Below are 40487 nucleotides of genomic sequence, written 5' to 3' on the forward strand. Positions count from 1 at the left end.
CCGCCCCGCCCCAGGCCGCCGCCTGCGCCGCCTGCTGGCCGTGCTGGCCTTGTTGTTCGGCGGCCTGGGCGCCGAGGCCGTGCAACCCGGCCCCTGCCAGCTGATCTGCAACACCCTAGTCCGCCGCCGCGACCCGCCCGGTGAGTAGAATGGCCTCACCCCGGCAACGCCGCGCCTCCCACGCCCTGCTCCACGCCATCCGCACCGATAACGCGCCATGGACCACCCAGACCACATCCTGATCGTCGACGACGACCGCGACATCCGCGAACTGGCCGGCAACTTCCTCAAGAAGAACGGCCTGAATGTCACCCTGGCCGCCGATGGCCGCCAGATGCGCTCCCTGCTCGAAAGCCTGACGGTCGACCTGATCGTGCTGGACATCATGATGCCCGGCGACGACGGCCTGGTACTGTGCCGCGAGCTGCGCGCCGGCAAGCACCGCCGCACCCCCATCCTGCTGCTGACCGCGCGCGACGAGGACATGGATCGCGTGCTCGGCCTGGAAATGGGCGCCGACGATTACCTCGTCAAGCCGTTCGTGGCGCGCGAACTGCTGGCACGCATCAAGGCCATCTTGCGCCGCACCCGCATGCTGCCCCCCAATTTCCAGGTGACCGAACCCGGCCGCGAGGTCCGGTTCGGCGGTTGGACGCTGGACACCACCGCGCGCCACCTGCTGGACACCGACGGCACCATCGTGTCGCTCAGCGGCGCCGAATACCGGCTGTTGCGCGTCTTTCTGGACCATCCCCAGCGCGTGCTGAATCGCGACCAGTTGCTGAACCTGACGCAGGGCCGCGACGCCGATTTCTTCGGCCGCTCGATCGACCTGCTGGTCAGCCGGCTGCGCCAGCGGCTGCGCGAAGACGCGCGCGAACCCGTGTACATCAAGACCGTACGCAGCGAAGGGTATGTGTTCGCCGCGCAGGTCGGCGTGTCCGAGGCGCCGTAGATGGCCTGGGCTCCGGCGCTGCGCCGCTGGCCTCGCACCCTGGCCAGCCGGCTGTTCCTGATTTTCCTGGTGGGCCTGGTGCTGGCCCACGCACTGTCGTTCGCCCTGCTGTTCTACGAGCGCTACCAGTCCGCCAAGAGCGTCATGCTGGACGACCTGGAACGCGACGTGGTGGTGGCGCTGGCTATCCTGAACCGCCTGCCGGCCGCCGAACGCGCCGAGTGGTTGCCGCGCCTGGGCAGCAGCCACCGCCAATACCTGCTGGGCCCCGGCGACGCCGACCGGCCGCTGCAGACACCGGCGGCCGAAGGCGTGCGCAATTCGATCCAGACCGCCTTGAACGGCGCCTACCCGCTGGCGTTCGGCACCGTGGGCAGCGACCCTCAGCATATCCAGATGCGCACCACCCTGGCCGATGGCCAGCCGGTCACCCTCGATATCCACATGACCATCATGCCGCTGGCGGTATGGCTGCCGGCGGTGCTGGCGGCCCAGCTGGTCCTGCTGATCCTGTGCGCGTGGCTGGCCGTGCGCCTGGCTATCCGCCCGCTGACGCACCTGGCCGGCGCGGCCGACGCGATGAGCCCGGACCGCCAAAGTCCGCGCCTGGCCGAGGGCGGCCCCGCGGAAGTCGCGCAAGCGTCCGCCGCGTTCAACGCCATGCAGGACCGCATCGCGGCCCACCTGGCCGAACGCATGCAGATCCTGGGCGCGATCTCGCACGATCTGCAAACGCCGATCACCCGCATGAAGCTGCGGTCCGAATTCATGGACGATTCGATCGACCGCGACAAGCTCACGCAGGATCTGCAGGAGGTCGAGCAACTGGTGCGCGACGGCCTGGCTTATGCGCGCAGCGCGGGCGCTGCCACCGAACCGGTGGTGCGCGTCGATCTGGACGCCTTTCTGGACAGCCTGGTGTGCGACTACGCCGACATCGGCAAGCCGGTGACGCTGCAAGGCCAGTACCCCGCGCCCTGGCAGACGCGGCCGCGCGCGCTGCGCCGGGTGCTGGGCAACCTGATCGACAACGCCCTGAAATTTGGCGGCGCGGCCGAGGTCGTCATGGGGCCGGCCGACGCCGGCGGCGTGTCGATCAAGGTGCTGGACCGCGGCCCGGGCATCCCCGACCAGGCATTGCAGGCGGTGCTGCAGCCGTTTTACCGGCTCGAAGGCTCGCGCAACCGCGACAGCGGCGGCACCGGCCTGGGCCTGGCCATCGCGCAGCAGCTGGCGGGCATCCTGGACGGCGAATTGCGCCTGAAGAACCGCGAAGGCGGCGGTCTGGAAGCAGAGATACGGCTCAAGCCCGCGGGCTGATTCGCGCGGCGTGCCCGGCATGCCCGGCGGCGAGTCCGCGCACAATGAAAAAAACGCCCCGCCAGAAGGCTCCGGCGGGGCGTTTCACACGCAGCCAGCCGTATCAGGCAATCGAGAATTCCACATCGATATTGCCGCGGATCGCGGCCGAGTACGGGCAGGTCTGGTGCGCGGTTTCCACCAGTTGGCGCTGTTGCTCGGCCGGCAGCCCCGGCAGCGAGATGTGCAGGTTGACGCCCAGCGCGTACTTCGCGCCGCCGTCGGTCTTGCCCAACGACACCTCGGCGTCCACCGCCACGTCGCGCGGCACCGTGATGCCCAGCTTGGCGCCGGCCAGCTGCATGGCGCCGATGAAGCAGGCGGAATAGCCGATGCCGAACAACTGTTCGGGATTGGTGCCGGGCCTGCCCGACCCCGGCGGGCTGAGCGGCAGCGTCAGCGCGCCGTCATCGGTGCGGCCGGCGCCATCGCGCCCGCCGGTGGTGTAGGTGCGCGCGGTGTACAGAACGGTTTCCAGCGGTTTGGCCATGAGGGGCTCCTTGTGAGACATGCAGGGGGAAAAGCACGGCGTCGTGCCAACTGAGAGCCTGCATTCCAACAAGCCGCTGTATCCTGCATGTGTCCGCGCCCCGCGGAGTTTGCGTCGTACTGTATCGGCGCTCCCCTATTGCCGTCCCACCGACCCCACGCATGAAACGAGCGATCATCATCGGCGCCACCTCCGGCATCGGCCGCGCCCTGGCCAAACAGCTGGCCAACGAAGGCTACGCCCTGGGCCTGGTCGGCCGCCGCGGCGAACTGCTGGACAGCCTGCGCGCCGAACTGCCGGGCACTGCCATCCACACCCTGGTGCTGGACGTGGCCCGCGATGCCGACGCCATACCCGCGCTGCGCGACCTGATCGCCCGCATGGAAGGCCTGGACCTGTGCGTCATCAGCGCCGGCGTGGGCTTTCTGAACACGGACCTGGACTGGGACAAGGAAGCGGACACCATCGCCGTCAATGTGCAGGGCTTCGCGGCCATGGCCAACGTCGCGTTGCGGCATTTCATCCTGCATCGCAAAGGACACCTGGTGGGCATTTCATCGGTGGCGGCCCTGCGCGGTAGCGGCGCGGCGCCGGCCTACAACGCGTCCAAGGCGTTCGTGTCGAACTATCTGGACGGCCTGCGGCAGAAGGTGCGGCGGCTACAGCTGCCCATCGCGGTGACCGACGTGCGCCCCGGATTCGTGGCCACCGCCATGGCGCAAGGCAGCGGCCTGTTCTGGGTTGCCTCGCCGGAAAAGGCCGCCAGGCAGATCGCCCATGCGATCCGGCTGCGCAAGAACCGCGTCTACGTTACGCGGCGCTGGGCCTTGATCGCCGCGCTGCTCAAGCTGATGCCGTAAGCGGCGCGTCGCCCGGTTCGGGCGGCACCACCGTGAAGGCCCCGGGCCCCGCACGCTGCGTCATCGCATCCAGGATGCGCCCGGCCAACTCAGGCACCAGCGGATGCGGCGCCTGGCCAGCCAGCGTGGCCATGCCCACGTAGTAGTCGATGCGCGGGCGGAACGGCCGGCAGACAATGCCCATGTCCAGGCACAGCCCGGCGAACAGGCCGTTGACGATCGACACGCCCACACCCTGCGCCGCCAGCCGGCAAGCCATTTCCACCGAGTGCACTTCGGCCTTGATCTGCGGCATCATGCGCCCCTGCCGGAACGCCTGGTCGATCTGCTGGCGCAGCGAACGCTGCCGGCCCAGCAGCACCAGGTCGACACCGATCAGATCGGCGGACGCGACTTCGGGCAGCGCCGCCAGCGCATGCCCTGGCGGCATCACACAGACGGCCTCGGTGGCCAAGCGCAAGATCATGGACAGGCCCGAATTCATCGGCGGCGAGCGTACCAGCGCCAGATCGGCCTCGCGCCCCAGCACCGCGACCTCGCTGGTTTCATAGGTGCCCACCAGCACCTCCAGCGCCACGTCGGGATGGTCGGCCAGGAACGCATCTGCCACGGCCGGCATGACCGACTGCGCCACCGTGCTGGGCAATTGCACCCGGATGAGCGTGCGGCGCTGTCCGCCCAGCCGCAACTGGTTGACGTGGCGATGCAGCGACTCCGCGTCCGAAATCATGTTCTGCACGTCGGGCAACAGCGACTCGGCTTCGGCGGTGGGATGCAGCCGGCCCTTGCGACGTACGAACAGCGGCACGCCCAGGTCCGCTTCGAACTGGCTCAGGAGCCGGCTGACGGCCGGCTGGGACGAGCCCAGTCGTTGAGCGGCCTCGATCGTCGAGCCGGTGGTCATGAAGGCCAGGAAGGCCTCTAGCTGCTTGAAATTCATCTGTCGCGCGACGTCCGCGTAGCGGCCCCGCGCGAGGGCGTGGCCTAGGGTTAACACCAAATCTCTCGTAATTCACATAGGCTCATGCTGGCTTGGCATACGGTTGCCAGCCCGGCGCGATGGATCGAACATTCCGCCCATCCGGATTCTCGCCATTCATGAATCCGTAATCAATACGCGATATCGCCGATATTTTCCGGCAAGGAGCCCCCGATGCGCGCAGTTCCCCTTCCCGCCCCCTGTCGCCGCGCCGCGCCATGACCGCCTTCATCATCCGCCGGCTATGCCAAAGCGTCGTGATCCTGGCCATCACGTCGCTGATCGTGTTCGCCGGCGTCTACGCCATCGGCGACCCCATCGAAATCCTGGTGCCGGCCGACGCCACGCCCGCTGAAATCGCGCAGGCGGTGCAATCGCTGGGCCTGGACCTGCCCTTGTACCAGCAGTACCTGAAGTTCGTGGTCAACGCGCTGCACGGCGACCTGGGCAACTCGTTCGTCTTCAACCAGCCCGCCATCCAGTTGATCCTGCAACGGCTGCCGGCCACGCTGGAGCTGGCCTGCGTGGCGCTGCTGCTGGCGCTGGCCATCGGCCTGCCGCTGGGCCTGGTGGCCGGCCTGAAACCCGATTCCGCGCTGGACCGCGGCATCATGACCGGGTCGATCCTGGGCTTCAGCCTGCCCAATTTCTGGCAAGGCATCATGCTGGTGCTGATCTTCTCGGTCACGCTGGGCTGGCTGCCATCCACTGGCCGCGGCCCCACCGGCGAATTCCTGGGCATGCGCACCAGCCTGGCGTCGTGGGACGGCATCCGCCACCTGATCCTGCCGGCGCTGAACCTGGCGCTGTTCAAAATCGCGCTGATCGTGCGCCTGACGCGCAGCGGCGTGCGCGAAACCATGCCGCTGGACTACGTGAAGTTCGCCCGCGCCAAGGGCCTGCGCGAATCGCGCGTGATCGGCATGCACGTGCTCAAGAACATCCTGATCCCCATCGTCACCGTGGTCGGCATGGAGTTCGGCTCGCTGATCGCATTTGCCACCGTCACCGAAACCATCTTCGCCTGGCCCGGCGTGGGCAAGCTCATCATCGACAGCATCATGAAACTGGACCGGCCCGTGGTGGTCGCCTACCTGCTGATCGTGGTCACCATGTTCATCGTGCTCAACCTGCTGGTCGACATCCTCTATTCCATCCTGGATCCCCGTGTCCGCGTGGGAGCCTCCGAATGACCGCCCCTGTTTCCAAGACCTGGCTGCCCAGCCGCGACACCACGTTCGGCCAGGCGCTGCACGGCGTGCTGGACAGCCGCCCCGCCACCGTTGCCGCGGCCGTGTTCCTGGTGCTGGTGCTGGCGGCGCTGCTGGCGCCGTGGATCGCGCCGCAGAATCCGTATGACCTGGCCGCCATCACCATCCTGGACGGCCGCATGCCGCCGGGCAGTCAGGGCATCTATGGCGACATCTACTGGGCCGGCACCGACGCCCAGGGCCGCGACATGCTGTCGGCCATGATGTATGGCCTGCGCACCAGCCTCAGCGTCGGCGTCTTGAGCGGCCTGTTCGCGATGGCGGTGGGCACGGTGCTGGGCCTGACCGCCGCCTATTTCGGCGGCCGCATCGACGCGCTGATCATGCGCCTGGTGGACCTGATGCTGGGTTTTCCGACCATCCTGGTGGCGCTGATGATGCTTGCCATCCTGGGCCAGGGCGTGGACAAGGTGATCCTGGCGCTGGTGGTGGTGCAGTGGGCCTACTTCGCCCGCGCCGTGCGCGCCACGGCCGTGGTCGAGCGGCGCAAGGAATACATGGAGGCCGCCCTGTGCCTGGGCCTGAGCCATCGCCGCGCGCTGTTCAGCCAGTTGCTGCCCAACTGCATTCCGCCGGTCATCGTCATCGCCATGATCCAGACCGCCAACGCCATCGCCGCCGAGGCCACGCTCAGCTTCCTGGGTATCGGCCTGCCGGTCACCGAACCGTCGCTGGGCCTGCTGATCGCCAACGGCTACCAGCAGATGCTGGCCGGCCTGTACTGGATCAGCGTGTTCCCCGGCGTGCTGTTGCTGACCGTGGTCTTCACCATGAACATCGTGGGCGACCGTGTCCGCGAGGCGCTCAATCCGCGCCTGCAGAAATAGGACTCGCGCCATGACAAGCACCCCAACCCTTTCCGTGCGCAACCTGCGCACCTGGTTCCATACCCGCGCCGGCCTGGTGCGGGCGGTGGACGACGTCAGCTTCGACGTGCATCCCGGCGAGATCCTGGGCCTGGTCGGCGAGTCCGGCTCGGGCAAGTCCATCACCGGCTTTTCCATCCTGGGCCTGATCGATCCCCCGGGACGCATCGACGGCGGCCAGATCCTGTTCAAGGGCACCGACCTGGCGACGTTGTCGCGCGAAGAACTGCGCCAGTTGCGCGGCAACCGCATCGCCATGGTGTTCCAGGACCCGATGATGACGCTGAACCCGGTGTTCCGCATCGAAACGCAGATGGTCGAAACCGTGCAGAGCCACGAGCGCTGCAGCCGTAAGGCGGCCTGGGCCCGCGCCCGCGACACGCTGGCGGCGGTGGGCATCCCGTCGCCGGACGAGCGCCTGAAGGCCTATCCGCACCAGTTGTCCGGCGGCATGCGCCAGCGCGTGGCCATCGCCATCGCCATGCTGCACAAGCCCGACCTGATCATCGCCGACGAGCCCACCACCGCGCTGGACGTCACCATCCAGGCGCAGATCCTGGCCGAAATGCAGAAGCTGTGCGCCGAAACCGGCACCGCGATGGTCTGGGTCAGCCACGACCTGGCGGTGGTGGCCGGCCTGGCCGACCGCGTCTGCGTGATGTATGCCGGCCGCGTGGTCGAATCGGGCCCCACCGACGACATCCTGGACCGCCCGCGGCATCCCTACACCATCGGCCTGATCGGCTCGGTCCCCAGCAACGAACACACCGGCGACCGGCTGTACCAGATTCCCGGCATGGCGCCGTCGCCGCTGGCGTTGCCGCCCGGCTGCGCCTTCAACCCGCGCTGCGGCCACGCGTCCGATCGCTGCCGCACCGAGCAGCCGCCCATCGAAACGGCTGACGGCCGCAGCCACCGCTGCTTTCATCCCCAGACAGGAGCTTTCTCGTGAACCCGCAGATCCTGATGCAAGCCAGCCAGGTATCGCGCCTGTTCGTCAAACGGCCCGACTACGCCGAACGGCTGGCCGGCCTGCTGGGCGCCAAGGTCGCCACCCAGACCGTGCATGCGGTGGACCGGATCGACCTGACCATCCATCAAGGCGAAGTGGTGGGCCTGGTGGGCGAATCCGGCTGCGGCAAGTCGACGCTGGGCCGGGTCCTGGCGGGGATCTTGCCCGCCACTTCGGGCACGATCCAGACGCCGGCCGGCGAGCTATCGCGCCTGACGGGCCAGGCCGCGCACGCGCAGCGCATGGCCACGCAAATGATCTTCCAGGATCCGATGTCCTCGCTCAATCCGCGCAAGCGGGTGCGCGACATCATCGGCGAGGCGCCGCTGGCCAACGGCATCATCGCGCGCCGCGACTATGACGACTACGTGGTGCAGGTGATGCGCCGCGTGGGCCTGGACCCCGACTACCGCAACCGCTTCCCGCACCAGTTCTCGGGCGGCCAGCGCCAGCGCGTGGGCATCGGCCGGGCGTTGGCCGTCAAGCCGCAGTTCCTGATCTGCGACGAATCGATCGCGGCGCTGGACGTGTCGATCCAGGCGCAGATCCTGAACCTGTTCATGGACCTGCGCCAGGACCTGGGCCTGACCTACCTGTTCATCAGTCATGACCTGGGCGTGGTGCGGCGCATCAGCGACCGCACCGTGATCATGTACCTGGGCCGGGTAGTCGAATCCGGCCCCACGGCCGACGTCTTCCAGGCCCCGCGCCATCCCTACACCCAGGCGCTGCTGAACGAAGTGCCGCGTCTGTCGAACCGCAAGCGGCGCTTTCATGCCATCCAGGGCGAGATCCCGTCGCCGCTGCATCCGCCGTCCGGCTGCCATTTCCATCCGCGCTGTCCGCAGGCCATGGCCCGTTGCAAGACCGAAGCGCCCCGGTTGCAGGCCACGGCCGACGGCCACCAGGCCGCTTGCCATCTGTTGGACGCCCCGCCAGATACATCCCCCCCGCAACAAGGAATCCGCGTTTCATGACGTCCTCCCGCCCCCTGATGCGTGGCCTGCCAGCGATGGCGCTGACCGTGTCCCTGACGCTGGCGGCGCTGCTGGGCGGTGTGCCCGCCGCCGCGCGCCCGCTGCTGACCATCGGCCATTCCAGCGAACCGTCGTCCATGGACCCGCTGTTCTCGCGCACCGGCAATAACCAGGCCGCCGCCGAGAACGTCTTCGAGCGGCTGGTGTCCACCGACGAGAACATGCAGACCCAGCCCGGCTTGGCGTTGTCCTGGCAGGTGCTGGCCCCCGATACCTGGGAAATCCGGCTGCGCCCCGGCGTGCGCTTCCATGACGGCACGCCGTTCACCGCCGACGACGTGGTGTTCTCGCTGGACCGCGCGCCCAAGGTGCCCAACAGCCCGGCGCCCTTCACTGGCGCGGTGCGCTCGATCGCCGCCGTCCAGGTCATTGACCCCCTGACCCTGCGCATCCGCACCAAGGAACCCACGCCGGACCTGATGGAGCAGATCGGCCTGGTCTACATCCTGTCGCGCCATGCAGCCCAGGGCAAGCGGTCGGAAGACTTCAACAGCGGCGTGGCCGCCATCGGCACCGGCCCCTACAAGTTCAAACGCTGGCAGCCGGGCGACAGCCTGGAACTGGAACGCAACGATGCCTACTGGGGCCGTCGGCCCGACTTCGACCGCGTGCTGATCCGCTACATTGCCAACGACGCGGCGCGCATTTCGGCGCTGCTGTCCGGCTCGGTCGACCTGATCGACAGCGTGCCGCCCACGGACGCCAAGAACCTCAGGAACAAACCCGGCTACACGCTCTACAGCTCACCGTCGGCGCGCCTGATCTACCTGGCGCTGGACTCGGCGCGCGACGCCAGCCCCTTCGTCACCGACGCGCAGGGCAAGCCCATGAGCGTCAATCCGCTCAAGGACGTGCGCGTGCGCCAGGCAATCTCCAGGATGTTCATGCGTGGCCCGATCACCGAGCGGCTCCTGAGCGGCGCGGGCGTGCCCGCCGGGCAGATGGTGCCCGAAGGCATGGGCGGCTACAGCCCCAACCTGCCCGCGCCCGCTTACGACCTGGACGGCGCGCGCGCCCTGCTGGCCCAGGCCGGCTACCCCAAGGGTTTTGGCCTGACGCTGCATTCGTCCAACGACCGCTTCGCCGGCGACAGCGACCTGGCCCAGGCGCTGGCGCAGATGATGGCGCGCGCCGGCCTGCGCATCAACGGCGTGGTGACCCAGCCCTACAACGTCTATGCCGGCGCCAGCGGCAAGCAGCAATACAGCGCCTTCATCTTCTCGTACGGCAACAGCACCGGCGATTCGTCCAACGGCCTGACCAATGTGCTGGCCACCTACGACAAGGCCGCGGGCACCGGCGCCTTCAACCGGGCGCGCTATTCCAACCCCGTGGTGGACCGCCTGCTGGCGCAGGCCGCGGTGGAATTCGACGCTGCCCAGCGCAACGCCCTGCTGCGCCAGGCCGCCGAGGCCGCCTTCAACGACGTCGGCATCGTGCCGCTGTATTTCCCCGTGGCCTTCTGGGCTGCCCGCGATGGCACGGCCATCCGCGCCAACAAGCTCGAACGCACTTCAATGCCGTACATACAGGAAGCAAAATGACCGCCCCCCACGCCCCCCACAGCCCGCCGCCCGCCGCCTTGCTGCAGGACCAGCGGGTGCGCATGCGCGACGGCATCCACCTGGCCACCGACGTGCACCTGCCCGCCGGCTACCGGCCCGGCATCGACGCGCCGCTGCCCGTGATCCTGGAGCGCACGCCCTATGGCAAGGCCGAGGTATCGCGATCCGAGCAGATCGGCGCGCGCCTGGGCGTGCCGCGCCCGGAAGTCGCGCGCCATTTCGTCGCCCATGGCTTTGCCGTGGTGTTCCAGGATTGCCGTGGCCGCTATGGGTCCGAAGGCCAGTTCACCAAGTACCTGTCCGAAGGGCCGGACGGCTTCGACACCGTGGCCTGGATCATGCAACAGCCGTGGTGCAACGGCCGCATCGGCACCATGGGTCTGTCGTACGCCGCGCATACCCAGATGGCGCTGGCCTGCCTGAACCCGCCGGGCCTGGCCTGCATGGTGCTGGACTCGGGCGGCTTTTCCAACGGTTACCAATGCGGCATCCGCCAATCGGGCGCGTTTGAATTGAAGCAGGCCACGTGGGCCTACAAGCAGGCCAAGCTCAGCCCCGCCGCGCAGCAGGACCCGCTGGTGCTCGCGGCGCTGGAAGCCGAGGACATCCGCCAGTGGTTCACCCGCATGCCGTGGCGGCCCGGGCATTCTCCCCTGGCCAGTGTGCCGGAGTACGAAGACTACCTGTTCGAGCAGTGGCGGGCCGATACCTTCGACGCGTCCTGGCGGCAACTGGGCATCTACGCCCAGGGCTACTACGACGCCATTCCCGACATCCCCGTGGCGCTGATGTCCAGCTGGTACGACGCCTACGTGCGCACCACCCTGGAGAACTACGACGGCCTGACGCGGGACCGCCAGTCGCCCGTGCGCCTGATCATGGGGCCGTGGCTGCACGGCGACCGCAACACGACCCACAGCGGCGACGCCGACTTCGGCCCGCGCGCGGCGTTCGACGGCAATCTGGCCGGCGACTGGCTTGGCTTCCGGCTGGCATGGTTCCAGCGCTGGCTGCAGGATGCGCCGGCGCCGCAGGCGCAACAGGGCGCCGCGCCGGATCCCGTGGCGCGGCTGTTCCTGATGGGCGGCGGCAGCGGCGCGCGCGTGGCGCAAGACCGGTTCGACCATGGCGGTTCCTGGATCCAGGCCGATGCCTGGCCGCTGCGCGAGGCCCGCCCCACGGCCTACTACCTGCATGCCGACGGCCGCCTGGATACGCAGGCCCCCGTCTCGACCGACGCCCGCATCAGCTATCAATACGATCCCCGCAATCCGGTGCCCACCATCGGCGGCGCGCTCACGTCCGGCCAGCCGGTGTTCGAAGGCGGCGGCTTCGACCAGCGCGAAGACCCGCGTTTCTTTGGCGTGCGCCAACCCGGCCTGCCGCTGGCCTCGCGCGACGACGTGGTGGTGTTCCAGACCGCGCCGCTGGACGCAGACGTGGCCGTCGTGGGCCCGGTCACGGTCACGCTGCACATCTCGTCCGACTGCCCCGACACGGACTTCACCGCCAAGCTTGTCGATGTGTACCCGCCCAGCGCGGACTATCCGCAGGGCTACGCGTTGAACCTGACCGACGGCATCTTCCGTTGCCGCTTCCATGCGTCCTGGAATGAGGCCAATGCGTTGACCCCCGGCAAGGTTTACGAAATCATGATCGAACCCTTTGCCACCTGCAATCTGTTCAAACGAGGCCACCGCATCCGCCTGGATATCTCCAGCAGCAACTTCCCGAAGTACGACGTCAACCCGAACAGCGGCGAATCCGCCGCCGACGCCCGCGAAAAGCGCATCGCGCTGAACACGGTGCATATGTCGGCGGCCCATCCGTCCCACGTCACGCTGTGCGTGGCTTCGCCGCAAGACCTGACGCCATTGCCCGCGCCCGACGCCACCAGCGCGCACCGCGGCCCGTTGACGCTATGAGCTAGCGCCCGCGTCAGTTACGCCGGCCTCGCTTGGGCGCCGGCACAGCCATCCGATGTTCCACCCTCCGCCACCGGCGCGCCGCGCCGGCGGCCGGGGCTTCTTTTGTCCAACGCAACACCAACCGAGGGGATCTCAACCATGAAAAGAATCATTCGTCACCGCCGCAGCCTGGGCGCCGCCCTGGCCCTGAGCTGCATGAGCCCGGCGCAGGCCGCCGAGACCAGCAGCGTGACGCTGTATGGCCTGGTCGACCTGGGCACGACCTACGAGCGCCGTGATGGCCAATCCAGCCTGCGCCAGAAAAGCGGCAACCAATCCGGTTCGCGCTGGGGCCTGCGTGGCGCCGAAGACCTGGGCAACGGCTACCGGGCCGTATTCCGCCTGGAAAGCGGTTTCAACGCCAACAACGGCACGCAGGCGCAGGGCCGCCTGTTCGGCCGCTGGGCCTATGTGGGCCTGGCCGGCGGCTTCGGCGAAGTGCGCCTGGGGCGCCAGTGGGTCTATGGCTTCGAGTGGGCCGGGGTCGGCTCGCCGTTCGGCACCGGCTGGGGGCAAGCCTCCAACAACGCCAGCCTGGCCTACAACGACGGCGACTTCGGCGCCGGCGGCCGCGTCAACAACGCGGTCTTCTATGCCACGCCGCGCATGAACGGCTGGCAGGCGGGCCTGGGCTACAGTTTTGAAGCCCACGACAACGACGCCTTCGCCACCGACGCGCACGACCGCGTGCTGACCGCCGGCCTGCGCTACAACGGCGGCCCGGTCGCCGCCGCGCTGACCTACGAGCGCCTGAACCCGAACGCGCAGCAGCCCAACAAGAAAACGGCCGGCAACCTGCAGGTGGCCGGCTCGTACGATTTTGACTGGATCAAGCTGCACGGCACCTACGGCAACCTGCGCAACGCCAACACGGGCCCGTCCGCCGGCTACGACAAGGTCAATTCGTTCATTGCCGGCGTCACCGTGCCCACGGGCAAGTCATCATCGGTGCTGGCTTCGGTGCAACGCGCCACCGGGTCGGACATCACGGGCTGGGCGCTGGGCTACGAATACGACCTGTCCAAGCGCACCAACCTGTACGCCTACGTCAACCGCGTGGGCATCCGCGAATCGCATACGCTGCAGACCTCGGTGGGGATACGGCATCAGTTCTGATGCCCAGCCCGGCTCACAGGAACGCGCGCGTTCCCCACCAGCCGGGCAGCAACAGCGCCGCCGCCCACAAAAACGCCGATGCCCAATTGGCGGCCTGGAACGCGGCGGCGCGCATGCCGCAGATGCCCGCGATCATCGGCACCGTGGCGCGCAAGGGGCCGAAGAAACGGCACAGCACGATGCTCAGCACGCCCCATTTCTGGATGAACAAGGTACTGCGATGCAGCAGCTCGGGGCGCTTGCGCAGCGGCTTGCTGCGCATCAGGCTGGGGCCGAACCACACGCCCGCGGCGTACTGCACCCAATCGCCCAGCGCCGCGCCCACCGCGATCGCCAGCCACACCGCCACGAAATTGGCATCGCCCAGCCCCAGGATCGCGCCGATGGACAACAAGATCGCCGTGCCCGGAATCACCAGGGCCACCAGCGGCAGCGATTTCAGGAACGCGAAGGCAAACCCCATGGGCGCCAGCCAGTCCGCGTGGGTCTTGGCAAAGTCCACCACCGAATCCTGCATGGCCTGGAAGGTCTCGAACAGCATGCGCGTCCCGTCACACGATCACATCGCGCAATCCGCGCGGCCGGCGCCGCACCAGCCCGGCCAGATGTTCCAGCGCCTGGCCCAGTTCCTGGCGGTCCGGGATGCTGCCCAGCGAAATGCGGATGGCGTTGGGCGCGCCGGGGCCTTGGTGAAAGACGTCGGATGACGTCACGCTCAGCCCCTCGTCGCGCGCCACGCGCTCCAGGTCGGCCGCGGTCCAGCGGTCCGGCAGCGTCTGCCACAGATGGATGCCCGCAACCGCGGAGGGAAACGGCCCCGGCAGCAATTGACGCGCCAGGCGCTGGCGCGCATGCGCCTCGGCGCGCACGCCATCCAGGATCTGCTGGGCCATGCCGCTGGCGATCCATTGGGTAGTCAGCACGCCCATCAGCGGCGCGGCCATCACCGCGAACGAGCGCATGGCCGCCAGCACATTGCGGCGGCCGTCCAGGTCGGGGCTCAACACGAAGGCGGTGCGCAGGCCCGGCGTCAGGGTCTTGGCCACCGTGGCGATGTGAAACACCGACGCGGGCGCCAGGCTGGCCAGCGACGGCGGCGCGTCGTCCAGGAACAGGGAATACGGATCATCCTCGATGATGCGCACGCCGCAGGCCGCGGCCGAACGCAGGATATCGCGGCGGCGCGCCGCGCTCATGGTGTGCGCGGTGGGGTTCTGCAGCGTCGGATTCAGGTAGACGAGGCGGGCGCCTTCGCGGCAGGCACGTTCCAGCCCCGCCGGTGTCATGCCGTCGGCGTCCGTTTCGGCGACCAGCACGCGGCGGCCCAACTGCTGGGCCGCCGTCAACAGCCCCGGATACACCAGCGGTTCGGCCACGATGCCATCGCCCGGCCGGCTATAGGCCAGCATTACCGCGGCCAGCGCGGCCTGCGCGCCGGGGCAGACCAGTACGCGGTCCGGATCCACCCGGCCCACCGACGGGGCCAGCCATTGCGCGCCGGCCTCGCGTTCGGCCTGCCCTCCTCCTGCCTGGTGGTAGGTCATCATCACGCCGACGTCATGGCGTTCCATCGCCTTGGCCAGGCCGCGCCGCAGCATGTCCTGCAAATCGCAGCCCAGCGGCAGCGGCGGCATGTTCATGCCCAGGTCCAGCATCTGCAACAGCGGCTCGTCGGCCGGCCGCGCGATGAAGGTGCCGAGCGGGCCGCGCGGTTCGATCAGGCCGCGTTGTCCGGCTTCAGCATAGGCGCGCGTCACTGTCGTCAGGTCCACGCCCAGGTGCTGCGCCAGACCGCGCTGCGGCGGCAGGCGATCGCCCGGCTGCATGCGGTTGCCGGTGATGGCGCTATCGATGAAATCGGCGATCTGGCGGTAGCGCGGGCCCGCGCCCCGCACGAACGTCAATGGCCAGGACGCATACATATCTTCGTTATGCATGGGGTTTTATTGCGGAAAATGTCGCAATGTATGGGTGATATCAATCGACCAGTATGGCAACAAACGCATGTCACGTCCATACATCAGGCATCTTGTACGGCTCTGCGGCAGTCCTGATGCGTTGCACTTTCCCGCCGAAACCCGATCCCTGACCGGCTAGCGCACGCCGGGGTCGGCCCGCACCAGGTGGCGCCAGGGAAATATGTCCTGACGAAAATGGCTGACGTAGCCGCCGCGCGGCGATTGCACCACCATGAACTGCAGCTTCGGACGCAGCGCCTGCAAGGCCTGCAATTGCTCCAGGTTCAGGCAGAAATTGCGCAGCGTCAGCGCCCGCAGCCGCCAGCGGACATATATATTTCTTGTAATCCGGCCCGGCGCAATCTTCACATTCTTTAAATTTATCGAGGAAGATTTCGCCGCCCCCTCCCGTAGATTGCGTAGCCATTGCATCGGCTACCACGGAGAGGTCGCGCGTGTCGGACATCGTTGTCTACGTCAGAAGCCAGCCCCAGCTGGGCGACCAGATCGTCGCCTTCGCCACCCTGTATCAGCTCAAGGCCTGGTGGCCCGGCAGGCGGATCAAGGTCGTGGCCCGCGACGACATCGGGCACATCTACCGTGGCCTGCCCTGGGTCGACGAATTCCAGCGCGCCCGCAGCCTGCTGGACTACGTGCGCAGCCTGACCGCCCGGACCCAGGTGTCGGTCAACCTGCATCACAGCAGCGAACGTTTCGGCCTGGTCAATCTGCTGCGGCTGCCCGCCATCCGGCTGGGCTTTCGTAACGCCCGCTTCAGCGACCTGGTGTGGACGCACTGCCACCGCAAGGACGAAGCCGAATACATCGGCCTGGCCAATCTGCGCCTGCTGGCCGCGTACCGGCCACTGAACGCCGAAGACGCCGCCCGGCGCTGCTTCGCCGAATTGGCCCGGCTGCATCCCCATACCGAACTCGGATCGGACGTGGTCTTCATCCCGGGCGGCGGCGCGGGGCCGTTCAAGCGCTGGAGCCTGGCCCATTACCTGCGGCTGGCCGACAGGCTGAAATCGCTGCTGGGGCCGGATACCCGCTATGCCTTCGTGCTGGGCCGACAGGAAGCTCGCGAACGCGCCCAACTGGAGGCCCTGCACCGGCCCGACATCCAGGTGGCTTATTGCCGCACCCTGCCCGAACTGAGCGCCATCATGTTGCGCGCGCGCCTGGTGGTCGCCAACGACTGCGGCCCCTCGCATGTGGCGCAAGCCGCCGGCGTGCCCTACGTGGGCATCTTCAACCAGCCCAATCCGGAATGGTTCTGGCGCCGGCGCGGCGCCGTCGACGTGGTGCCGCGCCATCCTCGCGACGGCATCAACTCCATCACGCCCGACGAAGTCCTGCACGCCTGCGCGCAGGTCCTGTCACGCACGCCGGCCGCTCGGGCCTGACCGGCGGGTCAAGCTGACCAGTGCACCTTTCATCTCTTTTTGAACGTCATGCGCATCCTGCACACGCTTGGTGAAAAAAGCCTGGGCGGACTTGAATTCCGCACGCTGGAACAGGCCGCCTGGCTCAATGGCCATGGCCACGCCACCGTCATCGCGGCCCCGGCCGACAGCGCCATTCGCGACGCGGCCTATCGCCGCGACATTCCCACGGTGGACATCGACTTCGATTCACCCTATTCACCAGCTACGGTGCTGAGGCTGCGCCGCGCCGTCAAGCAGATGGGCATCGACGTCATCGACAGCCACAGCCGCGCCGACGGCAAGACCGCCGCGCTCTGCCGCGACCTGTGCGCCATTGTCCGCACGCGGCATTTCGCCAAGCCGATGCCGACCTGCCCGCGGCGCCGGCTGGAATGGAAGCTGGGCTGCGACCACGTCATCGCGACCAGCGACGCCGGCCGCGACGCGCTGCTGCATGCCCGGCTGGCGCGGCCGGAACGCATCAGCGTGGTGGGGGAATGGGCCGGCGAAGCGTTCTTTCGCGTGGTCGACAAGCACGGCGTGCGCCAACGCATCAGGCGCGCATTGAACCTGGATCCCGCGGCCTATGTCGTGTCCACCATCGGCATGTTGCGCCCGGAAAAGCGCCAGACCGACCTATTGCGCGTGGTGCTGCGCCTGCGCCGCCACACCGTGCCGGCCACCGCGCTGGTCGTGGGCATGGCCACCATCGATACCGAGCCCTACGCGCAGCAGCTGCGCGCCTTGGCGGTCCAGCTGGGTATCGCCGAGCACGTCGTATTTGCGGGCCATCGAAGCGACGTAGCAGACCTGATCCATGCGTCCGACGTGGTGCTGGTGCCCTCGGCCACCGAAGCCTGGTCACGTATCGTGCCGGAATCCTTCGCGGCGCGCTGCCCGGTGGTGGCCAGCAATATCGGCGGCCTGCCCGAGATCGTCCGGCCAGGCGCCACCGGCTGGCTGGCCGAAGCCGGCGACGTCGCCGGCTTTGCCGACCGCATCCTGGAGATCCGCGGCGACCCCATGGGCACTGCGGCCATGGTGGAACGCGCCCGCAGCCATGCCGAGTCGAATTTCCGGCTTGGCTCCCAGATGCAGCACACCCTGGACGCCTACCAGCGCGCCCTGCGCCTGGACTGACAAGGCCTAGAGAAACCCCGCGGCGCGGAACATGCGGCCGTAGATGTCGCGCAGCACGTCCTGCTTGCGCCGGTTGTAGTCCGTCACCTGGTAGACGCCCAGCGCGGCGGCGTGCTTGGCCTGCGCATACCGGCCCAGGTCTTCCGGATGGCCACGCAGCCAATCACGGAACATCGTGTGGCGGATGTTCTCGGGGCAGTCCGGCGCAAAGACATGCAGATTGATGCGCGGCGAGGCGCGCTGCAGGCAGCGGTGCTGGTGCCACGAGGGCTCGCGCACCGTCAATAGGTAGCCGATCGCTTCCAGCGCCGGCACATAGGCGGCTTCGTCGGCCGGATCGGCCACCGCCACGTCGATATCGATCACCGGCTTGGCCGGCAAGCCGGGTACGGCCGTCGACCCGACGTGGTCGATGGCCAGCATCGCGCTGCCCAGTGCCCCGGCGATTTCCGCCGCCAGGCGCTCATAAAGCCCCGGCCAGGCCGGGTCATAGGGCACGACCGCGATGGTTTCGGGCGCCGGCTTGCCGCGGACCCACGGGTTTTCGTCCGGGTCCGCGTCGTAATGCCGCATGATGTCTTCAGGGGCAGGCATCGTGCTTTCCATCCAGATCAAATCGGGGCGCGGGCCCTAGCGTCCGCGGGCGGATCCGCGGCTGCCCGGCTTGCGGTCCATGGCCCGTCCCTTGGGGGAAAAGGTGTTCTTCGGGGCCGGCCAGCCCTTGGCGGCGGCGGGAACGTCCGGCTTTTTCTGCACGGCGGGTTTGTCTTTCTGTTCCGGGGGGGTGTCTTTCTTGTCCATGAGGGCTCCTGGGGACGGCCCGCGGCGGCATGCCGCAAGGCCAATGGGGTCAGCATACGCGTTTTGCGCGGCCTGGCCACAATTCAGAAAGTTCCAATGGCGCGGGGGTCATCCGGCTTGCACACTGGGGATGCAATCCAACACTGAAGCCAACCACCCCGACTATGCCTCCCCCTCTACTCAGCGACGTCGCCGCTGAAAGCATGTTTCGCCCCCCGGAACTGATGGACAAACTCCCACCGCCTGGCATTCTGATGTTGATGCGCGAACACGGCTGGTCGGCCCTGCGCGCCTGGCGCGAAACCCACAACCTGAGCCGCACCGAAGTCGCGAACCGGCTCGACCTCACGCTCAATACCTATCTTCTGCTTGAAGACGGCGTGGTGCCGCTGTGCGAATGGACCGCGCCTTTTCTCGAAGCGCGCCTGCAGATCAAATGGTCCATCGTCTGGCATGCGCCCATCCTCCCGTCCCGCGACGCAGCATCCAGGTACCCGCTAGCCAAACGGCGGGGCCGTGCACGCCGCGAGCCCCTGGACCAAAACCCATAAAAAAAGGCGCGCCTCTCTTTGCGAAGGCGCGCCTAAAAAGATCCCGCCGTGGCCGGCCCACGACCCAGACGGGATCCCCAGCGATCTAACTGCGTTGCTCGATCCGAGCGGCGTCCAATTCCTGCATGGCCCGGTCCAGCTTCTGCTTGGCGCGGCTGATACGGTTGGCGTCGCCGTCGCGCAGCTCACGGTTCAGCACTTCTTGGCGGGTGTCGACCTTGCTTTGCTTTTCAGCGACCTTTGCGGCACGCGCTTTCGCAAGCGTCTTGTCGTCGCATTTATGGCTCATGGCCAGCGCCACCCGCAGGCCAGCGATGCGCGCGTTGTCGGCATGAGCGCGTTGCGCTGCGTCAAGCGCTTGCTCGACCTCCTGGATCTTGGCGGCGCAGCCCGTAGGAATTTCAGCTTGCGCATCGACATCGCCAAATACCGCTGCCAGAGCCAGCGTGGCCCCCACCAGGGCAGCGCCCCTGACGGCATGGATGCGATGTCTGGCGACACCCGCGGCGGTTTTCTGCATACCCATAAGTTCCTATACCAGCCGCAAAACGCGGCGAATGGCTCATGGTGCCCAGCCACCGGTTCGCTGAACATTGGAATATTCTGAAAATGGCAACGCTTGAAGATCTCAAGAAATTTCCAGTCTGCACTCCTGTAACAAATATCAGAAACATCCAATGCCCTCCCCTTGGCCTCCAGCGCAGAATGCACTCGAACTCACAAATTGGAAGGCACATGACACTTCGAGTGCTTGTACTGGAAGACGATCCTATCCAGGCGCGGTACGCGTCCGCAGCCCTGTCCCGTTGCGACCTCGCGGAGTTCGGCGTCGTCAACGATGCGCACGATGCCTTGCGGCGCCTGCGCGCCCAGCGCTGGGACGTACTGCTGTGCGACCTGCGCCTGCCCGGCATGGACGGCATTTCGCTGGTGCGCGAGCTGGCCACGCTGAACACGCCACCCCAGGTTATCTTCACTACGACGCTCGATCCGCGCTTCCTGCGATCCGCAGAACTGGTCGCCCGCAGTTCGTCGGTCGAAGTCATCGGCCTGATCGAAAAGCCGCTGGCCGTGGACGCGCTGCGCGACATCCTGGCGGGCGGCGGCCACCACGCCCAGGCAAACCCCGCCTTGCCGGCCGGCCGGGGATTTCCGGTCACCGAGCGCGCCGCGCTAGAGGCCTTGCAAGACGGCCGCATCCAACCGTGGTTCCAGCCTCAGATCTGCTGCCGGAGCGGCCGCATTCTTGGCGTCGAAGCGCTGGCGCGTTGGTACGAACCCTTGCACGGCATCCTGTCGCCCACAACCTTCCTGCCCACCATCGCCGCCCGCAACCTCGACGGGCAACTGGCCGCCTGCATCCTGCGGCAATCCTTGACTGCCCAGCAACGCTGGCAAGCGGACGGCCTGAACGTCTCGGTCTCCATCAATCTCAGCAGCGCCGCCATGGCCCGCCACAGCGTGGTGCAATCGCTGGTCGATCTGTCCGACGCCTGCGGCGCCCGGCGCGAGAACGTCGTCTTCGAAATGACCGAAACGCTATGCGACAACGCGGCCGAAGGCTCGCTGTTCGAGAACCTGGCCGAACTGCGCATGGCCGGATTCGGGCTCGCCATCGACGATTTCGGCATCGGCTATTCATCGATGGCACGGCTGCGCGACATCCCTTTCACGGAACTCAAGATCGACCGCTCTTTCCTGGAAGGGCTGTCCCATCATCCACATCAACGCGCCATCGTGGAATCCATGATCGGCCTGGCGCACCGGCTGGGCATGCATACCGTTGCCGAAGGCGTGGAGACTGAAGCGCACAGCAAGGTCATTCGCGAACTCGGCTGCGACCGCGAACAGGGCTATCTGTACGGCGCTCCCATGCCGGAATGGCAATTACTGTCGTTCTGCCAGGCCCGCGGCATGCTGCCGCTGGCCGAACACACCTTACCGCCCTCTTCGCTATGCAGCTAAAATGTGCCGATCTGCCGTAACGGTTGATGCCTGCCCGCAATGAAGGATATGGCACCGTGCCTACTGTATTCGCACCCGCGTTCCGGAAGCTGCTTGGCGGCGCCGCAATCGCCCTGGCCCTGACGCTCTCCCCCCTCCAATCACGCGCTGCGCCCGTTTCCCCCCCGCCCATTGCAGACCTGGCCAGTTCATCGGAAGCCAGCAGTGTGGTGCTGCCCCATTCCGGCGACGAAAATGATGCGGCGCCCAACCGCCGCGTCATCGTGGGCGTGCTGGAGGGCATGGCGCCCCTGATGTCGCGCAGCGATCGCAACGACAAGGCCCGCGGCCTGGCGGCCGACTACCTGGACATCATTGCCCGAGCCAGAAACCTGTCGGCAGGGGTCCGCTTCTACGACAACCTGGCCGCGTTGTCGGCCGCGCTGGCCGCAGGCGAGATCGACGCGGCCGTCGGCGCCGATGCCATGCTGCCGCCCGCGCAATACCCGCGGTCGGCGCCTATTTTCAGCGCCGCCGCCGTCGTCATCACCCGTTCCGAAGCACGCAACACCAATGCGCTGGGCAAGGGAACGCTCGGATACCTGCGCACCGAGCTGGACACCAGCGCGGTGCAAGGGCGCCTCCCCGACGTGCCACTGCAAGCCGTGGACAGCTACTACGAAGGCCTGGAGCGCGTCGCCACCCACAAGGACGTGGCGTTCCTGGGAGACACCGTCTCGATCTCGGCCTACAACAACGCCATCCTGTTCTACATGCTCAAAGCGCGCCCCTCCACCACGGGCCTGCGCACGCAATACCATTTTGTCTTCAATCCGCAGCGCGCCGATCTGCTGCGCGTCTTCGACGAGGCCCTGGGCACCGTTCCGCCGCGGGCCCAGGCCACGCTGCAGCGGCGCTGGGTACTGGCCGAGCAGGGCCGGCTGGACGGCAAAGTCAACTTCACCGACGCCGAGCTGCAATGGATCAAGGACCACCCGAAGGTATCGGTCGCGGCTTCCGCGCTGGTGATTCCCTTCACCTTCCGCGACAGTTTCGGCCGGGCCGCGGGCATTTCCAGTTCGGTGCTGGATCTGATCTCCGCCCAGACCGGGCTGGTCTTCACGCACGAATTCTATGATTCGGCGCTGGACCAGCTCAACGCCGTGCGCGCAGGGCAAGCGGACATGGCCAGCACCATGCAGGGCAACTATCCGGATTTCTCCGGTCTGTTGACGAGCCGGCCCATCCTGCGCACGACCTACGCCCTGATTTCACGACCAGACGGCCCCCGGCCCAGAGACTTCTCGGAACTGGCGCCCCTGCGCGTAGCCCTGGTTGCCGCATCCCCGCTCAAGTCGCTACTTGCATCGTCCTCTTCCGGCCGATCCCCGGTTGTCGTCCCCGTATCGACCGGCCTGGCTGCGCTGAACGCGGTCGCCACTGGCGAGGCCGACGCGACCGTTCTGCTCTATCCGTCCGCTGAATACCTGATCACCCGCTTCTATCAAGGCCAGTTGCTGATCACGGGCATCGCCAAGCCGGACATGGTCCCCTTCGTCTACCCGGTCTCCGACCGCGCCCCGCTGCTGGCCTCGATCATCGACAAGGTGCTCGACGCCATCACCGACGATCAGATGGAATTCATCATCGGGCAGTGGCAATACTCCGAGCAGCTGGAATTTCGCTGGGCCGCCCGCGGGCCGCTGATACGCGGCCTGATCATTGCGGGCAGCATTGCCGCCGTGCTGGTCGCTGCGTGGCTGCTCATCCTGCTCGTACGGTTCATGAACCGGCGCCGCAACGACCGCCTCATGCAGGAACGCCTGACGCTCAAGCGTCAGATGCTGGATGCCAATCCCAACCCCATGTACGTCTGGAATCCGGACGGCGTCATGATCGCCTGCAACGAGGCCTTCGAGAAGCTGGTCAAGGATCCCATCGTGGACATGAACCTGACCCTCGAAGGCATCGCCACGCTGGACGACGAAAGCCGCCAGAAAATCCGGCAGGCCTACGATGAGGTCAAAGCCACCCGCCAGCCCTACTTCGCCGAAATGACCCTGACCCTGGGCGGGCGCGAGCTTACCGGTCAACATTGGGTGGTGCCGCTATTGGCTGCCGATGGCGAAATCCAGGCCTTGCTCGGCGGCTGGGTCGACCTGACTGAACTGAAAGCGACCGAACGCTCGCTGCAACTGGCCATCCAGCACGCCGATGCAGCCAATCGCGCGAAGATGCTGTTCCTGGCGACCATCAGCCACGAGATCCGCACGCCGATGAATATCGTGGTCGGCGCGCTGGAACTCCTCAAGGAAGGCAAGGCCGGCGACGTCTCGCTGCCTGCCCAGCGGCAGGCAGCGCTGGCCTACGATTCGGCCACCGCGCTGCTGCTGTTGCTCAATGACATCCTGCATTACTCCAAGATCGAGGCTGGCGAAGTATCGCTGCATTTTTCGTCCAACGACCTGACCGAGACCCTGCCCCGCTGGGTCGCCGCATTCGACCGCTCGGCCGAGGCCAAGCACATCAGCCTGACCACGCGGGTCGCCCCCGACGTGCCCACCGAATTGGTGTTCGACGCAGGCCGCCTGCGGCAGATCGTCAACAACCTGGTCGCCAACGCGATCAAATTCACCCCGGAAGGGGAGGTGACGGTCACCGCCAGCCTGGGCAGGCAAGGCAAGGACTGGTGTGTCGTGCACATCGCCGTGCAGGATACCGGCATCGGCATCGCGGCCGACGTCGTGCCGCAACTGTTCAGCCCATTCCAGCAAGCCACCGCCAGCACCTACGAACGCTATGGCGGCACCGGCATGGGGCTGGCCATCAGCAAGAAGCTGGCCGCGCTCTTCGGCGGAGAGATCTCCCTGCAAAGCACCGAAGGCCAAGGCACCACCGTCACCGTGACCCTGCCCATGCGCCATGGCAACACCTGGTCCGTTCCCGCCGCGCCCGAATCGGGTACCGTGGAACAATTCCCGGCATTGGGCCTGCCGGCCACCAGCACGGTGCTGATCGTGGATGATCACCCGTCCAACCGGATGCTGCTGGAAACACAGCTGCGCCTGCTGGGCCTGCAGGTGATTTCGGCGTCGTCGGGCCCGCAAGCCCTGGACGCGCTGCACCATGCCTGGAAGCACGATCATGGCGCCGGCGGCATCGCCGCCGTCATCACGGACTGCACCATGCCCGGCATGGATGGCTACACCCTGGCCCTCGAAATCGCGGCAGGCGCCGCCGCCCGCGGGCTGCGCAAGCCGCCCATTATCGGCTATTCGGCGGACGGCACCGCCACCGCCCACCGCCGCTGCCTGGAATCCGGCATGCTGGGCCTGCTGGTCAAGCCCGTGGAACTGAATACGCTGCGCGCCGCGCTGCTCGGCCCCCCCGAAACCCTTGTGCAAACCGCTGCCGAGGCCTCCCCCCACGCCCCCGCGGCGCCGTCCCAGGAGCCCGCCGTTTCGCCCTCCAGTGAATATCTCGACAACCTGGTGACGGTGTTCGGCACCCCCGAGAAGGCCAGGCAATTCGTCGCCACCTTCCTGGACCTGTTCAGCCAGGATCTGGAAGACCTTGCCGCCCTGCTCCCCCTGAACCATGACGGCAAACTGCACGACTGGATCCACCGCGCAAAGGGGTCCACGCACGCGGTCCAGCACCTTGGCCTGATCGAGTGCGTAGCCAGGTTTTCGGGCGCCATCCGCATGGCGGACGCCGCTGGCCGGGAGGCAATCGGCGCCGCCTTCATCGCCGAATGCCGGCAGATCATGGCAAAAATGCGGGAACAAGCCGATTCAGGCCCAGCGAGCGGCATAATATCGTCGGACCACATCCCCTGAAAGGCCTGCATATCATGCGAGTCATTGCCATTGACGACCACCCCCTCATCCTTGCCGGCATCGAACAGATCGTCAATGACCAGCCCAACACCCAAATGGTGGGGCGCGCCTCGACCATCGCCGATCTTCACGGTCTGTTGGCCACCACCGCCTGCGATGTCCTGATCGCAGACTATTCCCTGCCGCGCGAAGACGCCGCGGACGGTCTGTCGCTGCTGCGCCAGATCCAGCGCCAGTATCCCGACCTGAAGATCATCGTGCTGACCATGCTGGACAATGCCGCGGTCATCCGCGTGATCATGAACAGCGGCGTTGCCGCGCTGGTCAGCAAGCGCGACCCCCTGAACCATATCTCCATCGCGCTGCAAAGCCTGCGAGGCGGCCTGACCTACCGATCGCCCACCATGCAATCGCTGCTGGACGAAAGCCGCCACGCAGCGGCCGGCGGCGCCCTGAGCGGGCGCGAGCTGGAGGTCCTGCGCCTGTTCGCAGCGGGCATGTCCATGACCGAGGTGGCGCTCAAGGTCAACCGCACCGTCAAGACCGCCAGCGCGCACAAGGTGTCGGCCATGCGCAAGCTGGGCGTCAAGAACGACTCCGAACTGCACGCCGCCCTGCGCGACCTGCGCCTGCTCTGACGTTTTTCGCCAGAAGATTCAGAAAGTTCCAATACCCGGACACCTGTCCGGCGGGCAAGCTATAGAGGCTTGCCCAGGCGGCCTTCATCGAACGCCCCCGCTCTCCTGGACGCCAGCACTTTCGCCGCTGCGTAACCCTCTGCCGTCCCCCCGCCATGCGTCTTCACTCCCTGCCCAAAGCCCGCCCCTGGCGCTGGCTTTTCTTTTACGCGTGCATCACGCTCGCTTGCGAGCTGGCCGTGCATCTGGTCTGGGTATGGTCTTGCCGCGCCCTGATCTGCCGCTGGGGCATCTGCCCGTCGTCCATCTGGCTCGTGCTGCTCGTCACCGCCCTCGTAGCGCCTATCCCCTGCTGGCACCTGCGGCACGGGCTGTTCAAGCGCACCGCCGGACGCGACCACCGATCGGCTCGGCGCTTTGCCACCCTCTATTTCGCCTGTGGCATCGCGGGCGTGATGGCTGCCACCCTACTCTTCAACCTGGCCCTGACAGCCTGGTTTCAGTGACGGATTACATCTTTATCAACTTACCCGCTGCACCAAAAGACTAGCCGCCCCTAGAATCGGATCACCCCGGTTTTCCGGCTGCTAGGAGCCCGCCATGAACGTCCCCAAAGCCAAACGATTCGTCACTGCCGCCATCTGCTGTATGTGCCTGGTTGGCAACGCCCTGGCAGCCCCCCCGGAAGGCAAAGGCAAGCCAGACAATGCGGGCCAAGGTCAAGGGAACAACGGCAAAGGCAACAACTCAGGCAAGGGCCATGGCGGCAACAGCGCATCGTCCAAAGAGAAAGGGAGCGATTCCGGCGACGTAAACGTAACGCTTCGCCACGCGGGCATCACGATTTCCACGGCCAGGTCCTACGCCAGCGAGTACGGCCTGTCTGGCTACGGATCACTGCCCCCTGGCATCCGCAAGAATCTGGCTCGCGGCAAGCCCCTGCCCCCAGGAATCGCAAAAAAGGCGGTTCCCGGCCCGATGCTGGCACGCCTGCCTGCCTATCCGGGCTATGAGTGGAGAATCGCCGGCTCGGATCTCATCCTTGTCGCCGTGGCTACGGCTATCGTCGCGGATGTACTTGTTGGCGTTTTCGATTGACGCGAAAGGCGCAGCGAATAGCTGGCGCGGCAGGAGGGGCTCGAACCCCCGACCCCGGGCTTAGAAGGCCCGTGCTCTATCCAGCTGAGCTACTGCCGCGTGTTGTTTGAACGCCCGGAACCGGTCCGGGCGCAGCATTTTACCCTGTTGCGGCCTTGCGGTGGGCCGCGCACGATTCCTCGTCGATTATTCCTCGCCGATGTCCGCGTGCGTGGACACCCACAGCACCAGCGCGTCTTTTTTGCTCAGGCTGATCACCCGGTGGCCCATGCGGCTGTCGATATAGAAGCTCTCGCCCGCCTTCAGACGCGCCGGTTCGTAGAACTCGGTATAGAGTTCGACCTCGCCTTCCAGCACGTAGACGAATTCCTCGCCGTGATGGCGGCTCCAGTCCTGGAACTCGTCGAATGAGCGGGCTTTTACCCGGGTGTGGAACGGCATCATGCGCTTGTGCGACAGCGCGGTGCAGAGCAGGCGGTGGTCGTAGTACGGGGTTTCGTACTGGCGGCCCTCGCCCTGGCGGGACAGGCTGCGGCGGCCGGTGCCCATGTGGGCGTCCGACGTGGTGAAAAGCTCGGCCACGTCCAGGTCCAGGCCTGCCGCGATCTTGATCAGGTTGTCATAAGTGGGCGACAGCAGGCTGTTCTCGATTTTCGAGAGCGTGGACGCGGACACGCCGGTGGCTTGCGCCGCCTGCTTCAGGGTCCACTCCCGCGCCTGGCGCAGGGCTCGCAGCCGTTGTGCCAACACGCTCTGTTTGTTGCCTTGCATCTGTACACCCTGTCATGCGCGCGACTGCCGCTCCCGCCACCAATCGCGCGCCTGGTAAGACCAATATGTGAGTTGAACCGCCGCCGTGCCGAATCCGCCGCCGTTCCAGGCCAGCCCGAACGGCGCGAACAACTGGTAGCGCCGGCTGTCGCCGGCGATCCCTTCGGCCACGACCCGGCCGCCGATGGCGGTGGTGTTCATGCCATGGCCGCCGAAAGCCGTGCAATACCAGACCTCGGGGGCCAGCCGGCCGATCTGCGGCATCAGATGCCGCGCGTAGGCCATGCGCCCGGACCACGCGGTTTCGACTCGCACCCCTTGCAATTGGGGGTAGACGGACAGCAATTCGCGGCGCAGGGACTCGGCCAGATCCGGCGGATCATCGACACGGGTGGTGATTCTACTGCCCCAGCCGATGCGCCCGCCATCGAGCACCCGGTAATAGTTGCCGGCGCGGCGGTCGTCGCCGATGGCCGCGGTGGTGCGGATGGCGTCCTGCACCCGGTCGCCCAGCGGTTCGGTCAGCATGATGTAGGTGGCGATGGGCAGCATGGCCCGGCGCAGCGCCGGCACGGCGTCGCCGGTGTAGCCCCCCGTTGCCAGCACCACGGTGCGCGCGTTGACCTGCCCGGCGGCGGTCTTGAGCCGCTTGACCGGGCCATCCAGCTTCGCCTCGGTCACGGGCGAGTCTTCGTGGATCGTCACGCCCAGCCGCGCGCATTCGCGGGCCAGGGCGCGGGCGTAGTTCAGCGGATGGAAGTGAAACGACGCCAGGTCTTCGATGCCCTGGAAGTAGACGTCGGACACCAGCCGTTCGCGCACTTCGGCGCGAGAGAGCAAGCGCACATCGCGGCCGAAGTCGCGCCACTGGTCTTCGCAATGGCGCCGCAGCGCGTCGGTGGCCTCGTAGCGCACCACGCGCAGGCGGCCGTCGACCTTGTGGGCGTCGGCGATGCGCAGGTCGCGGATGTTGTCGCGGATGATCTCGACGCCTTCCATCGATAGCCGGTACAGCTGGCGGTAGTGGTCTTCGTCGACGTGCTTGCGGATGGCATCGGCGCCGGCCGAGAACGCGGGCGAGACCGACCCGCCGTTGCGGCCCGAGGCGCCCCAGGCGATGCGGCGGCCCTCCAGCAACGTGACGCTGCGGCCGCGGCGAGCCAGTTCCAGCGCGGTGGACAAGCCGGCCAGGCCGCCGCCCACCACGCAGATGTCGGCGTCGGCCGTGCCGGCCAGCGGCGCGAAATAGGTTTGCGCATCGCTCAGCGTGCGCTTGTAGTAGGTATCGATGTACTCGGTGGCCATGGTCCAGGATCAGTTCAGCCCAGCGCCCTGCAGGCCGCCGGTCAGGCGTTTTTCCAGCCAATTGGCCAGGCGCAGCAGCGGGTAGCAATACAGGAAATAGATGGCGGCGATCATGCCGTAGATGAACAGCGACTTGGCCGGAAAGGTGATGATGAACACCTCGCCCTGGCGCGTCAGTTCGGTGATGCCCACCACCGACAGGATGGCGGTGCTTTTGATCAGCATGACGTAGACGCCGCTCATGGGCTGCACGATCAGGCGCATGGCCTGCGGCAGGATCACCAGCCGCAGGATCTGCAAGGGCCGCAGGCCCAGCGTCATGGCGCCTTCGGTCTGGCCGCGCGGCACCGACTGGATCGCGCCCATGACGATCTCAGCCACATAGCAGGACGTGTAGACCGACAGCGACACGAACGCCGCCGTGCCCGAGTCCCAATGCAGCATCTCGATGCCGGAGCTGGGCAGCACGAAATAGAAGATATAGAGCTGCACCAGGAACGGCGTGCCGCGCAGCACATGAATGTACAGCCCCAGCAACTGGTGCACGCCGCGGATGCGGTAGCTGCGGATCACGCCGATCACAAAGCCCAGCAGCGAACCGGCGATGATGGCCACGAACGAGATCTTCAGCGTCTCCCAGAAGCCCTTGAGCAGGAAAGGCAGCACGACGCCGGCGGTGGACAGATAAGAATCCAGCATGCTTACCTCGCGTTCCAGGCGGGACCCGCCAGCCAAAGGCTCACGCCTCGCGACAACAGCAGCATCACGCCGTAGATCAGCAGATAGCCGGTGGCGATGGTGAGGAAACTCTCGTTGGGCACGATGCGGTCGCTGTTCATCTGCACCCCCGCGGCCACCAGTTCGAACACGGTGATCAGCGACAGCAGCGAGGTGTCCTTGATCAGCACCGCGGTCTGCCCCAGCAGCGGCGGCAGCGTGTTGACGAAGGCCTGCGGCAACACGACATAGCGCAGCCGCTGGTGGTAATTCATGCCGCAGGCCTTGGCGCCTTCGATCTGGCCGCGCGGCACGGATTCGATGCCGACGCGGATGATCTCGCTCATGTAGGCCGCGTGGTGCAGCGTCATGGCCAGGATGCCCAGCACCATTTCGCTCCAGCCCTTGGCGCCGGGGATCAGCATGGGCACCGCGTAATACACCAGGTAGATCTGCACCAGCAGCGGCGTGGAACGGATGAACTGCACATAGCCCGCCACCGGGCGCCAGACCGCGGCGCGCGGCGACATATGGGCCAGCGCCAGCGGTATGCCGGCCAGCACCGACAGCACCAGGCTGGCGCCCGCCGCAATCAGGGTGTTGGCCAAGCCGGTGGCGAACTGGCCCGTGTACTGGCTGACGATGCGCCAGTTGTAGTAGTCGATCAACCAATCCATGGGCTAGAGCCTGTCAACGCTAGGTGGCCGGACGCGGGTCCGAAGACCCGTTGCCGCGGCCGGTTATCGGGAGGCGATCAGTGCTCTTTCTTCCAGTCGGTGGAATACCAGTACTTGACCTGTTCCGGCAGCGTGTTGTCGGCCGTCTTGAGCGTCTGCCAGTTGTCGAGCCAGAACTTCAGGCGGAAGGCGTTGGGGCCGACGGCAAAGGCCAGGGGCTCGCGCACCATGATGCCGTCCAGCACGCGCAGGTTGCCGAAGTCGACCAGGAACTGGTTGGCGGTGGAGAGCGACATGATGCCGGCGTCCAGACGGCCGCTGGACAGGGCCTGGCCGACCGGGGCGCTGCCGCCCGAGAATTCCTTCAGGGTGGCCTTGGGCAGCATCTTCTTGCCGACTTCGGCATAGGTGCTGGCGCCCAACACGCCGACAGTCACGCCGGCCTTGTCGAGCTCGCTGTACGACTTATAGGGCGAGTCCTTGGGCACCACGGCCACGGTGTCGGCGTAGAACATGGGCGCCGAGAACAGCACCTGGGCGGCGCGTTGCGGGGTCGGCGTCATGTCGGCGGCCACCATATCGGCCTTGCCCGACAGCAACGCCGGGATCAGGCCCTTCCATTCATAGTCCTGCAGCACCAGCTTGACGCCCAGGTCGTCGGCCATGCGCTGGGCCACTTCCACCGCCAGGCCGGTGCGCTTGCCGCTCTTGTCCATGAAGCTCATCAGCGGCCCCGAGGTCTGCACCGCCACCCGCAATTCGCCGCGCTTGATGATGTCTCCCAGCTCGTCGGCCTGGGCCGGCAGCGCCACCGAGGCGGCCGCCACGGCAAGGCCCGCGGCTCCCAGCCATTGTTTGATTTTCAGCATTTGCTTCCCCTTCAAGATAAGAATGGACGTATGTCGTTCCGGGCAAACGCCTGATGCCGGCGGCGCCCGGAGAGGCCGGGCCGGCCCTGGGTACTGCCAGGCGCCGCGCGCCAGAAGCACCGTCGGGACCTGGTTGCTGCCTGTGCTGCGTACTACGTGCTGCGGGAACTACAGAATCTTTTCCAGGAAGGCGCGGGTGCGGGATTCCTTGGGGTGACAGAAAACCTCGTCGGGAGTGCCGGATTCGATGATGCGGCCGGCATCCATGAACAGGGCGCGGTCGCCCACGTCCCGCGCAAAGCCCATTTCGTGGGTAACGACCGCCATGGTCATGCCGTCGCGCGCCAGCGCGCGCATCAGCTCAAGAATGCCGCCGACGGTTTCGGGATCGAGCGCCGAGGTGGCCTCGTCGAACAGCATCAGCTTGGGGTCCATGGCCAGGGCGCGGGCAATGGCCACGCGCTGCTGCTGGCCGCCGGACAATTGGCTGGGGTAGCGGGCGCCGTACTCGCCCATGCCGACGCGGTCGAGCAGCTCGCGGGCGTAGCGTTCGGCTTGCGCGCGGTCGCGGCCTCGCACCACGCGCTGCGGCAGCGCTACGTTGTCCAGCGCGGTGCGGTGCTGGAACAGGTTGAAGTGCTGGAACACCATGCCCACGTTGGTGCGCCAGCGGTTGACGTCGGTGGCCGGGTCGGTCAACGACACGCCATCGACGCGGATGGTGCCGCCGTCGATGCGTTCCAGCCCGTTCAAGGTACGCAGGAAGGTGCTCTTGCCCGAGCCCGACGGCCCCACCACCACCAGCACCTCGCCGCGGTTCAGCTGGCAATCGATGCCCGCCAGCGCCAGGTGGTCCGGCTGGCCGTCGCGCTGGTAGGTCTTGGTGACCCCCTGGACTAGCAGCAAAGGTTCTGACACGAGCATGGCCTTCAAAAAAAGGTTTCGCAATTCGCGCTGGAGTTTCGTATAGTAAATTTATTTCCAGAATCGCCACTTAGGCATAACCCTTAAGCGAAGGCATTCCTTCGCCGGCAATCTCCGAGGAACCGGTATGGACACTCCCCACGACATCCTGCGCGCCCTGGGCCTGAACCCCGACGCCCTGACCGGCGGCACGCTGGTCGCCCGCAGCCCGATCGACGGCACCGAACTGGCTCAGGTTCACGAGCACACCGTGGCGCAGGCGCATGCGGCCATCACCCGCGCGCGTCAGGCCAGCCTGGCCTGGCGCGACGTGCCGGCGCCGCGCCGGGGGGAATTGCTGCGCCTGTTGGGCGAAACGCTGCGCCAGCACAAGCATGCGCTGGGCCGCCTGGTCAGCCTGGAAGCCGGCAAGATCCTGGCCGAAGGCGAAGGCGAGGTCCAGGAAATGATCGACATCTGCGACTTCGCCGTCGGCCTGTCGCGCCAGCTCTACGGCCTGACCATCGCGTCCGAGCGTCCCGGCCACCGCATGATGGAAACCTGGCATCCGCTGGGCGTGGTGGGCGTGATCAGCGCGTTCAACTTCCCGGTGGCCGTGTGGTCCTGGAACGCAGCGCTGGCGCTGGTCTGCGGCAACGCCGTGGTCTGGAAGCCGTCGGAGAAAACGCCGCTGACCGCGCTGGCCTGCCAGGCCCTGTTCGCCCAGGCCGCGCAACGCTTCGGCGATGCGCCGGCCGGCCTGTCCGAAGTGCTGATCGGCGGCCGTGACGTCGGCGAAGCGCTGGTGGACTCGCACGCCGTGGCGCTGGTGTCGGCCACCGGCTCGACCCGCATGGGCCGCCAGGTCGGCCCGCGCGTGGCCCAGCGCTTTGGCCGCGTGCTGCTGGAACTGGGTGGCAACAACGCCATCATCGTCGGCCCCACCGCCGACCTGGACATGGCCGCGCGCGGCATCGTGTTCGGCGCCATCGGCACCGCCGGCCAGCGCTGCACCACCACCCGCCGACTGATCGTGCACGAAAGCGTCGCCAACGACCTGCTGCAGCGCCTGCACAAGGCCTACGCCAGCGCACCCATCGGCAATCCGCTGGACAGCAAGAACCTGGTCGGCCCGCTGATCGACCGCGCCTCGTTCGACGCGATGCAGGCGTCGCTCAAGGCCGCCGCCGAACAGGGCGGCAAGGTCACCGGCGGCGAACGCGTGCTGGCCGACCAGTACCCGGACGCCTGGTACGTGCGCCCCGCCATCGCCGAAATGCCCGGCCAGACGGACGTGGTCTGCCACGAAACCTTCGCGCCCATCCTGTACGTGATGCGCTACACCGACTTCAGCCAGGCGCTGGCGCTGCAGAACGGCGTGCCGCAAGGCCTGTCGTCGGCCATCTTCACGAACGACCTGCGCGAAGCCGAGACCTTCCTGTCGGCCTCGGGTTCCGACTGCGGCATCGCCAACGTCAACATCGGCACGTCGGGCGCCGAGATCGGCGGCGCGTTCGGCGGCGAGAAGGAAACCGGCGGCGGCCGCGAGTCGGGTTCGGACGCCTGGCGCAACTACATGCGCCGCGCCACCAACACCATCAACTACTCGCGCAACCTGCCGCTGGCGCAAGGCATCAAGTTCGGCGAATAAACTTACAAAATGTTGCCCGGGTGGATGCTACATTTCTTCGTCACAAATCCACCCGGCTTCTCATGTCTACGCCCCGACGCATCGCCCTTTCCCTGCGCACCCTGACCGCCGCCCTGGCACTGGGCCTGGCCGGCACCGCCGCCGCCGGCGTGTCGTACCGGCTGGACCGGCCGTCCGCCGCGCCTGGCGATACGGTCACCATCGAAGCGGTGTATTTCAACGAAGGCAACGCGCGCGCCACCTGGGAAGCACCGCCCGAACTGGTACTGCAATGGCGCGGCCAGGACGGCCAGATCGTGCGCAGCCTGGCCAAGCTGCAAGGCGGCAAGGCCAGCTACAGCGTGCCGGTCAACAATTTCGCGCGGATGGCCTGGACGGCGGAAGTGCCCGCCACGGCCCGCGGCCTGCAGGCCATTGCCATCGAAGGCCAGCCGGCAATGATGGCGCTCGATGCCACCGGCCGCGACAGCGGCACCCTGGCCAGCACGCCCGCGCAAGGCCCCGTGGTCGACGCGCGCACCGGCCAGCCCGTGCCGCCGGCTGTGGTGGCCGCAGCCGGCGCATCGCCCGAAGGCGGTCCGGCGCCGGACGCGGTGGCCGTATCGACCTACCAGCAATCGGCCTTCGACCATTTCCGCAGCGCGATCTCGGAATACAAGCCGGTGTACTTCGACATCGGCACCCGCGGCCAGACCACCGCGCGCTTCCAGATCAGCGCCAAGTACCGCCTGTTCAGCCCGTCCGGCAACCGCCCGGCCACCTGGGGCGAGAATTTCTACCTGGGCTACACCCAGACTTCGCTGTGGGACCTGCAGGGCGATTCCATGCCCTTCATCGACACCACCTTCAACCCCAGCCTGTTCTGGCTGTCGGACAACATGTGGCAGTCGCAAAACCAGAGCTGGCGCTTGGGGCTGAACACCGGGGTCGAACACAACTCCAACGGCAAGGCCGGCGAGGATTCCCGCTCGGTCAACAACGCCTATATCCAGCCGCAGTTCAACTACCGCTTCGACGGCGGCAGCACGCTGACCTTCGCGCCCAAGGTCAAAGCCTATTTCGGCGTAGCCAGCGAAAACTCGGACTACGCCGACTACGCCGGCCGGGTCGACTGGAACCTGCGCTGGGCGCAGGACAACGGCGCGGTCGTGTCGGCCATGTACCGCCAGGGCGATCAGCGCCGCCGCACCACCCAGCTGGACTTTGCGTGGCCGCTGCAGCGCACCTGGCTGAACATGAACGGCTACCTGCACCTGCAGTACTTCAACGGCTACGGCGAAACGCTGCTGGGCTATAACCAGCGCAACGAATCGCAGTTCCGCATCGGTTTGTCGTTGGTGCCTTGACGCGAGCGACGAGGCCCTCAGACGCATCCATTACGATGCTGGCTATCGATGCGTCCCAGGGCTGCTGGTGGAAACTGCCTTAGCGCCCCCAGCGCAGCACCAGCGGATCCAGCCGCCGCGCCACGTCCAGCAGCCCCTGCCGCACTTCCGGCCGCATCGCCGGAAATGGATGGCGCGGCGCATCGCAAGCGATGATGCCGCCCGCCTTCATCAAGGCCTTGGCGGTCAGGATGCCGCCCTGGCGGTTCTCGTAGTTGATCAGCGGTAGCCAGCGCTCGTACAGGCGGTAGGCCTCGTCGGCGCGGCCTTCGCGGTGGGCCTGGATGATGGGGCGGATACCGTCGGCGAAGCCGCCGCCCGTCATCGAACCCGTCGCGCCGGCGTCCAGGTCGGGTAACAGCGTGATCGCCTCTTCGCCGTCCCACGGCCCTTCCACCGCCGCGCCGCCCAGCGCGATCAGGTCGCGCAGCTTGCTGGCGGCGCCGGGGGTCTCGATCTTGAAGTACGACACCTGCTCGATGTCGCGCGCCATGCGAGCCAGCAGCGCGGCCGGCAACGGCGTGCCGCTGACCGGGGCGTCCTGGATCATGATGGGGATGTCCAGCGCGTCCGAGACCTGCTGGAAGAATCCCGCGACCTGTTCTTCGGACACGCGGATTGTGGCGCCATGATAAGGCGGCATGATCATCACCATGGCCGCGCCCTGGTCCTGCGCGCGGCGGCTGCGGGCCGCGCAGACGCGGGTGCCGTAATGCGTGGTGGTGACGATGACCGGCACGCGGCCGGCCACGTGTTGCAGCAGCGTGCGCGTAAGCGTCTCGCGCTCGTCGTCCGACAGCGAGAACTGCTCGGAGAAGTTGGCCAGGATGCATAGGCCGTCCACGCCGGAATCGATCATGAAATCCACGGCCCGCTTCTGGCCGGGCAGGTCCAGGTCGCCGGACTCGGTGAAGATCGTGGGCACCACCGGGAAGATGCCGCGGTAGCGCGGCTTGCGGCCCGTACCGGCCGATGCCGGTGCCAGGGTGGCTGCCGTCGTTGTCGTCGTCATGGCGCTCACTCGATGATGTTGAAGTCTTTCAGGTAGTCGGTCTTGAGCGTCAGGCCCAGGCCCGGCTTGTTGTCGTCCAGGTCGATGAACCCTTCGCGGGCCACCGGCTCGCCATCGAAAATGTAATAGAACAGCTCGTTGCCAACCTCCACATCAAACATCGGAAAGTACTCGCTCATGGGCGAGGCCAGCGTGCTCATCGTCAAGTGGTAGTTGTGCATCTGCCCCGCATGCGGAATCACCGGCACGCTGTAGGCCTCGCACAGCGCATTGATCTTGTGCGCCGCGGTGATGCCGCCGACCCGGTTCGTGTCGTACTGCACCACCGACACCGCCTTGCGGTCCAGCAGCTGCTTGAAACCGTACAGCGAAAACTCGTGCTCGCCGCCCGAGATGGGAATGGAGGTCAGCTGGTTCAATTCGGCATAGCCGTCGATGTCATCGGCAATCACTGGCTCTTCCAGCCAACGCGGCTCAAACTTTTCCAGCTTGGGCAGCATGCGCTTGGCGTATTCCAGGTTCCAGCCCATATAGCATTCCAGCATCAGGTCAGTGTCGTAGCCGATCACTTCGCGCACCGCCTCGACCGACTTCAGGTTCTCGGACACGCCATGCTGCAGGTGCGCCGGGCCATAGCCGAAACGCATTTTGAAGGCCTTGAAGCCCTGGTCCAGATAGGTCTGCGCTTCTTCCTGCATCGCCCTCAGGTCGCCGCGGTACAGCTTGGAGTAATAGACCGGGATCTTCTCCTTGGTGCGTCCGCCCAGCAGTTTGAAAACCGGCTTGTTCACCGACTTGCCCAGGATGTCCCAGATGGCCAGGTCCACGCCCGAGATGGCGGCCATGGTCACGCCCTTGCGGCCCCAGGCGTGCGTGGCGCGGTACATGCGCTGCCACAGGTATTCATAGTCCCAGGGGTCGTGGCCCACGACCAGCGGCGCCAGGTACTGGTCGATAATGGCCTTGGCGATGCGCGGCGCCAGCGCCACGTTGCCCAGCCCCACGATGCCGTCGTCCGTCTCGATCTCGACCACCGTCCAGCCGTGAAAGCGGAAGGTGCTCATGGTTTCCTGCGGCGAATACAGCAGGTCCATGGCGTTGGAGCAGAAGTTGCCTTGCGGCGGCACGGTTTTGCCGGTCCATTCGTAGACGCGAGCGCGGACGGATTTGATCTTCATGTCGGGTTCCTGCGAAAAAGGTCGAACGATTCGGGTGAAAAGCGAGGACGGGCGGATCAGGCCGCCGCCGCGCGCGCGCCGCGGTGCGACAGGCCCATGCGGCAAGCGATGCGAAAGGCCTGCCAGGTGGCGTCCACATTGGCGCGCCCCTGGCCGGCAATGTCGTACGCCGTGCCATGGGCCGGCGTGGTGATCGGGATGGGCAGGCCGCCCTGCACTGTCACCCCGCGCGAAAATCCCAGCAGTTTGATCGCAATCTGGCCCTGGTCGTGGTACATCGTGACGATGGCCTGGAACTCGCCCGCCTGCGCCTTCAGGAAGATCGTGTCTGCCGGAAACGGCCCTTGCACCGGCAGCCCTTCCTGGTTCAGTTGGTGCACCGCGGGCGCGATGATGTCCACCTCTTCGCGCCCGCACGTGCCGCCGTCGCCGCCATGCGGATTGAAGGCCGCCACCGCCACGCGCGGCTCGGCCACGCCGTTGGCCTGCAGCGACTGGTAGATCAGCCGGGTTGCGGCCTTGATGCCATCGATGCTCAACGCCGCGGCTGCGTTCTTGAGCGGAATGTGCGAGGACACCCGCGAGGTCCACAAATCGCCCAGCGTGTTGAATTCGCAGAAGTAGCCCGTCACCCCGAGGTACTGCGCAAAGTGGTGGAGCTCGTCGTCGTGGCGCAGGCCGCCCTGCTTCATCGCGAACTTGTTCAGCGGCGCGAAACAGATGGCGTCGATGTGGCCGTCACGCGCCGCGTCCATGCAGGCATTCAGCACCCGCAGCACCGACGCGCCACCCGCCGCCTGAGCCTGGCCCACGGTCACGTCCTGCTGCCTGACGGTGTCCACCCCCAGCCAGGCGGGCACGCGGGTGTCCGGCCGCGCGCGCACCGCCTCGATGCTGTCCACCGCCTGCGTGGCCACCTGCACGCCGGCGATCCGTTGGCCTTCACGCCAGAGCCATTCGTCGCCCACCAGCACGATGTTGGCCTGCTGCGCCGCCTCGGGCCTGGCCAGCAGACGCGCGATCAGTTCCGGGCCGATGCCGGCGGGGTCGCCCAGCGTCAGGGCAATGACGGGTTTGATGTCGGGATTCATGCTGCTGCTCATTCCACGGAAATATGGTTCTTCTTGATGATGCCGGCGTAACGCTGGTTCTCGGCCTGATGGAACTGCGCGAACTGCGCCTGGCTCATCGGGTTGATATCGGCGCCGATCGCTTGCAGGCGCGCCTGCGTATCGGGCAATAGCAGGATGCTGTTGACCGCGTCATGCACCCGCTTCTGCACAGCGGCGGGCGTCGCGCTGGGCATGTAGATGCCGTACCAGGCGCTCATTTCCACGCCCGGCACGCCGGCCTCTGCCATGGTCGGCACGTCGGGCAGTTGCGGATTGCGCTTGGCGCTCAGCACCGCCAGCGCGCGCACCTTGCCGCTCTTGATGTGCGGAATGACCGAAGACGCCGTCTCGAAGGCGATCTGCACCTGACCGCCCATCAGGTCCACCATCGCCGGACCGCTGCCGCGGTACGGAATGTGCGTCATCTGCACCCCGGTGGCGTCCTTGAACAACTCCGCGGCGATATGCTGCGTGCTGCCCGAGCCGCTGCTGGCGAAGTTGTATTCACCGGGCTTGCGCTTGAGCAGCGCAATCAGCTCCTGCACCGACTGGGCCGGCACCGCGTTGTTGACCACCAGGATATTGGGCACCGCGCCCACGAACACCACCGGCGTCAGGTCGCGGTCGTTGTCGTAGCCCAGCTTCAGCAAATGCGGCGCGATCGCGTGCGCCGTCGACACGCCCATCACCATCGTGTGCCCGTCGGCCGACTTGGCCGCCAGGTCCGCCGCCAGCGTATTGGATGCGCCCGGCTTGTTCTCCACCACCACCGTCTGCTTGAGCAGCGGCCCCAGCTTGTCCGCCACCGCCCGCGCCATCGCATCGGTACCGCCGCCGGGCGCCGAGCCCACCAGCAGGCGCAGCGGCCGCGTCGGCCAATCGGCGCTTTGCGCCTGTGCGGTTGCGAAAGCGGACAGGCACAAGGCCCCCGCCGCCAGAGCGGCGCATAGCCGAATCTTCATGGTTGTCTCCTTGGGGGTTTCTGGCCCATGACGGGCTTTGTTATAGGTGCATCTTAGAAACAAGCGTTGTTTCCGTAAAATGAAACTTTTGCACCAACCGTTCACCCCAGGCGATCAATCATGGAACGCGTCCCGAACGTCCCCGCCCTGCTGGCCCGTCTGCGCATGCGCCAGATCGTGCTGCTGCTGGCCATAGAAGAACGCGGCACCTTGCGCGCCGCCGCCGCCCAGCTGAACATGACCCAGTCCGCCGCCAGCAAGATGCTGCACGAGCTGGAACTGGCCATCGGCCAGCCGCTATTCGAACGCGTGGGCCGCGGCCTGGCCCTGACCGCCGCCGGCGACTGCGTGATGGGGTATTTCCGCGGCATGCGCGGCACGGTCTCGTCCCTGGCCCGCGAACTGGAAGAACTGCGCCTGGGCAGCGCCGGCAAGCTTTTCATCGGCAGCATCATGGCCGCCTCGCCCGGCCACCTGACAGACGCCCTGCTGCGCCTGAAGCAGACCTACCCCCTCTTGGCCGTGGAGATCTCCACCGGCACCAGCGACCTGCTGATCGAACGCCTGAACGAAGGCAAGCTCGACGTCGTCATCGGCCGCATGCTGACCCTGTCGGAGCGCCACTACGTCTTTCGCCCCATCGGCGAAGAAGCCCTCTGCGTCATCGCCGCCACCGGCCATCCCCTGGCCCGCCGCAAGCGCGTCACCTTCGAAGCCCTGCAAGCCTACCCCTGGATCCTGCAACCGCACGGCAGCCCCATGCGCGACGTGATCGAACAGGAATTCCACACCCACAATGCCCCGATCCCCAAGGGCCTGATCGAATCCGCCTCGATCCTCACCACCACCAACCTGGCGATGAAATCCGACATGCTGGGCGTCATCCCCGAATCCGTCGCCAGCCGCTATGCCCGCCACGGCCTGCTGGCCATCATCCCCTACAAGATCCAACAATCCCTGACCGCCTTCGGCAGCATCATCCCCAAAGACCGCCCCCTGAGCGCCGCCGCCAGCCACTTCGTGGACCTGCTGCACGAAACCCGCTGACCCCCCAACACAAAAAATCCCCGCC

Annotated in this window: 39 protein-coding genes and 1 tRNA gene; 21 read left to right on the forward strand and 19 right to left on the reverse strand. The window is 66.8% G+C overall.

All coding sequences use genetic code 11. The annotated features are described in order from the left end of the window. Positions 1-217: 217 nt before the first annotated feature. Positions 218-955: a response regulator gene (locus tag A9974_RS00010; RefSeq protein WP_183002154.1), complete on the forward strand. Its 738-nt coding sequence runs from the start codon at positions 218-220 to the stop codon at positions 953-955. Further along, the gene (locus A9974_RS00015; protein WP_183002155.1) at positions 956-2275 is read left to right on the forward strand and encodes a HAMP domain-containing sensor histidine kinase; all 1320 of its coding nucleotides are present in this window, start codon (positions 956-958) and stop codon (positions 2273-2275) included. Between the two features lie 103 nt (positions 2276-2378). Here A9974_RS00015 and A9974_RS00020 read toward each other — a convergent pair whose 3' ends face one another. Further along, on the reverse strand, positions 2379-2804 hold the full coding sequence (locus tag A9974_RS00020; protein WP_183002156.1) for an organic hydroperoxide resistance protein: 426 nt from the start codon (positions 2802-2804) through the stop codon (positions 2379-2381). Between the two features lie 161 nt (positions 2805-2965). Between A9974_RS00020 and A9974_RS00025 the strand changes: the two genes are divergently transcribed. Beyond that, positions 2966-3664 (forward strand): SDR family NAD(P)-dependent oxidoreductase, encoded by a 699-nt coding sequence (locus A9974_RS00025; RefSeq protein ID WP_183002157.1) that lies wholly within the window; start codon positions 2966-2968, stop codon positions 3662-3664. Here A9974_RS00025 and A9974_RS00030 read toward each other — a convergent pair. Next, the gene (locus A9974_RS00030; RefSeq protein WP_183002158.1) at positions 3648-4604 is read right to left on the reverse strand and encodes a LysR family transcriptional regulator; all 957 of its coding nucleotides are present in this window, start codon (positions 4602-4604) and stop codon (positions 3648-3650) included. The two genes, A9974_RS00025 and A9974_RS00030, sit on opposite strands and share 17 nt — an antisense overlap. Before the next feature lie 257 nt (positions 4605-4861). Here A9974_RS00030 and A9974_RS00035 point away from each other — a divergent pair, with 257 nt between their 5' ends. The 7 genes from A9974_RS00035 (at position 4862) to A9974_RS00065 (ending at position 13477) form a co-directional block, all read left to right on the forward strand. After that, positions 4862-5836 carry an ABC transporter permease gene (locus tag A9974_RS00035; protein WP_183002159.1) on the forward strand — a complete coding sequence of 325 codons (975 nt, stop codon included), beginning with the start codon at positions 4862-4864 and terminating at the stop codon, positions 5834-5836. Further along, positions 5833-6741, forward strand: a complete 909-nt coding sequence (locus A9974_RS00040; RefSeq protein ID WP_183002160.1) for an ABC transporter permease — start codon at positions 5833-5835, stop codon at positions 6739-6741. Before A9974_RS00035 ends, A9974_RS00040 begins: the two co-directional genes overlap by 4 nt. Positions 6742-6751: 10 nt before the next feature. Continuing rightward, positions 6752-7732, forward strand: coding sequence for an ABC transporter ATP-binding protein (locus A9974_RS00045; RefSeq protein WP_183002161.1), 981 nt, complete (start codon positions 6752-6754; stop codon positions 7730-7732). After that, positions 7729-8769, forward strand: coding sequence for an ABC transporter ATP-binding protein (locus tag A9974_RS00050; RefSeq protein ID WP_370539555.1), 1041 nt, complete (start codon positions 7729-7731; stop codon positions 8767-8769). The genes A9974_RS00045 and A9974_RS00050 overlap by 4 nt, the downstream gene beginning before the upstream one ends. After that, positions 8766-10373, forward strand: a complete 1608-nt coding sequence (locus tag A9974_RS00055) for an ABC transporter substrate-binding protein (protein ID WP_183002162.1) — start codon at positions 8766-8768, stop codon at positions 10371-10373. The genes A9974_RS00050 and A9974_RS00055 overlap by 4 nt, the downstream gene beginning before the upstream one ends. Continuing rightward, a complete protein-coding gene (locus tag A9974_RS00060; protein ID WP_183002163.1) occupies positions 10370-12319 on the forward strand; it encodes a CocE/NonD family hydrolase in 1950 nt (649 codons plus the stop codon). The genes A9974_RS00055 and A9974_RS00060 overlap by 4 nt, the downstream gene beginning before the upstream one ends. A gap of 141 nt (positions 12320-12460) precedes the next feature. Continuing rightward, positions 12461-13477 carry a porin gene (locus A9974_RS00065; protein ID WP_183002164.1) on the forward strand — a complete coding sequence of 339 codons (1017 nt, stop codon included), beginning with the start codon at positions 12461-12463 and terminating at the stop codon, positions 13475-13477. A gap of 13 nt (positions 13478-13490) precedes the next feature. On the opposite strand, the gene A9974_RS00070 is transcribed toward A9974_RS00065, so the two are convergent. From A9974_RS00070 to A9974_RS00080, 3 genes are all read right to left on the reverse strand, one after another. Then, positions 13491-14018, reverse strand: a complete 528-nt coding sequence (locus A9974_RS00070) for a DedA family protein (protein WP_183002165.1) — start codon at positions 14016-14018, stop codon at positions 13491-13493. A 10-nt stretch (positions 14019-14028) separates the two neighbouring features. Further along, complete coding sequence (locus A9974_RS00075; RefSeq protein WP_183002166.1) at positions 14029-15414, reverse strand: PLP-dependent aminotransferase family protein; 1386 nt, start codon at positions 15412-15414, stop codon at positions 14029-14031. 156 nt (positions 15415-15570) lie between these two features. Next, positions 15571-15867: a hypothetical protein gene (locus A9974_RS00080; protein ID WP_183002167.1), complete on the reverse strand. Its 297-nt coding sequence runs from the start codon at positions 15865-15867 to the stop codon at positions 15571-15573. 23 nt (positions 15868-15890) lie between these two features. On the opposite strand from A9974_RS00080, the gene A9974_RS00085 reads away from it, so the two are divergent. Beyond that, the gene (locus A9974_RS00085; RefSeq protein WP_183002168.1) at positions 15891-16841 is read left to right on the forward strand and encodes a glycosyltransferase family 9 protein; all 951 of its coding nucleotides are present in this window, start codon (positions 15891-15893) and stop codon (positions 16839-16841) included. Positions 16842-16889: 48 nt separating this feature from the next. Beyond that, positions 16890-18002, forward strand: coding sequence for a glycosyltransferase family 4 protein (locus A9974_RS00090; RefSeq protein ID WP_183002169.1), 1113 nt, complete (start codon positions 16890-16892; stop codon positions 18000-18002). 6 nt (positions 18003-18008) lie between these two features. Here A9974_RS00090 and A9974_RS00095 read toward each other — a convergent pair whose 3' ends face one another. Beyond that, the gene (locus A9974_RS00095; protein WP_183002170.1) at positions 18009-18596 is read right to left on the reverse strand and encodes a GrpB family protein; all 588 of its coding nucleotides are present in this window, start codon (positions 18594-18596) and stop codon (positions 18009-18011) included. 36 nt (positions 18597-18632) lie between these two features. Continuing rightward, positions 18633-18803 carry a hypothetical protein gene (locus A9974_RS00100; RefSeq protein WP_183002171.1) on the reverse strand — a complete coding sequence of 57 codons (171 nt, stop codon included), beginning with the start codon at positions 18801-18803 and terminating at the stop codon, positions 18633-18635. A gap of 254 nt (positions 18804-19057) precedes the next feature. Between A9974_RS00100 and A9974_RS00105 the strand changes: the two genes are divergently transcribed. Then, positions 19058-19354 (forward strand): hypothetical protein, encoded by a 297-nt coding sequence (locus A9974_RS00105; RefSeq protein ID WP_183002172.1) that lies wholly within the window; start codon positions 19058-19060, stop codon positions 19352-19354. 85 nt (positions 19355-19439) lie between these two features. Here A9974_RS00105 and A9974_RS00110 read toward each other — a convergent pair whose 3' ends face one another. After that, entirely contained in the window at positions 19440-19874 is a 435-nt protein-coding gene (locus tag A9974_RS00110) for a DUF1090 family protein (protein WP_183002173.1), read from the reverse strand. A gap of 215 nt (positions 19875-20089) precedes the next feature. Between A9974_RS00110 and A9974_RS00115 the strand changes: the two genes are divergently transcribed. From A9974_RS00115 to A9974_RS00135, 5 genes are all read left to right on the forward strand, one after another. Further along, the gene (locus A9974_RS00115) at positions 20090-21319 is read left to right on the forward strand and encodes an EAL domain-containing protein (RefSeq protein ID WP_183002174.1); all 1230 of its coding nucleotides are present in this window, start codon (positions 20090-20092) and stop codon (positions 21317-21319) included. Between the two features lie 56 nt (positions 21320-21375). Continuing rightward, a complete protein-coding gene (locus A9974_RS00120) occupies positions 21376-25137 on the forward strand; it encodes an ATP-binding protein (RefSeq protein WP_183002175.1) in 3762 nt (1253 codons plus the stop codon). Between the two features lie 14 nt (positions 25138-25151). Further along, positions 25152-25775, forward strand: coding sequence for a response regulator transcription factor (locus tag A9974_RS00125; RefSeq protein ID WP_183002176.1), 624 nt, complete (start codon positions 25152-25154; stop codon positions 25773-25775). A gap of 155 nt (positions 25776-25930) precedes the next feature. Continuing rightward, positions 25931-26281 carry a hypothetical protein gene (locus tag A9974_RS00130; protein WP_183002177.1) on the forward strand — a complete coding sequence of 117 codons (351 nt, stop codon included), beginning with the start codon at positions 25931-25933 and terminating at the stop codon, positions 26279-26281. Positions 26282-26375: 94 nt separating this feature from the next. Beyond that, on the forward strand, positions 26376-26873 hold the full coding sequence (locus tag A9974_RS00135) for an anti-virulence regulator CigR family protein (RefSeq protein WP_183002178.1): 498 nt from the start codon (positions 26376-26378) through the stop codon (positions 26871-26873). Positions 26874-26895: 22 nt separating this feature from the next. Here the strand turns inward: A9974_RS00135 and A9974_RS00140 are convergent. From A9974_RS00140 to A9974_RS00170, 7 genes are all read right to left on the reverse strand, one after another. Beyond that, a tRNA-Arg gene (locus A9974_RS00140) sits at positions 26896-26972 on the reverse strand. An 87-nt stretch (positions 26973-27059) separates the two neighbouring features. After that, complete coding sequence (locus A9974_RS00145; protein WP_183002179.1) at positions 27060-27644, reverse strand: helix-turn-helix domain-containing protein; 585 nt, start codon at positions 27642-27644, stop codon at positions 27060-27062. Between the two features lie 12 nt (positions 27645-27656). Next, positions 27657-28949: an FAD-binding oxidoreductase gene (locus A9974_RS00150; protein ID WP_183002180.1), complete on the reverse strand. Its 1293-nt coding sequence runs from the start codon at positions 28947-28949 to the stop codon at positions 27657-27659. A 9-nt stretch (positions 28950-28958) separates the two neighbouring features. After that, on the reverse strand, positions 28959-29648 hold the full coding sequence (locus A9974_RS00155; RefSeq protein ID WP_183002181.1) for an amino acid ABC transporter permease: 690 nt from the start codon (positions 29646-29648) through the stop codon (positions 28959-28961). Positions 29649-29650: 2 nt separating this feature from the next. Further along, complete coding sequence (locus tag A9974_RS00160; protein WP_183002182.1) at positions 29651-30343, reverse strand: amino acid ABC transporter permease; 693 nt, start codon at positions 30341-30343, stop codon at positions 29651-29653. A 77-nt stretch (positions 30344-30420) separates the two neighbouring features. Continuing rightward, positions 30421-31212 (reverse strand): ABC transporter substrate-binding protein, encoded by a 792-nt coding sequence (locus A9974_RS00165; RefSeq protein ID WP_025137807.1) that lies wholly within the window; start codon positions 31210-31212, stop codon positions 30421-30423. A gap of 168 nt (positions 31213-31380) precedes the next feature. Beyond that, positions 31381-32136, reverse strand: coding sequence for an amino acid ABC transporter ATP-binding protein (locus A9974_RS00170; RefSeq protein WP_183002183.1), 756 nt, complete (start codon positions 32134-32136; stop codon positions 31381-31383). A 127-nt stretch (positions 32137-32263) separates the two neighbouring features. Between A9974_RS00170 and A9974_RS00175 the strand changes: the two genes are divergently transcribed. After that, the gene (locus A9974_RS00175) at positions 32264-33766 is read left to right on the forward strand and encodes an aldehyde dehydrogenase family protein (protein WP_183002184.1); all 1503 of its coding nucleotides are present in this window, start codon (positions 32264-32266) and stop codon (positions 33764-33766) included. 62 nt (positions 33767-33828) lie between these two features. After that, positions 33829-35112, forward strand: a complete 1284-nt coding sequence (locus A9974_RS00180) for a phospholipase A (protein ID WP_183002185.1) — start codon at positions 33829-33831, stop codon at positions 35110-35112. 79 nt (positions 35113-35191) lie between these two features. Here the strand turns inward: A9974_RS00180 and A9974_RS00185 are convergent, their stop codons facing one another. The 4 genes from A9974_RS00185 to A9974_RS00200 are packed head-to-tail and all read right to left on the reverse strand — an operon-like array spanning position 35192 to position 39415. Next, positions 35192-36163 carry a dihydrodipicolinate synthase family protein gene (locus A9974_RS00185; protein ID WP_183002186.1) on the reverse strand — a complete coding sequence of 324 codons (972 nt, stop codon included), beginning with the start codon at positions 36161-36163 and terminating at the stop codon, positions 35192-35194. A 5-nt stretch (positions 36164-36168) separates the two neighbouring features. Further along, the gene (locus tag A9974_RS00190) at positions 36169-37341 is read right to left on the reverse strand and encodes an L-rhamnonate dehydratase (RefSeq protein ID WP_183002187.1); all 1173 of its coding nucleotides are present in this window, start codon (positions 37339-37341) and stop codon (positions 36169-36171) included. A 56-nt stretch (positions 37342-37397) separates the two neighbouring features. Continuing rightward, positions 37398-38432 (reverse strand): 4-hydroxythreonine-4-phosphate dehydrogenase PdxA, encoded by a 1035-nt coding sequence (locus A9974_RS00195; protein ID WP_183002188.1) that lies wholly within the window; start codon positions 38430-38432, stop codon positions 37398-37400. Positions 38433-38440: 8 nt separating this feature from the next. Then, positions 38441-39415 (reverse strand): tripartite tricarboxylate transporter substrate binding protein, encoded by a 975-nt coding sequence (locus A9974_RS00200; RefSeq protein ID WP_183002189.1) that lies wholly within the window; start codon positions 39413-39415, stop codon positions 38441-38443. A gap of 120 nt (positions 39416-39535) precedes the next feature. On the opposite strand from A9974_RS00200, the gene A9974_RS00205 reads away from it, so the two are divergent. After that, positions 39536-40462: a LysR family transcriptional regulator gene (locus tag A9974_RS00205; protein ID WP_183002190.1), complete on the forward strand. Its 927-nt coding sequence runs from the start codon at positions 39536-39538 to the stop codon at positions 40460-40462. The last annotated feature ends 25 nt before the right edge of the window (positions 40463-40487 follow it).

Source organism: Achromobacter sp. UMC71 (genome assembly GCF_014170305.1).
Taxonomy (GTDB): Bacteria; Pseudomonadota; Gammaproteobacteria; order Burkholderiales; family Burkholderiaceae_B; genus Achromobacter.

Bases quoted from the DNA above. Each gene is read 5' to 3' on its own strand.
- A9974_RS00150 (WP_183002180.1), bottom strand. From the start codon at position 28,949: ATGGCCACCGAGTACATCGATACCTACTACAAGCGCACGCTGAGCGAT.
- A9974_RS00045 (WP_183002161.1), top strand. From the start codon at position 6,752: ATGACAAGCACCCCAACCCTTTCCGTGCGCAACCTGCGCACCTGGTTC.
- A9974_RS00175 (WP_183002184.1), top strand. From the start codon at position 32,264: ATGGACACTCCCCACGACATCCTGCGCGCCCTGGGCCTGAACCCCGAC.
- A9974_RS00205 (WP_183002190.1), top strand. From the start codon at position 39,536: ATGGAACGCGTCCCGAACGTCCCCGCCCTGCTGGCCCGTCTGCGCATG.
- A9974_RS00100 (WP_183002171.1), bottom strand. From the start codon at position 18,803: ATGGACAAGAAAGACACCCCCCCGGAACAGAAAGACAAACCCGCCGTG.
- A9974_RS00010 (WP_183002154.1), top strand. From the start codon at position 218: ATGGACCACCCAGACCACATCCTGATCGTCGACGACGACCGCGACATC.
- A9974_RS00015 (WP_183002155.1), top strand. From the start codon at position 956: ATGGCCTGGGCTCCGGCGCTGCGCCGCTGGCCTCGCACCCTGGCCAGC.
- A9974_RS00030 (WP_183002158.1), bottom strand. From the start codon at position 4,604: ATGAATTTCAAGCAGCTAGAGGCCTTCCTGGCCTTCATGACCACCGGC.
- A9974_RS00200 (WP_183002189.1), bottom strand. From the start codon at position 39,415: ATGAAGATTCGGCTATGCGCCGCTCTGGCGGCGGGGGCCTTGTGCCTG.
- A9974_RS00180 (WP_183002185.1), top strand. From the start codon at position 33,829: ATGTCTACGCCCCGACGCATCGCCCTTTCCCTGCGCACCCTGACCGCC.
- A9974_RS00165 (WP_025137807.1), bottom strand. From the start codon at position 31,212: ATGCTGAAAATCAAACAATGGCTGGGAGCCGCGGGCCTTGCCGTGGCG.
- A9974_RS00055 (WP_183002162.1), top strand. From the start codon at position 8,766: ATGACGTCCTCCCGCCCCCTGATGCGTGGCCTGCCAGCGATGGCGCTG.
- A9974_RS00115 (WP_183002174.1), top strand. From the start codon at position 20,090: ATGACACTTCGAGTGCTTGTACTGGAAGACGATCCTATCCAGGCGCGG.
- A9974_RS00090 (WP_183002169.1), top strand. From the start codon at position 16,890: ATGCGCATCCTGCACACGCTTGGTGAAAAAAGCCTGGGCGGACTTGAA.
- A9974_RS00185 (WP_183002186.1), bottom strand. From the start codon at position 36,163: ATGACGACGACAACGACGGCAGCCACCCTGGCACCGGCATCGGCCGGT.
- A9974_RS00105 (WP_183002172.1), top strand. From the start codon at position 19,058: ATGTTGATGCGCGAACACGGCTGGTCGGCCCTGCGCGCCTGGCGCGAA.
- A9974_RS00035 (WP_183002159.1), top strand. From the start codon at position 4,862: ATGACCGCCTTCATCATCCGCCGGCTATGCCAAAGCGTCGTGATCCTG.
- A9974_RS00170 (WP_183002183.1), bottom strand. From the start codon at position 32,136: ATGCTCGTGTCAGAACCTTTGCTGCTAGTCCAGGGGGTCACCAAGACC.
- A9974_RS00145 (WP_183002179.1), bottom strand. From the start codon at position 27,644: ATGCAAGGCAACAAACAGAGCGTGTTGGCACAACGGCTGCGAGCCCTG.
- A9974_RS00025 (WP_183002157.1), top strand. From the start codon at position 2,966: ATGAAACGAGCGATCATCATCGGCGCCACCTCCGGCATCGGCCGCGCC.
- A9974_RS00075 (WP_183002166.1), bottom strand. From the start codon at position 15,414: ATGCATAACGAAGATATGTATGCGTCCTGGCCATTGACGTTCGTGCGG.
- A9974_RS00110 (WP_183002173.1), bottom strand. From the start codon at position 19,874: ATGCAGAAAACCGCCGCGGGTGTCGCCAGACATCGCATCCATGCCGTC.
- A9974_RS00070 (WP_183002165.1), bottom strand. From the start codon at position 14,018: ATGCTGTTCGAGACCTTCCAGGCCATGCAGGATTCGGTGGTGGACTTT.
- A9974_RS00125 (WP_183002176.1), top strand. From the start codon at position 25,152: ATGCGAGTCATTGCCATTGACGACCACCCCCTCATCCTTGCCGGCATC.
- A9974_RS00040 (WP_183002160.1), top strand. From the start codon at position 5,833: ATGACCGCCCCTGTTTCCAAGACCTGGCTGCCCAGCCGCGACACCACG.
- A9974_RS00095 (WP_183002170.1), bottom strand. From the start codon at position 18,596: ATGCCTGCCCCTGAAGACATCATGCGGCATTACGACGCGGACCCGGAC.
- A9974_RS00135 (WP_183002178.1), top strand. From the start codon at position 26,376: ATGAACGTCCCCAAAGCCAAACGATTCGTCACTGCCGCCATCTGCTGT.
- A9974_RS00190 (WP_183002187.1), bottom strand. From the start codon at position 37,341: ATGAAGATCAAATCCGTCCGCGCTCGCGTCTACGAATGGACCGGCAAA.
- A9974_RS00155 (WP_183002181.1), bottom strand. From the start codon at position 29,648: ATGCTGGATTCTTATCTGTCCACCGCCGGCGTCGTGCTGCCTTTCCTG.
- A9974_RS00160 (WP_183002182.1), bottom strand. From the start codon at position 30,343: ATGGATTGGTTGATCGACTACTACAACTGGCGCATCGTCAGCCAGTAC.
- A9974_RS00130 (WP_183002177.1), top strand. From the start codon at position 25,931: ATGCGTCTTCACTCCCTGCCCAAAGCCCGCCCCTGGCGCTGGCTTTTC.
- A9974_RS00065 (WP_183002164.1), top strand. From the start codon at position 12,461: ATGAAAAGAATCATTCGTCACCGCCGCAGCCTGGGCGCCGCCCTGGCC.
- A9974_RS00080 (WP_183002167.1), bottom strand. From the start codon at position 15,867: ATGCAATGGCTACGCAATCTACGGGAGGGGGCGGCGAAATCTTCCTCG.
- A9974_RS00195 (WP_183002188.1), bottom strand. From the start codon at position 38,432: ATGAATCCCGACATCAAACCCGTCATTGCCCTGACGCTGGGCGACCCC.
- A9974_RS00020 (WP_183002156.1), bottom strand. From the start codon at position 2,804: ATGGCCAAACCGCTGGAAACCGTTCTGTACACCGCGCGCACCTACACC.
- A9974_RS00060 (WP_183002163.1), top strand. From the start codon at position 10,370: ATGACCGCCCCCCACGCCCCCCACAGCCCGCCGCCCGCCGCCTTGCTG.